The sequence below is a fragment of the Paractinoplanes ferrugineus genome (genome assembly GCF_016862195.1).
Lineage (GTDB): Bacteria > Actinomycetota > Actinomycetes > Mycobacteriales > Micromonosporaceae > Actinoplanes > Actinoplanes ferrugineus.
Genome location: NZ_BOMM01000051.1, coordinates 56,196 through 113,502 on the forward strand (window position 1 = coordinate 56,196; position 57,307 = coordinate 113,502).

The following is a 57,307-nucleotide window of genomic DNA, read 5'->3' on the forward strand; positions in this document are numbered from 1 at the left end:
CGGCATCGAGATGCTCTCCTACACGACCGGCCCGCTGCTGGGCCAGCTGCGTTCGGGCCTGATGGCGAGAAGCCGCCTGGGCGTGACCGGTTCGATCTGGCTGGGCGGCATCCTGTGTGTCGCCGGCTGCGCCGTCATGGCCGCGGCTCTCCCGCGTTTCGTGCGCTACAACGGACGGGACGGCCTGGCCCTGAAGAAGGCCGCCGACGAGGCGTACCTGGCCGCGAACAGCTGACCGCGTCACAGCCGGATCAGGTCGGCGACCTCCTCGGCCAGCTCGGACGACGTCCAGATGTGCCCCATTCCGGGCACGACCCGCAGGGTCGCGCCCGGGATCGCGGCCGCCAACGCCTCGCCGTGCGCGAGCGGAAAGACCGGATCCTGGTCGCCGTGCACGATCGAGGTCGGTGCGGTGATCGATGCCAACGGGGCCAGCAGCTCAGGGGCCTCCGCCCAGGCCGCCCGGCCGTGGTTGGCCGCGGCCCCCGGATCGGAGGTCCGCGCCGATGCCAGCTCGAGCATCGCCCGGACGGCCGGTTCGTCGAACGGCCGGACCGGCCCGTTGAAGATGCGGAACAGGGCCACATCGGACTCCTCCCCCGGCGGCAACCCGGCGGCCAGATGCGCGAAAAAGGCCGGCGACGGCGGCGGCAGTTCGTCCGGGTCGGCCGGCTCACCGGCCCACGCCCGGGCCCAGACCGGCCGCGCATCGTGCCCCATCGGCGTGCTGGACATCACAGTGAGCGACCGGACCCGGTCGGGCGCGTGCACGGCCAGCCATTGCGCGATCATGCCGCCGAGGGAGGTTCCCGCCACATGAGCGGAGTCCAGCCCATAGCCGTCGAGCACGGCAAGGCAATCACGAGCCATCTCACCGATCGTGTACGGGTCGGCATCGAAGTCGACGACGCTGGACCGGCCGGTGTCCCGATGATCGAACCGGATCACCTGGACGCCCCGCGCGACAAGCCGCTCGACCATCGCATCCGGACAGAAGACGCCCTGGGCGGCCTGCCCCATGATCATCAGCACCGCGGGAAGGCCGGGGTCCCCGATCCGCTCGGTCCAGATCCGGAGCGGCCCGGAGGCCACGAATCGCTCGCGCAGGTCCACCATGGCGGCACGATAGCGACCGCCGGCCCCGCCCGCCGCCCGTTATCCACAGTCGGCCCTTCATCCCCCAGTCAGCCTTTCATCCCAGACCGGCCCTTTCATCCCAGACCGGCCCTTTCATCCACGGCCGGCCCGACCGCCGGGCTCGGATCGGGAGCCGGGTGACCGGCATGGGAAGCAGTGCGCCAGGGGCTCGGCTACGCCGACGCGGCCGGCAGGCCGATGAGCCGGCCGACCATCGCCCGGGTGTCGGCACGATCGAACGTGGCGGTGGACAGCGTGAGGTGCATGACAAGTCCCTCGATGAGGGCGTCGACGCCGCGCGCGGTCACCGGATCGACAAACCGTTCCAGCACTGCGCGTGACCGGCGCATCCAGGCCTCGGTCACGTTGCGCAAGGCCGGGTGGCGCAGGGCGGAGAGATAGAGCTCGTACGCGACCACCCAGTCGCTGGGTGGGGCGCCGGCATCGCCGTGGATCAGGTCGGTCACCGCGTCGGCGAAGCTCGGCAGTCCGGTCACGCCGTCGAAGTGCGCCTCGTAGAGCGGCGACATCCGTTCGGCATGCCTGCTGAAGGCCTGCGACAGCAGTTCGTCCTGGCCGGTGAAGTGGTAGGTGATCGAGCCGAGCGGCACGTCGGCGGCGGCCGCGATGCGCCGGCTCGTGGTGCCGGCGACGCCGTGCTCGGCGATCACCTCAAGGGCTGCGTCGACGATGCGGCTCTTGCGCTCCGGGTCGTAGCGACGTGGCGCCCGCGCGACCGGGACGCCGGAGGTCACGGCTCGACCGCCCGGATCACCCGGGCCGGGTTGCCGACCGCGACCACGTTCGGGGGCAGATCCTTGGTGACCACCGCGCCGGCACCGACCACTGTGTTGGCACCGATCGTCACGCCGGGCAGGACGATGACACCGCCGCCGAGCCACACGTTGTCGCCGATGGTGATCGGTTTGGCGGCCTCCCACTTGTCCCGGCGCAGGCCGGCGGCGACCGGATGCAGCGCCGTGAGCAACTGCACGTTGGGGCCGATCTGCACGTCACCGCCGATCGTGACGCGGGCCACGTCGAGGCTGATCAGCCCGAAGTTCGCGAAGGTTCGCGCGCCGACGAACGTCTGATAGCCGTAGTCGCAACGAAACGGCGGACGGATCTCACTGTTCTCACCGAACGCGCCGAGCAGGTCGGTGAGCAGCTCACGTCGCAACGCGTGGTCGTTCGGGTCGGCCGTGTTGAGACGGTGGGTCAACGCCATGGCGCGTTCCGAGTCGCGGACGATCTCCGGGTCGTCAGCGAGGTAAAGCTCACCGGCGAGCATCCGCTCCCGCATGGTCCGAGTCTCCATATGTACGATCGTACACAAAGGTGAGGTCTAAACTCCGCTCGTGATCGAAGAGCCGCCCTGGGATGTAGCCGTGATCGGGGCCGGCCCGGCCGGACTCGCCGCCGCCCGCGCCGCGGCGGAAGCCGGCGCCCGCACGATCGCGCTCGAACGCGCCACCCACCCGCGCTACAAGACCTGCGGCGGCGGTCTGATCGGCACGTCGCTGAGCATCGCCGAGTCGCACATCCAGGTGCCCGGCCGCGACACGATCAACGCGGTCACCTTCACCAGGTCGGGCCGGCTCGGCTTCACCCGCCACGCGCGCCGGCGCCCGCTGCTCACCATGGTCCGCCGTGACGATTTCGACCATGCCTGGTTCGAAGCGGCGGTTGCGGCCGGTGCCACCGTCCGGCAGAACGCCCAGGTTCGCGCGGTGACACAGAACGACGATGCGGTCACCATCACGTTGAGCGACGGCACCGAGATCGTGGCACGCAGCGTCATCGGTGCCGACGGTTCGGCCAGTGTCACCTCCCGCCATGTCGGCGTGACCCTCGACCAGCAGGACCTGGGCCTGGAGGTGGAGATCGCCGCCACTGCGACCGACCGGGAAAACTGGCGCGGCCGCGTCCTGCTCGACTGGGGCCCCTTCCCCGGCTCCTACGGCTGGGTCTTCCCGAAGGACGACGAACTCACCGTCGGGGTGATCATGACGAAGGGCCATGGTGCCGAGACCAAGCAGTACCTTCAGGACTTCCTGGCCCAGCTCGGCCTCACCGACCGCAAGGTCGTCCGCGACTCCGGCCACCTCACCCGCTGCCGGCGCCCGGACTCGCCGCTGCGCAACGGCCGGGTGATCGTCGCCGGCGACGCGGCCGGCCTGCTCGAACCCTGGACGCGTGAGGGCATCAGCTTCGCCCTGCGTTCCGGAACCTGGGCGGGTTCGGCGGCGGCCAAGAACGACCTCGCCGAGTACGAACGCCGGATCGCCGCCGAGTTGGTCCCGGAGATGGTGGCCGGCCGCCGGATGCTGAGCGCCTTCTCCCGGCGCCCGCTCCTGGTGCACGCGGCGATGGCGTTGCCTTTGGGCTGGCGCGCGTTCCAGATGTTCTGCCGCGGCGAACTGGCGATGGCCGACGTCGTCCACCGACCCGGCATCGGCGCAGCCGTCCGCCTCCTCAGCTAGCTCCGGCGCAGCCCACGACGTCGGACAGGTCTCCGGCGCAACTCGCGGCGCTGGTCAGGACCGACGCGGCCAGGGCGCCCATTGCACGGGCGCGGCGAATCCGCTGCGTCGGGCCTCGCGGGAGTCTCGCGTGGTCAGCGGTCCTTCGCGGCGCGCGCTGATGCCGACCCCGATCAGCCGGGTCTCGAACCACGAGCCGCCCACCCCGCGCCGCACCCGTTCCCAGAGCCCGCCCTCGACGAGCGCGCCCACCTGCGTACGCAGGACGTCGGCAAGGTCATGAGGGTCTTCGCCGCAGTCGTCGCATCCGCAGGCGGGCAGCGCTTCGGCCCACCACCGTCCGAGGCGCACCATGAGCCCCGGGAAATCAGTGAACGCCACGGCCAGCGGCCCGGCCGCCGGCGTGCGAGGGATGAGCCGCACCATCCGCACCAGGGCCTCGCTGGGCCCGAGCAGCTCTTTGCTCTCCCGCCGTTCCACCATGAACTGCTTGTCGAGGCTGTCGAGCAGTGCCTCGGCCTCGTCGTGCAGCGCCATGAAACGGCTGATATCGGTGTCGTGCGGGTCGGCCCTCACCTGGCCGATTATGCCGTCGCCGGCCTCCGGAGACCGGGATGACGGCCGAGGTTGGCGGATGATGAACGGCTCAGGCGTCGAATTTGCCGGCTTTCACCGCCGAGACGAACGCCGCCCAACCGGCCGCGTCGACCGAGAGGACCGCACCGTCGGGGTCCTTCGCATCGCGTACGAGGTGGGTCTCACCCACCGTGGCGATCTCCACGCACGTGTTGTTCGCGCAGCGTGATGATCGTCGCCATCGCAAGTTCTCCGTCAACTTCATCAATGTCCTGCACCTCCGTGACGGTTCCCGTCATCCACGGTAAGGGAGCCGCAGTAGGGCGGGGAGGAGATGAGATGAGTGAAACACGACAAATTGCGGCATTCATCACCGAAAATAGGCCGTTGTCCGCTGACTTTAAGTCGCTTAAATCCTTTATATAACGTGTACGGCAGGACGCATGGCCTCACGCCGTGAGCTGACACCGAGGGACAGCAGATCGGGGCAACTCGGAGCGCGAGGCCGGCGCCGCTGTCAAAAGCTGAACTCTCCCTGGTTGACGCCCTCGACGAAGGCCGACCATTCTTCCGGGGTGAACACCAGCGGAGTCCGCTCGGGGTTCTTCGAGTCACGAACCATGATGCCGCCGTCCACCTTGGCGACCTCGACACACGCATTGCTGGCGCACCGGCTGCTCTTACGCCAGTTGACCGTGCTGGACTCCATTGTCTCTCCACAAAAAAGGAGCCCGCAGCCGAACCGGTCTGCGGGCTCGGATGATATCTACGGGTTTTTCCTGTGGCGGATCTGCGCTTCCAGGTCCTTGATCCGGTTACCCATGAAGTCGATCGTGTCTTCCTCGGTAACCGCAGCGTTCCATATCTTATCGAAGCGCTCATGGTGCTTCCGGACCGTATGGTCCTCCACGATCTCGTCCTGCAATCCGGTCTCCCGATAGAGAACTTCGCTGCGCTCTTCGGCTCGCCCGGACTTTAGGGTCAGCAGGTCGAACGTGGCGTTGTTGGTCACCGCCGAGTCAAAATCGAACGGAATCATCCGTAGTTTAATCTTGCCATCGACGACCAAGTCGTTGAAATCGCGTAATTGCTCGAGGAATACCTCGGGAACACCCAGCGTCCGGCGGAAGACCGATTCGTCGAGCAACGCGTAGATCGTCAGCCCGTGGCCCAGCCGGCTCAGCACCGTTTCCCGGCGGAACTGCCTGATCTCGACCCGGATGCGCCGGGTCTCCTCCGCTATGTCGTCGTCGGTGTAGGTCTCGAGGTTGGCGTGCCCGTACGCGGGCGTCTGCAGCAATCCCGGGAAGTAGTAGACCTGGTAGTACCTGATCTCGACGGCTTCGGCTTCGTACTCGATGAGGCGCAGCATCGCGTCGGTCAGATGATCGCGCATCCCCGGCTGCTGGTACCACGCCGTGCGCTGCCGGGTGCGGGCAATCTTGGCAAGGGCCAGCAACTCGGTGACGAGTGTCCGATCCTTGACATTGAGGAACGTCAACAGCGGCTTAAGATCGTTGGGCGCGATGCTGACGTCGCCGTTCTCGATCCGAATGACTTTGCTGAGCGACCACTCCATCGCTTCCGCGACCTGCGGCTGAGTCAGTTTCGCCTTCTCCCGGGCGTCACGCAGCGCGAGTCGCACGTGGCGACGCGCGATGGTAGGCGAGACGTCCTCGGCCACGGTGTCTGGTCAGTCCTTAAAAGTCAGTGTCGCGTCACAGTTGCGCGCATCGAAGTCATGCGCCACTTCAACAACTCCGGCTACTTCAGAAACTCGAGCTACTTCAGAAACTCGAGCTACTTCAAAAGCAGGGGCCACCTCGCTGGCTGCCATGCCGCAGACGGCGAGGTGGCATCATGCTATCCACTGTCCTACCAAAACCACGAAGCGCTTACCCGGTGTTTCCCAAAACGAGACAAGTTACGACCTGATCTCTCCTGATCGCCGTTCAGGCCGCCGCTGCTCGGGGCCGGCCACGAACCGTCGCAGCGTTTTCCAGAGCCCTCGACAGACCGCGTTTGACCTGGTTGAACGTTGTGATGTCGCGGGTGGAGTAGATCGTCGTCTCGCGCCCGTGGAGCATCGCGCGGATCTCCCAGCAGGGCACCGCCCGCCTCCGGAAGGTGGCCGACGCCAGCAGGAGGACCGCCACGCCGGCGAGGGCAAGCCGGACCGCAAGGGCGTCGACGAACAACGCACTGACGCCGATGCCGGCCGCCGCCATGACCGCCGAGGCGACGACCCCGGTGCGGGGACCGGCGATTTTCACATTGCGCCGGATCACTCGAACCCGGCGCAGTTGGACGATGTCGAACGACCGGAGAGTGCCGGTCAGCCACAGGAATTGGTGCTCGGTGATGATCGCCTCATGGCCTCGGTAGAACACCCGCATGTCCGCTCCCCCGGCACGTAGCGCGAGAAGGGAAAGGGTCGCGAGATTCCCGACCCCAGAGCCGGCCCGATGTCGACGGAGAAGGAAGAGCGGCACTTGGTTGCCGCCAAGTGCCGCTGTGGATGCTCCCCTTCGACCTTCCGCCCTCCGGACTGTCTGTTTTCGAGTATCCATCGCTAACTGTCGGCTGGCTACCCCTCAACCAGCTAGTTGGCACATTGCATGTTCGCCATCTGCATCTTCGCTGCTCAGGCCGCCTGCAGATCCCATGGCTCGACCTCTTCCAGGGCCCGCCGCAGGGCTCGCACCACCTGGTTGAACACCCGCTCGTCGGGCGAGCTGTAGAGGGCCACGGGCCGGCCTCGGTAATCCGCCCACAGTGCCCACTCCCGTGTGCTCAACTGGGAGCGGAAGAGTGCTTCGACAAGCCCACCCGGGACGGCGATGCGGACGTTCTGCAACTCGCGGATCGCGAACTGCCGCGGCGACGTTTGCCGCCGAACGAAGAGTTCGCTGGTCACCACAGCTTCGCGCCCACGGTAGTAGAGACGCATGACGAACTCCCTCCTCCTCACCCTTGCGAGAAGCGGGAAAGGCGAGCCACCATTGGCGCAGAAAATGTTCCCCGCCTCGCTCGTGCCACCTCGATCCGAGGTGAGACCGAAGCTTGGAGGCGACAACGGCACCCGGTTGCCGCCGGGTGCCGCTGCCTGGATTCCTCTTCTGGACTGAATCCCTCTTCCGAACTTCGCCCTTGTCAACAAGTAGAACATGCCACCCAGCACTTCGCCACTGTTCAACCTGCCACGTTGCAGATTGCATGCAGGCCAGGTAGGTCTGGTGCCGTCCGTCACCACGGGCGTCGTGCGGCGTTTCATTCATGTACGTCCCGGGTAGGCCATCGGTGACCAACCACGACGAATCCTCGATATTCGCAGGTAGGAAGGGCGTTGACCGCATGGAGAGCCGCCTGAGCATCGCCGGTCAAGCGGTGCAACCGATCCTCGTGATGTTCCCGCTGGGACTGTTCACGATGGCCGCGATCTTCGATCTGGCGAGCCTTGCCGGCGGCCCCGGCATCCTCGGCACACTCGGCTACTGGAACATCGTCGCCGGCCTCATCGGCGGCTTCCTGGCCATGCTGGCCGGCGCGGTCGACACCGCGCTGGTGCGCCGGCCGACCGCCAAGCGCATCGGCGTGCTGCGCGCCCTGCTGAACATGGGCGTGCTTTTCCTGTTCGCCGTGATCCTCATGGTCCGGGTCGGCACCCCCAATCGCGGCGCCGGACTCGGCTTGTTCCTCATCGAACTGCTCGCCCTCGCGGTCGCCGGTTTCGGCGCCTGGTTCGGCGGCGAGCTCGCCAACGGCCGAACCCCGGCATTCGCTCGGGCCGCCGTCGGAAACCGAGGCTATTAAACGTACGGACGATTCGAAGTCACGTGGCGCACGAACCCCGGTTCGTGCGCCACGTGCTTTTTGCGGTCTCGCCCACATCGCTTCGAAAGCGTTTGCGGGCGGCCCTTCCGGGAACCGTTCGAACAGGAAGGGAGCGATCACGATGAGCGCGCAACTGCAAGGCAAACGGGTGGCATTCCTGGCAACCGACGGCGTGGAAGAGGTGGAATACACCGAGCCGCGCAAGGCGGTGGAAGCGGCCGGCGGGACAGCGGAACTCATCTCTCTCAAGGACGGCGAGATCCAGGCCGTCAACCACATGGACAAGGCCGGTACTTACCGGGTGGACCGTACGGTCCGCGAGGCCGATGCCGCCGACTACGACGCGCTGGTGCTGCCGGGCGGCGTGGCGAACCCCGACTTCTTGCGAGCGGACGTCGACGCGGTCAACTTCGTCCGGGACTTCTTCACCGCCGACAAGCCGGTAGCGGCCATCTGTCACGGGCCGTGGACGCTGATCGAGGCGGGCGTGGTCAACGGCCGGACCCTGACGAGCTGGCCGAGTCTGCGCACCGATCTGTCCAACGCCGGCGCCACGTGGGTCGACGAGCAGGTCTTCGTCGACGACCGCCTGGTGACGAGCCGCAAGCCCGACGATCTCCCGGCCTTCTGCGAGGCCCTGGTCGAACGCTTCGCCCACTGACGTCTTTCGCACGCGCCGCTGATCCTCGGGTCAGCGGCGCGTTCGTCTTTCGCCACGGAGGTTCGTCAGCCTCGCCACAGAGTCAGCATCATCGCTTCGACCGCGATGTCCGGCTTGACGTTCTGGTCGATGGCGTCGCGGCAGGCCAGCACGGCCTCCAGGCGGCGCAGGGTGCTCTCGGCCGGCCACTTGCCGGCTGCCGCGGCGGACTGGGCCGCCACATCCGTGTGCACCACCGAGACCGGCGCGCGCAGCGTCGTCACCAGGACATCCCGATAGAACCCGGCCAGGTCGACAAGAGCCCGGTCGAGGGCATCACGCTTCGACCTGGTGGCCCGCGACTTCTGCCGTTTCTCCAGCTCTTTGATCTGGCCCGCGGCGCCACGCATGGCACCGGCCGCGCCTCGGCCCGTGCCACCGGCTCCCAGCGCCTGCTCGAGGGCGGCCCGCTCGGCCGCGTCGGCCTCGGCGAACGATTCGCCCGCCTCCGCCTCGGCCGCCTTGATCAGGGAAGACGCCGCCTCGTAGCAAGCACCCACCCCGGTGAGCCGCCTCGGCACGGCGAGGACGGCCTCGCGGCGCACCCGGGCCTCGGCGTCGCCGGCGAGCCGTTTCGCCCGGCCCACGTGTCCCTGGGCGGCCGCCGCGGCCCACGCCGCCACGTCGGGGGCGACGCCGTCGCGGCGGGCGAGCACCTCGGCGACCGCCGCCGCCGGCGGCTGGCGCAGGGCGATCACCCGGCAGCGGGAGCGGATCGTCACCGAGATGTCGTCAGGATGGGTGGAGGGCGTGCAGAGCAGGAACACGGTGCGCGGCGGCGGCTCCTCGATCGCCTTGAGCAGCGCGTTGCCGGCCTGCTCGGTGAGGCGGTCGGCGTCTTCGATGACGACCACCTGCCACCGCCCGCCGGACGGGGCACTGGCCGCGCGCAGTACCAGCGTGCGCATCTCGTTGACGCCGATGGACAAGCCCTCGGGCACCACGAACCGCACGTCGGCATGGGTCGCCCCGAGGGCGGTGTGGCAGCCGTGGCAGTCACCGCAGCCGACCCCGTCGCGCTCGCACTCGAGCGCGGCCGCGAAGGCTCGGGCCGCCACCGACCGGCCCGAGCCGGGCGGTCCGGTGAAGATCCAGGCATGGGTCATCGCGCCGGCCGCCACCTCCCCGCCGGCAACGACACGGGCCGCGGCGGCCGCGGCTCGGCGCAGTGTTTCCACCGGCTCGTCCTGGCCCACCAGGTCAGCGAAGACGTCACTCACGCCGTGAATGGTATTGCTCCCCTCCGACAAGACACCCGCGTCGTACGAGTTATCCACAGGGGACAACTGGCCGTAGCGAACGAGTGACACCAGCGGGTACGGTCTGGTGCCGGAACGCGACGGGGCGCTGACGCGCGGTGAGGAGCGTGGGGCATGGCGCGTGAGATCGACGAGGCGTGGATCGACGATGCCATCGAGCGTTATCAAAGCCTGGAGCGGTTGCGCGACGAGTTCGACAAGGCGGTGGCTTCGCATTCCGTGTCGGTGCATTCACCGGACAACTCCATCGAGATCGTCGTCACCGCGGCGGGCGCCATCACCGACGTACGCATCCACGGCCCATTGCACCACCGCAACCCGGCCGAGTTCGCCCGGGAGATCAAGGCCGTCGTCACGACGGCCGCCGACGCGGCCCGCTGGGCTCGGGAAAAGCTGCGGGGCGAGGTTTTCGGCAGGCAACACCGGCTGGGAGAGGATTGAGATGGAGCACCTCGCCGAGCGGCTCGACCGAGCCGCCGACACGCTCGCGGCGGTCGACCGGCGCATGCCGTCCCGGGCCGTCGGAGCCGACGCGTTCGCCGCCGACGACTCCGGCGTGCCCGGCCGCCTCGGGCGGCAACTGCATGCCCGCTGGGCCGCCGTGCTCGATTCGCGAGCCCAGGAGGCGGGCCGGCTCGCCGCCCGGCTGGCCGACGCGGCGAACGCCGTGCGGTCCACCGCCCGCGACTATTCCGAGACCGACGAGGCGGCCGGACGCCGCCTCGCCCGAGAGATGTGATGAAGCAGCACGGCGCGGAGCGGAGCGGTAGCCCGACCGGGCGGCTCAGTCCGGTGCCGAACCGACGGGAAGCTCTGATGGGACGGCACGACGCGAAGGGGCGCCGGGTCGCGTGGGAGGTGTGATGGATCGGCTCGACGAGGTGCTCAGCGCCTGCGTGCCGCTGCTCGACCGGGTCGATGATCTGCTCGAGACGGCCGGGGCGCCGGAGGGTCATGAGGTGTGGCGTGAACTGCGCCGGGTGCGGCTGCTGCCGGGGGACGCGGCGCGGGCGGTGGCCGGTCTGCGGCCGGCGGCGTTCGACGATGCCGTCGACGAACTGCGGGCCGAGGCTCGGACCTGCGCCGAGGCGGCCATCGACCTGCCGGCCGCCGGAGACTGGACGGGCGATGCGGCGGATGCCTACGAGACGGCCCGCCGACGCGTCGCCGACCGGCTGAGCGGTGACGACGAGAGTCTCGACGAGCGGCTCGAGGCGACTGCCGACCTGGCTCAGGCCCTCACCGATTGGATGACCAAGTCCCGGTCCGACCTCGCCGGGACGCTTGCCGAGATGCTCTCGTCGGGCGAGGCGCTGACCCTGGCGGCCGGGCTGGGCTCGCCACCGACCGTGGCCGAGACCGGCGCCGCGGCCACGGTGGCCGCCCAGGTGCTGCGCACGATCGCCGACAACTACGCCGACGCCGACGAACTGCTGCAGGGCTCCATCGATCTGGGCACCCCCGTCCCGATGTGACGGTAGATATGGGCGCGGCGCCGGATTCGAAGAACAACTCCGAATGCGACGCCGCGTCCGCCTGCACCCCCCGCAGGTGTGCCGCTTACTCTGCGCCTTCGATCGACGAATGTCTTGCCCCGGCGGCCTCTTCCGGACGCTCGGTGGACCAGGACGACACGACCGGTCGCCCTCGCCCCGGCCGTCAGGGGATCGACATTTGTCCATCCAGCCAGTCGTGTTCCAGAACGATGCGGGATGCTACTGGCGAGTCCGACGGCGACGCACGCCGAACACGACCGCGAGCACGCCGGTGGCCAGCAACGTCGCACCACCGACGACCACACCGCTCACCTGCGGACCGGTGATCGGCAGGCCACCACCTCCGCCGACGGGCCGACCGGGAGCTTCCCGCTCCGGTGCCACAGCGGCGGCCTCCATCAGGCCGAGAGCCAGATCGAGCGAGACCGAACTGAATCCGCCCTGGTAACTACCACCATGGCCGGGCTTCTCCCGATCCGACTTGTTCTTTCCGCCGGTCTGCTCGACCGAAACGGAAACGGCGGTCGCGCGCGCCGCGACGGCCTGTCCGGTCTTCTCCTTGCGCACCTCACCGAGGGCGACGCGGACCGACATCGAACCGGCCGGCGGCGCCGAGTCGGCCGACTTGTCACCGATGGCGGGTGGCACGGCCACGTCCGGCACGCCGGGGACGCGCGGCAGCGCAAGCTCCGACCCGGAGTCGAGGCTGCCCGGTCCGAGATCGAGCAACCCGCCCTCGGACGCGCGCCGGTCCGGCTGCAGCGTGAACTCGGCTGACTCACCGGCCGCCGACAGCCGCTTCGTCGGAATCCCGTCCCCGGACACCTCGATCAGCGCCGGCGCGTATTTGACCTCGCCGCCTTCGGCCCAGGACATGCTCGCCACCAGCGACGGCGCCCGCAACACGCGCACCTTCACCCGGCCGCCGGCCAGCTCGATCCGCCCGGCGGTCACGGTGGCCGAGGCCACCGACTGCACGGACTTGCCGCGTCCCTCCAGCGCCGTCGTGCTCAATCCGGCGAGCTTCTCCGGTACGCGAAGGAGCGCCCCGTCCAGAATGGCCGCCCCGCGAACCGCCGATTGCGAACGCGCCGCCTCCCCGGACGACTCGCCGCACACCCATCCGTCGTCCCACTTCGCATGGGCCGAGATCTCGCCGGAGCCGATCTCGAGCGGTCCCACCTTCCCACCACCGACGCTGCGGGCGTCGGCCTTGTCGTGCGACGGCGGCGCCTGCTGGGTCACCGGCTTGATCCACGACGGCTTTCCGTCGGCCTTGCCGTCGAGAATGCGCGCGACGGCCGCCGACTTCACCTCGGCCGGCCCGATGAGCGCCGCTCGCGCCTCACCGACCCCGACCCCGCGCACGACGACCGTCTTCGCCCGGGCCGACTTGGCGCCGGCCTTTCCACCGGCATCCTTGCTGTCAGCGCCCTTGCTACCGGCACCGGCGCGACCGGAGACCGGGTCGCCTTCGCCACCGGCGGTCTCGTCGTCGTCCCTCGCACCACTGTCGGACTCGTCGCCGGCCCGCTCCCCACCGGCCGTCCCGTGGCCGGTGGTCTTGTGGGCGGCTTTCCCTTCGTCGGCGGGGGTGTCCTGGTCGGCCTCGCCGCCACCGCCTCGGCCGCCACGGGAAGGTTCCGCGCCGGGGCCGGACTTGGTCCTCGGGTCCACCGAGCCGAGGGCGGTCTCGCCCAGGACGCCGATGCCCTCACTTATCGTGTCGGCGCCCTCGTCGCTGTCAGTGGTCGGGTCGATGCTGGTGGCGCCGGAACGTAGGATTCCATCGGCGGCGCTCTTCCCGCCCGTACCCTGCTTGGACTTGTCTTTGATCACTGGGCGTCCGTCGCCCCGGTCGCCCGAATGGATCTCGAGCTTGTCGATTCGGAGCGCCTCGGCGCCGGACTGTGCCGCGTAGTTATTGGATTGCGCACAGGGCAAGGGCGCCGCGTTGGCGGGCAACGGGGCGGCGATCGTTCCGGCGAATCCGAGTGCGACGACGCTGGCAGCCAGCGATCTTCCGGGCGTCATGGGTGTTTCCTCCCGAGATGTTGCACGATGTGGCGACCTCTACGGGTCTGCACAACGAAGGTCTATCTGGGCGGTTGCGTCACATCTATCCAACAACCCCACCGGGTAGCCCAAAACCGGCATTTGGTACGGCCCGTCGGGCGTCGTAGTGTGGTCGCCATGGGCATGCTGTGCGCGGTCAGCTTCAACCGGTACGGACGCCTCTACTACCTCGATCCGGGTGAGTTCTCGCCACAGGTCGGCGACCGCGTGCTGGTGCCCACCGACGACGGCCCCGAGGTGGCGGAGTGCGTCTGGGCAGCGCAGTGGGTGAGCGAGGACACGTCCGCTTTCCCCAAGGTCGCGGGCCTGGCCGGCGACGACGATCTGCGCCGGGACGAGCTGCTCCGTAAACGCAAGGCCGAGGCCAAGGTGGCGGCCAAGAAACTGATCAAGGCGCACGAGCTGCCGATGAAGGTCGTCGCTGTCGATCACGTGCTCGACCAGGCCGGGTCCGGCGGTCCACGCACCACGATCTACTTCACCGCGCCGCACCGGGTCGACTTCCGCTCGCTGGTGCGCGACCTCGGCGCCACCCTGCATTGCCGGGTCGAGCTGCGGCAACTCTCGGCGCGTGACTCGGCCCGCGTGCAGGGCGGCATCGGCTCGTGCGGGCGCGACCTGTGCTGCGCCACGTTCCTCACCGACTTCGAGCCGGTGACCATCCGGATGGCCAAGGACCAGGACCTGCCGCTCAACCCACTGCGCATCTCCGGCGCCTGCGGCCGTCTCATGTGTTGCCTGAAGTACGAGCACCCGCTGTACGTCCGCTTTGCGGAATCCGCCCCTGCTGTCGGTTCACGAGTGACGACACCCGAAGGCGACGGTCGGGTAGTCGCGCACAGCGTCCCCAAGGATTCCGTGGTGGTGCGCATGGACTCGGACGGTTCCCGGTGCTCCTGCTCACGCGCCTCGGTATGCGGGTCGAGACAGGCTTACGAGGGCCGGGACGCCACCGTTGGCGATGGCCCCGGTCCTGGGTAACCGGCCGTTCGACGAGGCCGGCGTGGCCGCGGACCACAGTGTGCGGACCGCGGTGTGCACTTCGACTAGCGCACCACGATCGGCGGTTCGATGCGGTGCGGCTCGATCGGCGACTCCGGCCGCAACCATGAGCTGTGCGCTTCGCCGTCGGGGTCGGCCACCCATTTGCTGCAGATCTTCCGGACGCCGATCGGGTGGATCGTGAGCGTGCCGTCGGCGGCGATGTGCAGGCGCAGAAAGCTCTTCTGGTCCTCGATGCTCTGGCCGGCGAACAGCTCGTTGACGTTGACGCCGAACTGGCCGGCGATCAACAGGTAGAGAGCGCAGACCTGGGTCGACAAGAAGCCACTGACCGGCCAATAGAGCACGATGGCCACCACGAGCGGGCCCGGCCACGCCCAAGCGTGCACCGGCAGGTTGAGCCACGCCCAGGCACCCAGCACGGCCAGGCCGATCTGCGCGAAGCCGTGCCCGAGCCCGAACAGCCAGTGGCGCGCGTGGTGGGTCATGGCCGCGCCGGGCGGTTTCGCGAACAACACCGCCCCGGCCATGATCAGCACGACCATCAGGCTCAGCGGGATGGTGAACAGCCGCTGGATGGTGCCACCCTGGCCGGCCGCGCCGGCCATCGCCAGCATGGTGAGCATCTGGAGCAGGCCGAGCATCGTGACGAAGCCCGGGTTGCGGGTCGGCACCCGGTGGAAGACGCCCCAGCTCAGCTTCCGCGAGGTGGACTTGTCGGGGAAGCAGCGGCGCAACGGATAGGTGCGACTCTCGCTCTTGTTCCGGGTCAGCGTCTCCTCGGGCGGCACCGTCAGCTGCTCGGGCAATTGATGAGTGGCCAGCAGGTAGGCACCCCCACCGCCACAGGTGATCAACTCACGCTCGTCGTCGCTGTACCGGGCGTAATGGTGCAGATCGCCGGAGACCAGCACCCGCACCCGCGCCCCCGTCGGCAGCAGGATCGTGCGGACCAGGTAGTCGATCGCGTCGTACGTCTCCGGGTCCTCGGCCGCCTTGACCCATTTCGGCGACGGGGTCATCAGGATGATCCGGTCCTGCGTGCCGACGTTGCGCGCGGCCTCCTCGAAATAGAGCAGCTGAGGATCGTCGATGTAGGCCCCGAACTGCTCGTCCATCGCGAACAGCCACCAGTTGCCCGGCAGCTTGATCGCGAAGTAGGACCGCCGCTGCGCGGTGCGCCAGCCACCGATGTGACCGTCTTTCCGCCGTGCGAAGAGCCGCAGGAATGCGGTCAACCCGTCGTACCAGTCGTGGTTGCCGGGCAGCGCGAACAGCGTGGGCTGCGGCCCGGTCGGCGGCGGCTCGGGCAGGGCCGCGCGGTAGGGACCCTTCATCCGGCTCTCGTAGCCGTCGCCACTGGCCAGCGGGTAGACCTGATCGCCGCCCATCAGCAGCAGCCGGCCCCGCGGCAGCTCGGCGCCGTCGACGATGAGTCGGTCCTGGGCGAGCAGCCAGGCGATCGAATAGGTGGCGTGGAAGCCGTCACCCAGGTCGGCGACGTAATCGAGCCACATCTCGCCCCCCTCGGAGGCAGAGTGGTCGAACCAGTCGTCGTCGAGCGAGTTCTGCAGCTCACGCTTATCGAGATAGGCCCCGAAAAGGATCGCCAGAAGCGTGCGTAAACCAGTGCTGAGCAGCAGCAACGGCGCAAGCCAGCCGACCGGGCGCTGCGGCGTGAAGCCGAGCTCCTGGGGATCCATGCTGCGCGGACGGGGCGGAAGGTGATCGGCGGTCACGGATGGCACAGTAGTCCCGGGGTCCGACAGAACCCAGGTGGGCGGATACCGTACACTTACCGAGCATTGCCGCCTTAGCTCAGTCGGCTAGAGCGACGCACTCGTAATGCGTAGGTCGACGGTTCGATTCCGTCAGGCGGCTCAAAAAGCGGCCCTGACCAGCTAATATGCTGGTCAGGGCCGCTTTCGGTTGTGAATCGCCCCCCGAAAACCCCCGTCCTCGCCGGTGCGTAGATTGTGTAGTCGGACCAGGGAGAGCCCGACTTGCCGACCAGGTGGCGGAAGGGGCGGGTCAGGAAATCCGGATGCAGCTGCGGCCTCGTCCCCAGCGACGAACACGTACCCGGAGTCCTGCCCCGATTGCCCGGCCACGCGTTGCTGAGGATGCTGCTCGCGTAGCAGACGCTCTGTATGCCTTGTACAAGGCAATCAAATGCGGGCTGGCCGCCGTCTTCGGCGGACCGACCGCGACCAGATGACCGTTGGCCGTGCACTGTTGCTCGATCTTCATAGCAGAGGTCCACTCTGGCGGAGCGGTGATGCTGGTCGATGCCGCGGCGAGGCTGACGAACTACACCTCGTGCGCGGCATGTATGTAGGCGACCACGTCATCTGAGGAGGGCGCGAGATGCTGGACAAGCGCCGTCACGTTGTAGTTCGCATCGTTCCACCGACCGAATTTTTGGAAGCGTTGCTGCGGTCCGACCTGCCATCCCAACCGCTCGACTGTCTCGTCCTGCTGCCAGGGGCCCGAAGACGGTAGCGTCTTGTCCTCGTCGGCCGGCCCGATCCGGCTCGGTCGAAGCGACCCCGTCAGGGTGTTGGCATCCACGAACTGCTCGACGCAGTCCTGTGACGCCTCGATTCTGAGGTAGACCGTGTAGTAGTAGCCGAAGCCATTGTCGACCAACGCATAGCGGAGACGGTCATCGAAGCAGCCAGGCACGGTGAGGCCCGCACGGCGCAAACCTTCGGCCAGCGACAGGTCGCCGGAGTCGGCGCTATATGCCCGCGGATCCGAGGGTTTCCCGATCCAGGGTAGGTCGTCACGCCACACGACACCGATGGTCACCAAAACGACTACGGCTACGGCTGCGTACGCGAGCCAAGTCAGACGGCGCTTCGACGCGAGCAAGTCAACTTCCCTTCTACCCACCGGGTGAGATGTCAGTGCGATTGTATGGAGCTAGTGCCAACCGCCGCGAACTCCCTGGCAAGGCCGAACCCGGAGGCGTTGGCCGCACCTTTGAAGGCCACCCCCCTCAATTTCTCGTTCGGATCGAAGTTCCAAGACTTGTACGCATTCACTTGGTAACTGACACTCGCGTTCCCGCTTCCCCAAACGGAGACATGCCCAGTGACCTGATATTGCATTCCTCGATACCCGTAAAAGTAGTCCTCGCTTCTGTTCTTGTCGAAGCTCATCGGCGCCCAGCCTGTATCGAAGTCATAGCTACAGAGATCTTGGCAAGACGCCATGGCCTTGAGTTCAACCTCGCCGACGCTCGATTTAACGGCATCAGAGAACTCTGACTTGGTCAGCATTTCATCAACGTTTAGTTCCCAGTCGTCGCCAGTAGCTCCGTAGTAGTGCTTGATCAGAGGACATGACAGGCTCGTGTCCTGCCCTGGCGTCGCACAGGAAAGTGCCAGCCAAAGGGCGATATCGTTCTTCGCGTCGAAGTAGTCGTTGCATTTACCGGCACCCGGGGCCGGTGCGCACCAACTCGATGGAGCGCCCAGCGACATATATGGAACATGGGTATCGTCGCGCGGGCACGCGCCGGAATTGTTGATCGAGCCGCCAATAGCTACCCAGTTACTCTGGCACGAGATGTTGTGGCTCTTCGGGCACGCCGAGCCATCACAGCGCTCCGACTTGGATTTACATTTATTCCCGCACCCGTCGCGCTGCTTCTTGACCGCCGCCTGGCAGTCTTCCCAGCAGGAATTATGAGTGACTTCGGGGCGGTCGCCATGATCGTATTGCAACCCGCTCGGGTCGGAGTTGGTGACCGGGCTATTGTTGGCGTAGGCGTAGCCATTCCATTGCTGCGGATCGGCGGGATCCATTACCGGGTCGACTGAGATGAAACGTCCGAGCAGTGGGTCGTACTGACGGGCGCCAATATTTAGCAGGCCGGTCGGGTCGTTGTCGCCGCCCACGAATCCCTTGCTGTTGATCCAGGACGTGGTGGCGCCACGAGAACTGCCGTAAGGGGTTTGCCTGCGGATCGTCACGTTCTGAGTGACATCATTGACGGCGATCTGTTGAGTGCCTTGGTGGTCGTTGAAAAGCCATGTGAGGTCGGTTATCGCTGAGGATGCAGTGCGAGAGGCACAAGTTGCACCGGCGAAGACGTAGTAGCGGGTCCCGGATATAGCTGAGCCCTGCTTACGGATTTCCTGGTTCGGCAGATAGAGGGTGGTGCCGTTCGTGTCGCGCCGGATGATCCGGTTGCCGTCGGCGTCGAAAACGTTGGTTTCGATCCCGCTACCACCGGCGGTGATTGCGGCCGGCTTCCCCTCGGCGTCCCATCCGACGCTCTGGCTACCGCTATTCGTGTCGCAGTTGTTGGTCAAGCTCCCAGTGACGGGCCGGCACACCATCTGACCGCTGCTATTGTAACGGTATCTGGTCGTGGTCGCGGCCCCGCCCGGGGCGGTTGTGGTCATCGAAGTGACTGTGTGGCCGACATCTGGTATCTCGTACTTGCGTAGGGTGTCCCCCTCGGCTGCGTGGGTGGTTTCGGTCTTGCGGTTGCCGGTCGCGTCGAACGTCCAGTCCTGCCAATACGGGGCCGGACCAGCCAGTCCGGCCACGCTGGGTTCGGTTGCTTTGCAATCCACATCGATGTTGGGCGTCCAGGCCGTGGTGAGCCGGCCCAGCATGTCGGTACGGAAGCACTGCTTGTCGGTTTCGCCGACGGTTGGCTTCTCCTCGATGGAGGTGATGTTGCCGGCATCGTCGTAGGTGTAGTTGCGGTCGGAGATGGTTCCGGCGACCGTCTCCCGGTTGACGGTGGTGCGAGTGATCCGTCGGGTGAACTCGTCGCGGTAGACCGTTTCCTGGGCGAATTTGTTGTCGTGCAGTTTGTAGATGGATCCGGAGCGTTCGCCGTACGCGGTGTACGAGGTTGTCGCCATGGTGGCGTCGCCGGAGTCGTCGAGGCTTGTGTTGAGCCGGGCGGGCAGGCCAGTCACTGGGTCGTAGTGGGTGGTGAGTTGCTCGGTGACCAGGCCACCACCCTCTGGATACGAGATTGACGTCTGCTCCCCCGTTGCGGCGGAGAAGCCGTACGCGTAGATGTAGGTGCCGGCCAGACCGGTCTCTACCGGCGGAACCACATAGTTGACGCCGGTTGCCTGGTAGCGGTCGTTGAAGGTGCGGACCTGCCACTTGTAAGCGTTGGCTGACCCGGCCGGTTCGTACCTGATGGACTGGGTCAACTGTCCCCGGAATCCGGGCTGGCCCCCGTACGTGCTGTCGTAGCGCCATTCGGAGCGGACCGGGCCAGTTTCGGAGTCGTCGCGCACCGTGCGTTTACGGCCGAGCGAGTCGTAGGTGTACCAGAGCTTTTCACCGCGGGCGTCGGTGGTGCTTTCCCTCTCGTTGAAGTCGTTGTAGGCGGTCGAGGTGGTGCCGGTGTCCGGGTCGGTCTTCTGGATCGCCCGGCCCTTGGCGTCGTAGCCGGTGGTCCACGTGTTGCCGGCGGTGTCGGTGACCTTGACCTGCTGATCTTTGCGGTTAAATGTGTACGTCGTTTCGATGTAGGCGCCGTTGACCCCGGCCGCCGTGGTGTGCTCGCGCAAGGCCACGACGCGGCTCTGGCTGTCGGTCACCGTGGTTTTCGGTGTGCCGCCCGCTGGTGGGGTGACCTTGGTGAGGTCGCCCTCGTAGGCGGTGACGGTGCGCCATTTCTCGACCAGGTTGTCGATGTTGTTGCCGCTGAGGAAGACGGCATCGGTGACTCGGCCCGCCCGGTCGTGGACGTTCTTGGTGATTGAGGGCACCGACCACTCGGGTTCCCACCAGAGGGTTCCGGAGGGCGTCCCGGGCTCGGCGTGGGCGCCGTACGTGGTGGCCGCTTGGCCGAACTCGTCGTAGATGGTGTCGGTGACGACCCGCTTTTCGCTGTCGTCGCTGTCGCCGAGGGAGATCGACTGCGTCTGACGGGGACGCATCATGGCGTCCATGATCTGGTACGAGGTGATGTAGTTGCCGTCCGCGTTCAGCGTGCTCGATGCGACGTACGGGTAGGCGTCCCGGTCCGGGGCGAGTTTGTACTCGTACTCCGCCGCCGGTTTGCCGGAGTGGGCGGCTCGGGTCCAGCCCAGCTTCCATACTCGGAGCACTCGGCCGAGCGCGTCGTAGTCGACGTCCGCGGTTATCCGGGTGTTCGGGTCGACGGTCTTGGTGACCGACCCCCAATATGGGTTGGAGTTGGTGGTGGTGGTCCAGTTGACGGTGTTGTTCTTGGCGCTCACCGCGGTGAGTGGCCCGCCTACCGCTGGGGAGTAGGTGTTCTCGGTGACGTTGCCTTTGATGTCGGTGGCCGTCTTCACCCGGCCGGCGGAGTCGTACGTGGCCTGGGAGACCGTCTGCCACACGGTGCCGGTCACCGGCGTCCAGTCCTTCAGCTTCTCGGTGAGGGTGACCGAGCCGAACGGGGGCGGGGTGGTCAGGCTGGTGGCACCGTCGTAGTAGGTGCGCTCGTCGGCGATCACGTCGTCGACCGTTGACGGTGAAGCTCCGCAGCTGAGGGCGGTCGTGAGGGTTCGACTGGTCTTCTCGGTCAGGTTCTTGGTGATGTTGCGGTTGTAGGTGTAGGCCGCGCACTTCTCGTCGCCGGTCTTGCTGACATCGCCGTCGTCCTGGGACCAGTTGAGCGTCCCGTACGTCTGGTCGATGCTCTTGTGTTCGCCGGTGGTGCGCCAGCCCCGGCTGCCGTCCACGCCGAGGGCGGTCTGGTCGTAGGTGACCTGCGTGTCGACGTAGCGGGCGTCGACCGTGTCGCCGTTGATCGTGCGGCTTGCCGTCGCGTTGGATCGCCACGGGACGTTGATGGTGCGGGAGACCGGTTTGGTGTCGACGCCGTTGTAGACGGTCTGCTCGCGCACCATGCCGGCGAACTGGTCCTCGTCGTTGACGGTCTCCGAGCCGTAGGCGGCGGCCACCTGAATATTGCGGGTGCCGCCGCTGGGAGCCAGCCGGTCGCCGTGCATGCCGCGTAGGAACTTGGTGGCGGTGAGGGTGCGGTTGTTGAGTTCGTCGCCCACCTGGGTGCGTATCTCGCCGTAGCCGCGCCACTGGTCCCAGGTCTTGCGGTCGGGCTTGGTCAGGCCGTCATCGTCGGCGTAGTGCCAAGCCGGCAGGTCCTTGTACTCGTAGTGGGTGTGCTTGGTCGGAGCGGGATGGGCGTTGGAAGTCTGGAGATCGTCCTCGGCGACATGTGTGACGACATACTTGTGCCACCACTGCGTTACCAGGACATCCCCGGTGGGGTTGCTTGAGTCGGGCACTTTGACGGGGTAGCACCGGTGGGTGTTGGACTGTGGAGCCAGCGAGGCGGTCATGGCCGCGGTGCACTCCGGCTCCGAGTAGTCGACTTTGATGCGGGCGCCGGTTTCGGTGACGATGCTGGAGATCCGCAGCCAGTTGTCGGCCGAGCCGTTCTCGGTCAGCACCCGGTTGGCCAGCGACACCGCCTCGAACGTAACCGGCGGCAGACTGGTCTCGGTGCCGACCAGGCCGCTGTGGTCGATGCGTTCCAGCCATAGGCCGGTGTGGGTCGAGTCAGCGGTCGCGGAGAACGTGTGGCCGAGCGTCCACGACTCCACGTCCTGCCAGGCAGGGGTCTTGGCGGTGGTGTCCCACACCGACGTGGTGATCTTCTTGAGCCGCTTCGTGGTCCAGAACGTCGGCGTGTATTTGCCGGGGCAAGAGGCGGCGGACGCCTTGCACTCCTGGTCCCAGGGGGTGTCTTTCCAGTTGGCGGTGGTCGGCGCGGCTTCGGTGCCACAGTTGGTGAAGCACCGCATGTCGGTCTGGAATTTCACCTGCGCGTACGGCTCGGTGTTGCGCTCGGCGATCCCATGTGTGGCCGCCGTCCGGTCGTAGGTGCCGTAGTCGACCCGGATCAGGTAGCCGGCCCGGTCGTAGGTGACGTCGTCGGAGTCGGTGGCGTTGCGGGCGTATTTGTTGGTCTCTTTGCCGTACCAGTACGACATGGTGTTGCCGCGGACGTCGACGACGTAGTCGAGGTTCCACCGCCAGGCCTGCACGCAGTCTGACGAAGCGAACGCGCTCTGATGGCAGGGCTCGCCGGTGTGGTTGCCGAATACCGGCACGGTCAACGTGGAGTTGGTCGCCGACGTCTCTCCCGGCAGGTCGTCCAAACCGAAGTAGTACTGGGTGCCGTCAGTTGTTGTGACGCGCCAGTGCTCCCCGATGTCGCCGTAGGTTGCGCTGCCGGTGTCGCCGTTGGTGGCACCGGTGAGCTTTTCGATCTTCGAGCCGTCTTCGTCCCGCAGGTGCCAGCCTTTACCTGCCTGGTAGATCAACTCGCCACTGTGCCCGCCGAAGTTCATCGTCGCGTTGTCTGAACGCCAGCACAGGTCACCGCTGGCTTTGGTGCTGTTCGCGCCGTTCTTCGAGTCCTCGGCACAGGGCACATAGCGGCGCTCGATGTAGCCGGGCGCGTAGTCGAAGCCTTCGCCGATCCACGACGGTTGGTTGTTGGTCACCTCGGATCGGCCGTCCACCGCCGCAGACGAGTACGACAGGTTGACGTCAGGGGTGGGGCCGGTTGCTGGCACGACGCGCATCGGGTAGTCCCACGAGAACGCGCCGGAGTTGGCGCCGGCCGACCAGGTCGCGCTTGGGGACAGGCTCGTCGCTCCAAAGTCACCGTCTTTGCCGGCAGCCGCAGCCGCGAGAGCCACCAAAGAGCCTGTTTCGACGTTGACTGTCGCGGCCACCGTTCCCGCGGCCGGGTCGGCGGTCGTCGGCAGAGCCGTTGACCGGCAGGCCGACCCGTCGGGCGTCGTCAGCGCGCACTGCGGCACCTGCCAGAGCTTGAGCCGAGATGTCCAGTCGGCGCCGTAGGCCTGGGCGAAACCGCGGTAGTCCACCGACAACCGGGCCTTCCCGCTCTTGGCCGCGCTGACCTTCATCATCAGGCCGTCACGCCACGCCGCGGGGACCCTCGCCCGATCCACTACTTGCACATCAACGCTGGCCAAGCCAGACGCGTCACTTAGCCAGACCGGCAAGTCACCCGCCTTGGTCCGATGTCCGCCGGCCACGTCGACCCGGGCGGTCGTCGCCTTCGGCCAGACCGGCGGAACCACCGACGTGTCCTTGACCTTCTGCTGTGTCCAGGCCCGGGTGGTCACCGGATGACCGTCGTGGTCCAGCTTCTCGGCCGGCGGAGGGGCCGGTGTCGGTGGGGCGGCCTTGGCCGGTCCGGCCGGAACCGCGATCGCCAGCGATACCAGTGCGGCGGCCAGCACCGATCTCAATGCGAGGTTCGAGCGTGGTGTGTGCATTCCCCGTCCTCCACGAGTCACTGTGCTTGTCACCGGTGCCAGACGATCTTGCCGGTAGGGTCGAGCAGGAGTAGATCGCCGTTGTCGTAGAGCACGAGCCGGTCGGCAGTCGTGCCCCAGGTGTTGGTGTGCCAGATCGGGGTTTCGTCGGGTTTGTAGACGACGAGGTTGCCGTCGGCCTGCATGACCACCGAGGAGCCGGGGTTGCCGTCGGTGTTGGTCTCCCAGACCGCTACCCCGTTGTCGTAGAGGACGAAGTTGCCGTCCGCCTGCATCCACAGGTAGAACCGGCCGTCGCTGGAGTGCAGCCCTTCGCTTTCATGCAGTGTCTGGTTGGCGGCCAGGACGTTCGTGCCGGATATGTCATCCGCCTGTTCGCGGTAACGCGACGCGACCGCGGCGGAGCTCATCGCGCCCTGGAAGACCGCGACGTCGTCGATGCCACCGACCCATTGGTCGCCGAGTTCGCCGTCCCAGAGCGTGTGCCCGGTCAGCAGGGGCCCGGTCGCGTTGAACGGAGCGAGGGGTGCCGGCTGGTTGTTCTCGAGTTGGCCGTTGACGTAGAGCCGGATCTCTTTGCGGCTGGAGTCGTAGACACCGGTCAACTGCGTCCACACATCGAGTTGCGCGTCCGACGTGGAGGTGGCCCACGTGCCCGCCGATGTTTGATTGTCCTGGTCGAAGATGTTGAACTGCCATTTCTGGTCCGGTTGGTAGTACTTGAGCCAGAAGGCGCTCTCATGCGTGCCGCGTTGGGCGATCACGGTGCGGTCGGCGTTACCGCTCAGCCCGTCTTGCAGCATCACCCACGCCGAGACGGTGAACGATTGATCCGTACGCAATACCGGCCGGTCCTGCCAGACCGTTACCTCGTTGCCGTCGCCGTCAGTGGTCGTGCCGCTCTTGACCGCGGTGCGGCCGTACTCGTCGGACGATTCCGTGTAGCCCTCGTCCGGGAAGTACTGGTTGTCCAGCCACAGGGCGGACTGGCTCGCCACATGGCCGGCCCCGACGGCGGACCCCCGGGTAAGGGCCTGCCACCGGCCCCACTTCGTGGTGGTGTCGGGTGCCTCACAGGTGTCGACCAGATCCGTGACGTAGCAGCCGTAGGCGGCCTCGTAGTTCCAGGCGCCGACCTGGATCGGGCTGTTGATACCCGGTTCGTCGAACCCGCCCGAGGTCGGCTCGGTCGCTTGCTGACCGGTGAAGTCCTGCAGCTCCAGCACCCGGTCGAACACCTGCACGTCGGCGATCGAGCCGTTGAAGTAGCCGCCGGCGGCACCCGAGGCGAACCCGCGGCCCACGGCGAACTTCCCGGTGGCGGACCATGGCGTCGCGGTCCGATCAGCTTGGGCGACCAGCGCGCCGTCGATGTAGAGCCGCAACTTCTTCTCAGCGGCGTCGAACACGCCCGCCACCTGCGTCCACCGACCCACATCAGCCGAGGTGATCGCGACCGGCGACACCGCCACCACTGTCGCACTCGACTGGGCACCGGTGTCTCGCATCAGGAACGACCAGTACGGCACCGAGCCGTTGCGGCGTACGCCGATCTCGAACCCGGCAGCGTCGGTGCCGTCCTGGGTGGCGAACTTGACGTCGGCAGTCGGGAAGGCGCCCAGGCTCACCCACCCGGAGACGCTGAACGAGCCAGTCGTGTCCACCACCGAAGATGTCGTGGTGGCCGCGGATGAGGTGCCGTTGAAGGTGGCAGTTTGACCGCCGATCACACGTACGTCGCTGGGCCACGTCACGTTGGATGCGGTCAGCGGCGAATCCACCGGAGCGGATGCCCGATCGGCGAGCGCGGCTATCTGACTGATATCCGGATCTGTTTGCAGGCCCCACCGGGCGGTCGCCGAAGTAGGCCGGCCGACGAGGAACTCGACCGAGCCGTTCCCTTCGTTGAGGGTGGCGTCGATGGCCTTCACCAGCAGCACGTTCCAGCCGAACTTCGGGGCGGTGATGTCCACCTCGGCGTACTTCGGGTTGGTGCCCGACGCGGGGACGACCTTCGTCGCGGCGTCCCAGCCGTACTGGAACGTCGTCACGTCGGTGTCGGTTGACTCGATCCGCACCCGGCCCTTCTGTCCCGGGCCCGGCGGCAGCGTGATCACCGTGGCGGTTACCTGCGGCACGGCCGTGTCGATCTTGAACTGGCACCACGGAGACCACGGACCCGTTTTCAGGTACGGTGCCTTGTCCGTCGCCCGAGCGCGGAACGCGTACGTCTTGTTTCTCTCCGCCGTCACCGTGGCGCTCGTCGCCTGCGCACCCGGGGTTAGTGACGTCTTGTTCGGTGGCGCGGTCCTTCGCGACGGGGAGGTGTCGGTCACCGAGCCCATCCCGGCGGCCGGAACCTCGATCCACTCGAACGCGCCGGTCAGCGAGTCGGACACGTCGGCGTCCGGGAACCTGGCGGAGAAAGTCGGGGTGAGTGTGCCGATCGTCAGGACCCCGGAACCGCAGGCCACACCGGAGGCCTGCAGGCCGGTCGGCGCCCCCGGGGGGGTGTCGTAGTCGACGAACAGTTTCGCGTCGTTGGGGTAGAACTTCTTCCACCGGCTCTGCGTCGACTCGCCCGAACCGTCCGCCGCCCGCGCCGTGAAACCGACCGTCAGAGCGCTCCAGCCGGCGTTTGCCCCATCCCGCATGAACGAGGTGACATCGGCGCCGTCGAAGTTCATCTTCATGTCGCCCTGATAGTTGCCGCATCCGCCGGCCTCGTTGGCGTGACCGGACGCGGTGTCCAGCAGACGCAGCAGCTTCATCGCCGACCAACTGGCCTTCATAGTGGCGTTGATAGCCGACACCCAGTACATCGACGTGACCGTGCTGTCACACGAGTAAGAGTGGTCGAGGTTCATCTCCACCCGGGCCGACTGGACCCACTTCTTACTCAGGGACACCCCGTTGGCCGTGGTCGGGAATTGGAAGAACGACCGGTACAGGGCACCGGTGTCCGGGTTCAGGCCGACCCGGGCCCTCGAGTAATCGGTGTTGTTCGAGTTGTTGTCCGTCGCGTACGCCCACTTGTTCTTGTAGACCGACCACACCGGATCGACGTAGAGCGGGTAGGTCGCTTCCTTCAGGAGCTTGGCGTCGGGCCGTAGCACAAGGTCGTCGCCGGCGAGCCCCACCGACACCGGCGCCACCCGGGCCGCGTCCCCCGCGCCCTCATGCGTCGACTCCCCAACCGCTTGCAACCCGGCACGCCCCGTCTTAGACGAGGCAGCCGGTGCAAGCCGTGAGTCCCACATCACGGCCGGCTCGGCCGACGCCAGCACCGACGCGCCGCGGCCCACAGCAGTCAGCACTCCCCTGTTCGCCGAGATCCGCGCCGTACCGCCCAGACCGAGCCGGATCTCTGCGACACTGCGCTGCGCGGCAGCCGCCGCACTCTTGATCACGAGAGTGTGGGTGAACCCGGTTTCCGTCGCCCGCACCACCAGATCGACGCCCGGCATCACCTCGGAATACTTGGCCGAGCTCTTGTCCACAGTCGGCTTCGGCAGCGTCCCGGGCCACGACATGGTGACGGTCTGGCCGGCGCGGGTCAGGGTCACCAGCGGGCCGGAACCGTCGCCGGAGAACGCCACATCGGCGACCGAGACCGTCGGCCGCAGCCGGCCGTCCGCGCCGCGGGTCAGGTTGAGATCGACGTCGGCCCAGCCGGAACCACGCCGGGCCCGCTGCGGTACGACCGCGGACTCGAACCGCAAATGCCCGTCCGGCTGCGCGACAACCTGCGAGAACTCAGTCCTCGACGACTCGACCATCACCGGCTGATCGCAGCTGACGGCCAGTTTGACGGCGGTCACCTCACCACCGGCCGAATTACCACACGCCGCTGACGACGCGCCCGCGAGACTCGGCACCGAAAGTCCACAAACAGTCAAGCTGGCCGCCAAAAAGGCAGGCAGAATCCTGCGCCACATATAGCCCCCGTTCGATAGCGCGTGATCACACTAGGACAGTGATCGATCCAGCGCCAGAGCGTGACGGATGGTTTCCCGAGAGTTACTGGCCAGGCTCAAACGGGCCACGCGTTCCCATCGAGGAGGGCGTCATCGCTGCGGACGTCGCCCGTGACTCCACCCGGTGGTGCCCGAGACACCGGATGGCCGACATGGCAGTCCCCGCTTCCTGACAGCCAGGCTGAACGCGCCCCGACTGCGTCCCGCAGGGAGCCGGGCCGGATCAAAATGCGTGAAACAATGGGGTCGAATCGCGCAGAATGCCCGTTTCGCGCCTGGTCCAGAGCCTTCCGCGCCGTCCGTGCCTGGCTCACCCCACGGCTCCTGCTGAACCACTGCTGGCAGCCTGGACACCCAACCCACCAGCGCGCGAACTGCAGCAACTCCCCAACGCAGTCGCCAAAGGCCCCGCCCTCAACCTCTATTCACCCACATGAGGACGACAAACTATCGATAGCCCTGCGACGATCTCACGACGCGGGTGTTTCTTGAACAACCGTCGGCACTGAGCTCGGCCAGCAGGTCCTTGAACAGGCCCTACTGGGCGTTGGTCAAGTCAGAGGGATAGTCGCGACACGATGACGCCGCAACTCCGCGCCTGGCTCGACCGGTCTCAATCGCGCTGCCACACCGTCTACATGAGAAGTTCTCAACACTCGCTAAGCCCGAACGGATATCACCCTGACCGGAGAACACAACTCGACGCCGCACCACGTCGAGCGGGTGGATATCCTCCCTCTGGGATGCAGCTGCAGGCGGGACTGTCGGGCGGCAGATCTTGACGGGGGTGCCTCACCGTGATCCGGCGTGGGACTCGATGCGGTTCTTGGCTCTGCCGAAACCGTCAGATACGAAGGTCATGGTTCTCGACGGGCCGTCCTCGTCCAGCGAACGTCAATCGTGGCCTTTCTAAGCGAAGACGCGCTCGGCGCTCGCCACGGGCGGGGCGATCGGGAGCCGGCTGCTGTTGCGGTCCGGGTACGCGATGCTGGTGGCGCGCTGACTCGTCGACCGGTCGGTCACAGCCTCCGAACGATCCACACTATGAACCCCACCGCGAATAGGGTGGCCGCCAGACAGAGACCGACAGCCAGCCACATCGAAGAGAACATCCACGCCCCCTGATTCGCTAGCCTTCAATCGGTCGCCCCGGCGAGAGGACTTTCGCTGAGTTCCACTACGTTACCCCGGCTCACCGTGAAGGTCTGGTCAGCACGTTCGGCAACGGCGCGGTCATGTGTCATGAGGATGAGAGTGCGCATCGCGGAGCGTTCGACAAGCAAGGAAAGAATGGCATCGGCCGTGTCGGAATCGAACGAGCCGGTGGGCGCGTCCGCGAGGATGAGCTGCGGCTCAGTAATGAGGGCCCGTGCGATTGCCACCCGCTGCTGCTCGCCTCCGGACAATTCGTACGGGCGGTTTTCCAGGCTCACCCAGCCCGACTCTGTCCAGTACCTCGCATGCCGCCGTCCGCGCGGAGCGTTGCGAATCTCCACGCAGCAGGAGCGGCAGAGCGACGTGCGACCACGCGTCGAGCTGGGGAAGCAGGTGAAAGCTCTAGAACACGAATCCGATGGACCGGGCCCGCAGATCGGCGATCTCGCCGTCGGGCCGGCTGGTCAACGGCACGCCGAGCACCTCGATAGTGCCACTGGTCGGTTTCGCGAGACCGGCGATCAGATTCAAAGTACTGGTTTTACCACTTCCGGAGGCGCCCACGATCGCAATAACGGATGGCTTATCGACGAGCATGTCGGCCGACTGGAGGACGTCCACCCTTCGACGTTTCGCCACGAAAGACAATCCGACGCCGCTCATTTGCCGGGCTGGCATTCTATTCCGCTCCGTCCTACAAAGTCCGTACCAGGACGTCTTGCCTACGATGATCCACAAAAGCCAGCCACGCCAGCTCCGGAATTGTCGCGATCAGCAGGAGCCCGAATGTCAGGACCAACAACCAGATCTGGCTCCCGTCACCGAAGAGGAGCGGCATGGCGAGGAAAGCGACCGAAGCCGCGAGCGCTCGTGGCGCCGCGGTGTTCAGCCGGACCCGTCGACCCCAGCGCAGCCCGACCGCCCGCATGAGCAGCGCGCTGAACGCTCTGACGCCGACCGACCCGAAGGTGCTCTTGGCGGTGCCAGGGCCGCCCACCAAGGCGCTGAGGGCGAGGCTCCAGGGTGAGTCCTTCCGTAACCCGGCCGATGGCGGGTAGACCGCAGAATGGGCCTTGTCGCCCAGGGCAGGCCCACTCCACGGTGTGTGTCGACGACGGACGGATGGCCAATTTTTGCTTGGGGCCCAGCGGCGGTCCAGGCCCCGCCCGTGGGCTCTCGACTGGCTGCGGCCTTTGGGGCTGCCCCGGTTCGGGCCTTCCGTGTCGTACCCGAATGTTATGTTGCGCCGCAGTTGGCCGGTCAGAGCAACCCCAGGTGGGACAGCGCGGCTACGGGGGGCGGGCACTAGTAGGTCCCCGCAGTGATCCCGGGATTGAATATGGGACACCGCGACCCGCCCCCCGCCACGCGCACCACCAGCCGAGGTGAGCGGTCCGTTTCCAGTCCGCACGAGGTCGGCGGACGGTGCGGAGGGGCGTGCGATGTCTAGAGGCGTTTCCGCTGGGCGATCCCGCGATGACCCGCTTCGGACCTCGGCCACGGGCTACGAACTCGGGTGCGGATCGAGAGATTGAGAAAAGTTCTGGATCGGCGGCAACCATCCGGCGGTGGATCGCATGTACCCGGATGTAAGCAACCATCGCCACGATCCATAGGGGCCGGAAATGTCTGCACGTCGCCTTCTGCTGCTGCCCGCCGCCACCGTCCTGTTCGCATTGGCCGCCTGCGGCGCCACGGCGGAGCCCAGCACCGGCTCAAGTGGCTTCGCGTCGGTCCCGGCCGCTCCGGTGGGCGGCGGCGCCGAGGCGACGACCGCGGTGCCGGCCAACCCGGCCGCGGACACGAAGAGTGCCGACTGCCCTTCGGCGGCGACTCTGCAGAAGCTGGTCGAGCTGCCCAAGGGGGTGGCCCTCGGCAGCATCAAGTGTGTGCAGGGCTGGGCCGGCGCCGACCCGCAGGGCGCGAACGTGGGGGACGGCGTCTACCTGTTCCACTACAAGGCCGGTACGGGCTGGAAGTACTACGGCGACGGCAGCGGATATGACTGCAAGGACCTGGGCATCACCAAGCCGGCGCCGTTCTGCGTCTCGGAGTCGGTGACCGCGAAGACGAAGCCGGCGGCCAGCAGTCCTAAGTGTCCGTCCGGGAAGTCTCTGGAAGCTCTGGTCGAGCTGCCCAAGGGCGCCACCTTCGGCAACGTCCAGTGTGTGAAGGACTGGGCGGGAGCCGACCCGCAGGGTGCCGGGGACGGCGTCTACCTGTTCCACTACAAGGCCGGTACGGGCTGGAAGTACTACGGCGAGGGCAGCGGCTACGACTGCAAGGACCTGGGCCTCACCGTGTCGGCACCGTTCTGCATCTCCTAGTGATTCGGGTCGCCACGGTCGCGCGCTGTGGGGCACACCAGTTACGGTGTGCGCCACAGTAGCCGGCCGCACCGACGCAGCCGCGCCCTGACAACCGGTGCGGTGCGTGGGGGTACGAGCGGGGCATGGCGGAATCGATCGACGATCAGTTCCGGGAGTTCGTCCAGACCCGTTCGCCGGCGTTGCTCCGGACGGCGTTCCTGCTGACCGGCGACCGACATCTCGCCGAGGACCTGGTGCAGGACGCGCTGGCCCGGACCCACCGGGGGCGGCGGCGGCTCGACGATCCGGGGCACTTCGAGGCGTACACCCGCACCGCGATGTATCACCAGCATGTGAGCTGGTGGCGCCGCCGCAAGGTGGCCGAGTCCATGCCGGGCGAGCTGGCCGATGTGGTTCAACCCGGCAGTGACCACGCCCGCCGTACCGATCTCAAGCTCGCCCTGCATCAGGCTCTCGCCCAACTCACCCAGCGGCAGCGCGCCGTGCTTGTCATCCGCTTCTTCGAGGATCGCAGCGAGGCCGAGGCCGCGGATCTGTTGCAGTGCTCCGTCGGCACGATCAAGAGTCAGACCAGCAAGGCACTGGCCCGCATGCGGGAGATAGCACCGGAGCTACTCTCGGCCGTCATGGAGGAGGCCTGATGACCGACAATCTCGGACCGCTGCGTCAGGCCATGTCCGATCTGAGCGAGCACGGCGGCAGCACCGACCTGTACGAGCGGTCTCTGCGTAAGTCGCGGCAGTCACAGCGGCGGGCGGCTCTCGCCACCGGTGCCGCGGCCGTGGCTGTGGTGTTCGCCGTCGGCGGCACGGTCGCCTTCGTCGCCGATCACCGGTCCGGCCCGCCGTCGACCCCGGTGGCCGCGCCCAGCAGCGCCGGATCCGAGGATCCGGCCTGTCCGTCGATCGAGATCCTCGCGGATCTGGTCGAGCTGCCGCAGGACTGGTCCTTCGCGTCCAGCCGGGTGCAGTGCGCGGAGAGCTGGGCGTCGACCGACGTGAAGCGCCCGACCGGCGGCAACATCCACTACCTGTTCCACTACGCGGCCGACACGGGTTGGCGCTATCAGGAACAGGGCACCGGCTGGAACTGCCAGGAGCTGGGCCTCACCAAGCCGGCACCGTTCTGCACTTCCTGAGCGCCGGCCGCGGTTTCTCAGCGTTTCGGTCGTTCGTCGTCGAGGTCGCCGGCCTCGGCCAGTTCCTGCAGGTCGGGCGCGTCGTAGTCGGGACCGGGTGGGACAGCCGTGGAGGCGGGCGCCGGAGCCGGGTGGGGTGCGCCGCTGAGCAGGCCCCCGGACAGCCGGGCGAGCACCGCCTCGCTGATCTCGTCGGCCGGGCGGCCGGCGTCGAGCACCAGGTATCGCTTGGGGTCGGCGGCGGCCAGGTCGAGGAAGGCGTAGCGGACGCGCTCGTGGAAGGCCCGGGACTCGCTCTCCAGGCGATCCTGGCCCTGACCCCGGGAGTCGACCCGGCTCAGGCCCACGCCGGGGTCGACGTCCAGCAGGACCACGAGGTCGGGTTTGAGCCCGCCGGTGGCCCAGGAGGACAGCCAGGAGATCTCGGCGACCGGCAGGGTGCGGCCGGCACCCTGGTAGGCCAGTGACGAGTCGACGTAGCGGTCGCTGATCACCACCGCGCCGCGGGCCAGGGCGGGCCGGACCAGCGTGGCCACGTGGTGGGCGCGATCGGCGGCGTAGAGCAGGGCCTCGGCGCGGGGAGCGGGAGCGTCGCCCTTGTCCAGGACCAGTTGGCGGATCCGGGCGCCGACGTCGGTGGCCCCGGGTTCGCGGGTCACCACGACGTCGTGGCCCGCTTCGAGGGCGGCGGCCAAGCGGGACACCTGGGTGGACTTGCCGGCCCCCTCGCCGCCTTCGAAGACCACGAAGACGCCGGTGCGGACGAATTCCTCGCCGGGACTGAGCGGGCGGCCCCGGATCGAACCCCAAAGGTCGGCCAGGACCGGTACGCCCCGTTTGTCATCCATCTGGCGGAACGAGGTGATCCCGACCCAGATGCCGAGCGCGCCCGCCACCAGCAGGAGCACCCGGGTGGCGGAGACGTCGACGCTGAAGGCGCCCAGGTCGACCCGGCGGGAGCTGCCCAGGCCGACAAGCACCCCGGAGAGCGTGATCGCCAGGAGCAGGACCATCCGGACGCCGATCTGGACGACCGCGAAGACCCGGCCGCGGACCGCGTCGTCGACCTCGCCGTACAGCAACGTCGTACCCGCCAGAAACGCCATGCCGGCGCCCGCGCCGACCAGCAGGGCCCCGGCCAGCGCCATCGAAAGATGGAAGGCCAGACCGAGGAACATGACCGAACCGCTGGCCAGCACGATGCTCATGCCGAACCAGCGGCGGCGGGACAACTCCCGGATGATCGTCGGGCCGAGACCGATGCCGAGCGCGAGACCCATGAAGATGACGCCGAAGAGCAGGTAGAACGCGGCCTCACCGGCACCCAGCGAGGTGGCGAACGTCTTCGCGGCGCCGATCACCACGCCGCCGGCGGCGAACGCGCCGAAGATGCCGAGCACCAGGCCGCGCACCAGCGGGGTGCGCCCGATGTATTTCCAGCCGTCGGTGAACTGCTGGAACATGCTCTGCTCGGCGGCCTGCTGGCGTTCGGCGCTCTTGCCGCCGATCTCCTTGATGCCGAAGAAGACGGTGAGCGCGGTGGCGAGGCGGGAGATCGCGTTGAGGTAGAGCGCGATCTGCACCGGCTGGGCCCAGTCCGGCAACGTCGCGCCGGACTGCTGGATGCCGGCGGTGAGCGCGGAGAGTGCGAGGGCGGCCAGGATCGGGGTGATGCCGTACGTCGTGACCAGGGTCAACTGGTTGCTGATCTCGATGCGGCTCTTGGGGATCAGGTTGGGAACCGCGGCTTCCTTGGCCGGGATCCAGATCAGTGTGATCGTCTCGCCGATGAAGGTGGCGATGGTGGCCCAGGCGACCGTGACGCCCGGCGAGGCGCCCATCAGCGGCACGATCGGGATCGAGCCGTAGAAGACGAACCGGATCAGGTCGGTGATGACCATCGTGTAGCGGCGGTCGAACCGGTCGGCGAAGACGCCGGCGATCGGGCCGAGCAGGAGGGCCGGCAGCAGGCGTACGGCGATGGTGCCACCGAACGCGGCGCCCTGCCCGGCGCTGCTCTGGAACTGGGCGGCCGCGAAGATGCCGGTGGCGAGCAGGCCGATCCAGTCGCCGAACGAGGCGAGGCCGAGCACCAGCCACAGCCGGCGGAACGGCCGGATGCGCAGGACGGAGCGCAGCGCCGCGACCCCCGACAGGTCGACGGGTCCGGTTTCGCGCGATTCGGTGTCGATTGCCTTACCTCCCGTGCTCACGGCCAGGGAGCACTCTAACCGGCGACGACGGTGTGCCTGGTTTCGCACGTTCGAGTGGCGGGGAAGTGAATGTCTTTCGCATTGACCGGGAGACGGGTTAGCGTGCTGGCGTGATCGCCGACCGGACCTCTCTGCAGCGTCGTCTCGACACGGCCACCGGCCACCTCGAGACCCCGCTCGCCGCGGTCGACCTGGCCGCCTTCGACGACAACGCGGCCCAGCTGGCGGCCCGTGCCGCGGGCAAACCGCTGCGCGTCGCCAGCAAATCGGTGCGCTGCCGGACGCTGCTCGAACGGGTGCTCGCCCGGCCCGGCTGGCAGGGCGTCATGGCCTACACGCTGCCCGAAGCGATCTGGCTGGTACGCGAAGGAGTGACCGACGACGTCCTGGTCGCATATCCGACGGTGAACCGTTCCGCGATCGCCCAGCTCACCGCCGACGAGAAGCTGGCCGACGCGATCTCGATCATGGTCGACTCGGCCGCCCACCTCGACGTCGTCGACCGGGTGACACCGCCCGGCAAGCGACCGGCCGTACGCCTCTGCATGGACCTGGACGCGTCCTGGAAGCCCGGCCCGCTGCACGTGGGCGTACGCCGCTCCCCCGTGCACTCGGCCGCCCAGGCGTCCGCGCTGGCCCGCCGGCTCGTCGCGCGACCCGGCTTCAAACTGGTCGGCCTGATGTCGTACGAGGCGCAGATCGCCGGACTCGGCGACGCCCCGCCCCGGCAGGCGCTGCGCGGCAAAGCCATCCAGCTCCTGCAGACCTACTCGTTCGCCGAGATCGTCCGCCGCCGGGGCGCGGCCGTGGCGGCGGTCAACGAGCACGCCGAGCTTGAGTTCGTCAACGGCGGCGGCACCGGCAGCGTGGCCGCGACCAGTGCCGACCCGGTGATCACCGAGGTGACGGCCGGGTCGGGACTGTACGGCCCGACGCTGTTCGACTCGTACCGCAACTGGCGTCCGAACCCGGCCGCCTTCTTCGCCCTCTCCGTGGTGCGCCACCCGGCCCCGGGCATCGCCACCGTGCACGGCGGCGGCTGGATCGCGTCCGGGCCCGTCGAGAAATCCCGGCTGCCGCAGCCCTACCTGCCGGCGGGACTGCGGTTCAAGCCCGACGAGGGCGCCGGTGAGGTGCAGACGCCCCTGCTCGGCGCCGTGGCCGACACGTTGCGGCCCGGCGACCGGGTGTGGTTCCGGCACGCCAAGGCCGGCGAACTGTGCGAGCACGTCAACGAGCTTCAGCTGATCGACGGCGAGACGGCGTCACCGGCCCCGACGTACCGCGGGGAGGGCCATGCGTTCCTGGGGTGACTCTCCGTCAGGCCGTGACGTGACGGTGCAGGTATTCCCGGATCAGCGCCTTGGCTTCGGTGAGCACCGATTCGTCACCGTTCGGGTCGCGCCGGAACGCCAGCTTGATCAGCGCGTCCGCCGCTTCCACCGAGATCTGCAGGGCGAACTTCAGGCGCCCCTGGTGGATCAGCTGGAATTGCTCGATCAGCAGCTCGGCCAGCCGGTCGGCGATCACCGCGTTGTTGTCCCGCTCCAGATCGAGCAGGTGCACGTCGACGACGTCGCCGAAGTGCAGGGTGCGGAAGCCGGCCACGCTGCGGTGCATCGAGATGTAGACGTCGATGGCCGCGTCGACACCGTCCCACCAGTGGGTGAAGGTCTCGCTGCCGAAGCGCGCGGACAGGCTCTGCAGGTAGGCATCCATGTTGCGCATGGCCAGCGCCTGCACGATGGCCCTCTTGTCAGGGAAGAACTGGTAGACCGAGCCGATGGCAACTTCGGCTCGCTCGGCGAGCAGCGTCGTGGTCAGGCCCTCGTAGCCCACCTCATCGACGAGCTCGGCGCAGGCGTCGAGCATGCGCTGGACCCGGGCAACGCTTCTGCCCTGCACCGGGACCCGCCGCAGCGGCCCGGTGGTGACGGTTGGTGTCGACACGCGTCGCCACTCCCTCTCAGCAGTGATAATCGGAACGTTACTCGGATCAACGAGCGAGACGCATCGACGGGACGCGGAGGACACTCAGCATTCCCGGTTTTGTGCGACTGTCCGCTCGTACGGAGGACAAAGCGATAATGACTACCCCCGTTATCGGCCCCCGCTGGACCAATTGGGGCGGCAACCAGCAGGCGGTCGCGACCGATGTGCTTACTCCCGGCACTGTCGACGAGCTCGCCGGTCAGGTCAAGGAAGCGTCCGGTTCCGGACGCAGAGTCAAGGTCGTCGGCAGTGGCCACTCGTTCACCTCGATCGCGGTCGCCGACGATCAGCGGCTGTTCCTGCACCGGCTGGCCGGGCTGGTCTCGGTGGCCGGCCCGCTCGTCACCGTGCAGGCCGGCATGCGGCTGGCCACCCTCAACGCGATACTGGCCGAACGCGGACTGGCGATGCCCACGCTCGGTGACATCGACCAGCAGACCGTGGCCGGCGCCATCTCCACCGGCACGCACGGCACCGGCCTCGGCCACGCCACGCTGGCGTCCTGTGTGGAGGCCGTCAAGCTGGTCACCGGCGAGGGTGAACTACTTCAGATCGACAAAACGGACGAGCTCTTTCCAGCCGTACGGGTCGGGCTGGGCGCCCTCGGTGTCATCGTGGAAGTGACGCTCCGCTGCGTGCAGGCGTTCACGCTGCTGGCCGACGAACGCCCGATGGCACTCGCCGACATCCTCGCCGGGCTCGACGAGTGGCTGCCGGTGAACGACCACCTCGAGTTCTTCTGGTACCCGTACACCGACCGGGCCATGTTGAAGGTCAACAATCGGGTCGACGTGCACGACCGGCCGCTGTCGAAATTCCGCGGCTGGATGGACGACGAGTTCCTCTCCAACACGGTGTTCGCCGGGCTGTGCCGGCTCGGCCGGGCCCTGCCCCGCACGGTCGGGCCGATCAACGCGGTCGCGGCCCGCGGACTGAGCGCCCGCACCTACACCGACCGCTCGGACCGGGTGTTCTGCTCATCACGGCGGGTGCGGTTCACCGAGATGGAGTACGAGATCCCGCGCACCGCCCTGCCCGAGGTGCTGGCGGCCCTGCCCGGCCTGATCGGTGCCCTGCCGTTCAAGGTGCAGTTCCCGGTCGAGGTGCGGTTCACCGGGCCGGACGACATCTGGCTGTCCCACTCGTACGGGCGGGAGTCCGCCTACCTGGCCGTGCACCAGTACACCGGCGTCGGGTACGAGCCCTACTTCCGGGCCGTCGAGGCGCTCTGCCAATCGTTCGGCGGGCGGCCGCACTGGGGCAAGCTGCACTACCGCTCGGCCGACGATCTACGACCCGCCTACCCGAAATTCGACGACTTCGTGGCCGTGCGGGACCGTCTCGACCCGGCCCGGGTCTTCGCGAACGAATACCTGGACCGGGTGCTCGGCGCCTAGTCGGTGGCGGCGGCCGTCACCTTCTTGGGGGCGGCCTTCTTCGCCGCCGCCTTCTTGGCCGGGGCCGCCTTCGCCGCCGCCGTCTTCTTCGCGGGCGCGGCCTTCTTCGCGGACGCCGCCTTCTTGGCCGGAGCGCCGGACTTGGCCGCCGGAGCCTTCTTGGCGGCGACCTTCTTCTTCGGCGCCGGGCCCTTCGCCCGCTTCTCGGCGAGCATCTCGGACGCCTGCTCGACGGTCAGCTCCTCGGGAGTCTGGCCGCGGCGCAGGGACGCGTTGAACTCACCGTCGGTCACGTAGGGCCCGAACCGCCCCTCCTTGATGACCATCGGCTTCTCGGTGGCCGGGTCGGGACCCATCTCGCGCAGCGGCGGCTTGGCCTCCCGGCGCTGACGCGTCTTCGGCTGGGCCAGCAGGGCGAGCGCCTCGTCAAGCGTGACGGTGAAGAGGCGGTCCTCGTTCTCCAGCGACCGGAAGTCGTTCTCCCGCTTGACGTACGGCCCGTAGCGACCGTTCGCGGCCAGGATCTCGTTACCGTCCGGGTCCTTGCCGAGCGCCCGGGGCAGGGTCAGCAGGCGGAGCGCCTCGTCGAGGGTGAGGGTTTCCGGCGACTGGGTGCGGAACAGCGAGGACTTGCGTTCACCGGCTTGCACGTACGGTCCGAAGCGCCCGGATTTGAGCTGGACCGACTCGCCGGTGGCCGGGTCGTCGCCGAGCGACCGCTCCCCGCTCCCGCCCAGGAAGAGCTCGTTGACCTTCTCCGGGGTCAGCTCGTCCGGAGCGACCCCCTCGGGGATCGACACCCGGTCCTCGGCTGCCTCCTCGGTCGTCTCGGGCGCCTGACGCTGCAGGTAGGGACCGTAGCGGCCGACCCGGACGACGACCTGGCGGTTGGACTCGTCGACGAAGAGCGGGATCGAGTTGACCGAGCGCGCGTCGATGGCGCTCAGGTTCTCGGTCACCATCTTCTTCAGGCCGCCGGCCTTGGCGATCGAGTCGCCCACCCCGGCCGTGTCGCTGCCGAAGTAGAAGGAGGTGAGGAAGTCGAGCGCCGCGTGGTCGCCGGCGGCGATGTCGTCGAGCTGACCCTCCATCGCGGCGGTGAAGTTGTAGTCGACCAGCCGGGGGTAGTGCCCCTCGAGCAGGCCGATCACCGCGAACGCCAGGAACGACGGGATCAGGGCCTGGCCGCGCTTCTCGACGTAACCGCGGTCCTGGATCGTCCGCATGATCGACTCGTACGTCGACGGGCGGCCGATGCCCAGCTCCTCCAGCGCCTTGACCAGCGAGGCCTCGGTGTAACGGGCCGGCGGCGAGGTGTGGTGACCGGTCGCGGTGAGGTCGTCAGCCGTCAACGGCTGGTCCTTGACCAGGTTGGGCAGGCGACGCTCGGCGTCCTCGGCCTCGGCACTCTCGTCGTCGGACGACTCGACGTAGGCGCGCAGGAAGCCCGGGTCGGTGATCGTCTTGCCGGACGCGGCGAAGTCGACCTCCTCGCCACTTGTCGAGATGGCCCGGATGCGCACGCTCACCGAGTTACCGACGGCGTCGGTCATCTGCGAGGCGATCGTGCGGCGCCAGATCAGCTCGTACAGCTTGAACTCGTCGCTGGACAGCTCGTTGGCCACCTCGCCGGGCGTGCGGAAGTTGTCGCCGGCCGGCCGGATCGCCTCGTGCGCCTCCTGGGCGTTCTTCACCTTGCCGGTGTAGCGGCGCGGCTGCGGCGGCACGTTGGCCTGGCCGTAGAGCTCGGCGATCTGCCGGCGAGCCGCGGTGAGCGCGGTCTCGGACAGGTTCACCGAGTCGGTACGCATGTAGGTGATGTAACCGTTTTCGTACAGCTTCTGGGCCGTGCGCATGGTCTGCGACGCCGAGAAGCGCATCTTGCGGGCCGCTTCCTGTTGGAGCGTCGAGGTGATGAACGGGGCGTAGGGCCGCCGGCGGTAGGGCTTCTCCTCGACCCGGGTGACCGTGAACGGGCGGTCCTCCAGGCGGGCGGCGAGCCCGCGGGCGCCGGCCTCGTCGAGGTGCACCACGGCGGCGCCGGGCTTGACCCGGCCGGTGGTGGGCTCGAAGTCCTTACCGGTGGCGATGCGGTCGCCGTCCAGCGCGATCAACGTGGCGTTGAAGTTGCGCGGGCCCTCCAGCTGCCCCTGAACGGCCAGAGTGGCCAGGATGTCCCAGTATTCGGCGGTGCGGAAGGCCATCCGCTGCCGCTCGCGCTCCACCACGATGCGCGTCGCCACGGACTGGACGCGCCCGGCGGAGAGCCGGGGCATCACCTTTTTCCATAGGACCGGGCTGACCTCGTAGCCGTAGAGGCGGTCGAGGATGCGCCGGGCCTCCTGCGCGTCGACCAGGTCGCGGTCGATCTCGCGCGGATTGGCCACCGCGGCCTGGATGGCCGGCTTGGTGATCTCGTGGAAGACCATCCGCTTGACCGGAACCTTGGGCTTGATCGTCTCGACCAGGTGCCACGCGATGGCCTCGCCCTCGCGATCCTCATCGGTGGCGAGGAAGATCTCGTCGACCTCTTTCGCCAGCTTCTGCAGCTTGGCGATCTGCGCCTTGCGGTCCTGGGAGACGACATAGAGCGCCTGGAAGCCGTTGTCGACGTCGACCCCTAGGCGCGCCCACGACTCACCCTTGTATTTGGCAGGCACGTCGGCGGCGTTGCGCGGCAGGTCGCGGACATGGCCGAAGGAGGCCTCGACGAAGTAGTCGGGGCCCAGATAACCGGCGATCGTCTTGGCCTTCGACGGGGACTCGACGATGACCAGACGGGTCGTCCTGGCTTCACTCGGCACGGCACTCCCAAACTCAACAATCAGCGCTCGGCCATCCGGTCAGGCCCAAGCACAGACTTTCAACGTAACGCGCCGGACGAGCAACTGTTCCCCGGGAACCCCGGAATCGGATGGTAACGGTCCGGCCACCGCATGCGTCCGACGGCGACACCGTACACCGGGAACGTATCGCCGTGTCGCACACAATCCAGGAAGATCACGCAGGCGCGCCGCCGGGCCACATCTCTTCGGGCGCCGCCTCGGGGCGTTCACCGACCAGCTCGGCGAGCCGCCGAACACGTCGCTTGCCCATGATCCGCAGGTGTGTTCCGTCATCCGAAAGGCGTCCCGCGAGACCCGCCCGGACCAGGGCCGCATCGATAGCGGCCACATCCTGGCCGGGGTCGAGACCGAGCGCGTAGCCGCCGGGGACGGGTGCGCCCGCCGCGGCAACCCACAGGCGAAGCCGGGGGCCGCTGAGAAACAGCTGTTCGCTCACCTCGGGCCAGGCGCGGGCAAGACCGATCAACCGACTGGAGTACGCGGTGAGCACCTCGAACCTCGGCCGGAGCTCCGCCTCCTCGACCTCCGCCTCTCCTGACGCCGCCTCCGCCGCCTGCACCGCCGTGGCCGCGTCGCCCGTCGAAAGTTTGTCCGTTTCTGCCACTTCTTCCTCGGGATCTTGCTCGGACGGAGCGAAGCGCTCGTCGCCGGGCGGCTCGGGGGTGGGCGGATTCGCCGCGGGCGGCTCGACCGGGCGCCAGTGGGCCACCAGACCCCGCGCGACCAGTTCGGCGACCAGCACGTGGACCCGCCAGGCCGCGTCGACCTCGACCGACACCCGGGCGGTGCCGCCCATCCGGCCCAGCCGGCCCGGACCGGCGAGCAGGCCGGCCAGGTCGGTGGGCGACGGCTCCGTCGTCTCGGCGCCGAAGAACGGCAGCTGACGACCGGTCTCCGGGACCTCGACGCGGGGCAGCGGGCGGCGCTTGGCCGCCGGGACCGGCGCGGGGAGCACCTCGCGCGGGATCAGCGGCCACCCCGTCTCCCCGTCCAACCACCCCACCGCCACCCTAAATCGGACTGAGGCCCTGATCCCATCGGCTCAGCGACACTCGGGCACTTCGTCGAAGGCCGACTTCAGCTCCTTGGAGCTGAGCTTGCTGGTGTCGAGGCTGCTGGCCGCGTAGTCGGCGTTGAGCTTGTCGACCACCTGGGACACCTGTTCGTAGAAGGTCTTGGCGGGAGCTGTGGCCAGGCCGTTGATGCCTTCGGCGGCGCGGCCGTAGGCGTCGCGCATCGCGGCCAACGAATTGGTGAAGCCGTCGGCGATCTGCTGGCCGTTGTCCACGTCCGGCACCCCCGCTTTCACCACGCCGGCGCGGGCTTTCTCACTCGCGTCGTGCGCCCCGGTGAAGAGCCGGGAAAGGTTTTCCTTGGCCTGCCCCGGAGTGGTCGCGACGTCCATCTGCTGCTGCGCCCGAGTGGTCAGCGAACCGATCTCGGTGCGCCAGGGACTCAGCGTGGTGCAGACGCTGGCGGCCCAGGCGCGTGCGCCGTGCGAGCCACCACAGGCGACGACGGTGGGCAGGACGAACGTGAGCAGAAGCACTAGCGCGAGGGGTCGGGCCGGACGCATGGAAGCAGGGTACGGCCAGGGTGTGACAACCCTTATCCATGGGTTGGGGGCACCCGGTTCGCACCGGATGCCCCCAATGGTCGCGTAAGGTCAGGCGCTGACCCGCTGCGTGGGCTTGCCGTCGTCGACCGAGGCCGGCGCGTCGTCGCCCATGGAGATCGGCTTGCGCTTGCTCCAGAACACCGCGACCACGATGATCGCGGCCGCCACCACGGCGATCGAGATCCGCAGCGGGGTGTTCTGTTCGGAGCCGATGCTCCAGCTCACCACGGCCGGCGCGATCAGCAGCGAGACCAGGTTCATCACCTTGATCAGCGGGTTGATGGCCGGGCCCGCGGTGTCCTTGAACGGGTCACCGACGGTGTCCCCGATGACCGTCGCGGCGTGCGCGTCCGAGCCCTTGCCGCCGAAGTTGCCGTCCTCGACCAGCTTCTTGGCGTTGTCCCAGGCCCCACCGGAGTTGGACAGGAAGACCGCCATCAGCGTGCCGGCGCCGATCGCGCCGGCCAGGTAGGACGCCAGTGCGCCGGCGCCCAGGCCGAAGCCGACAGCGATCGGTGCCATGATCGCCAACAGGCCGGGGGTGACCAGCTCACGCTGGGCGTCCCGGGTGCAGATGTCGACGACCCGGCCGTACTCGGGCCGCTGAGTGCGGTCCATGATGCCGGGGAACTCGCGGAACTGGCGACGGACCTCCATCACGACCGCGCCCGCCGAGCGGGAGACGGCGTTGATGGCCAGGCCGGAGAAGAGGAACACGACGGCCGCGCCGACCAGCAGGCCGACGAGGTTGCGCGGGTTCGAGATGTTCAGCAGGTTGAGGATCTCAATACCTACCCGGGCCGGGTCGATGCCGGCGTCCGCCAGCGAGCTGGCCAGGGTGTTCGTGTACGACCCGAACAGGGCGGTGGCGGCCAGCACGGCGGTCGCGATCGCGATGCCCTTGGTGATCGCCTTGGTGGTGTTACCGACCGCGTCCAGCTCGGTGAGGATCTGGGCGCCCTTCTCGTCGACGTCACCGGACATCTCGGCGATGCCCTGCGCGTTGTCGGAGATCGGGCCGAACGTGTCCATCGCGACGATGACGCCGACCGTGGTGAGCAGGCCGGTGCCGGCCAGCGCCACCGCGAACAGCGACAGGGTCAGCGACGAGCCGCCGATCAGGAACGCACCGAAGACGCCGGCCCCGATCACCAGTGCCGAGTAGACCGCCGACTCGAGGCCGACGCTGATGCCGGCGAGCACCACGGTGGCCGCGCCGGTCTGCGACGACTTGCCGATGTCCTGCACCGGACGACGGTTGGTCTCGGTGAAGTAGCCGGTGAGCGCCTGGATGGCGGCGGCCAGCACGATGCCGATGACGACCGCGCCGATGGCCACCCACTGCGGGTTACGGCCGCTCGCGGCGACGTCGGCGGAGATGCCGCTGTCCTCGAAGCCGGCGAACGTGGCCGGGAGGTAGAGGAAGCTGGCCACCGCGACGACGATGGCGGAGATCGCGGCCGAGATGTAGAACGCCCGGTTGATCGCGGTGAGGCCGTTCTTGTCGGACGGACGCAGCCGGGTGATGAAGACACCGATGATGGCGATCACGACGCCGACCGTGGAGACGATCAGCGGGAAGATCAGGCCGTCCTGACCGAACGCGGCCTGGCCCAGGATCAGCGCGGCCACCAGGGTCACCGCGTACGACTCGAAGAGGTCGGCGGCCATGCCGGCGCAGTCACCGACGTTGTCGCCCACGTTGTCGGCGATCGTCGCGGCGTTGCGCGGGTCGTCCTCGGGGATGCCCTGCTCCACCTTGCCGACCAGGTCGGCGCCGACGTCCGCGGCCTTGGTGAAGATGCCGCCACCGACCCGCATGAACATGGCCAGCAGAGCGGCACCGAAGCCGAAGCCCTCGAGCACGGTCGGTGCGTCGCTCTTGAAGATCAGCACGACCAGCGCGCCGCCGAACAGGCCGAGGCCGACGGTGAGGAAGCCGACCACCCCACCGGTGCGGAACGCGATCCCCATCGCGGTCTCCCGGCCGCCCTGCTCCCCGGCCGCCGCGGCGACCCGCAGGTTGGCCCGGGTGGCGAGAGCCATGCCGGCGCCACCGATGAACGACGAGAAGACCGCACCCACGATGAAGAAGAGCGACCGGCCGATCTTGACCCAGACCTCGTTGTCGGTGTCGTGCACCGGCAGGAGGAAGAGCAGGACGACCGCGATCACCACGAAGACCGCAAGCGTCTTGAACTGGCGGAACAGGTAGGCTGACGCGCCTTCCTGGACGGCGCCGGCGATCTCCTGCATGTTCTTGGTGCCGCGCCCGGCCTTCAGCACGGATTGAACGAACATCGCCGCGAAGCCCAGCGCGATCAACGCGAAGACCAGCGCGACGATGACGAATACGATGTTGGAACCGCTCAGGGACACTCCGCCCGCGGCAGTAGTTAACAAAGTCCCGGACATCAATGTCCTCCTGTACACCGACCGCACCCGAACCGGTGGACGAGACCGGTCGGGCGCATCCCCGTCACCGGGGAGACGACAACGTGACTCCGCGGGACCGCGGAATCAGGAGCAGTAGCTGATAACTCGCGTACTGTAGCGGCCGTTCGTGGTGGTGGTCACACCCGGCTCCGGCCGTGTCGTGGTGATGTTTGCCGCTGTGTTAGCGCAGCGGAAGAGGTGTAAAGATCTTTCTTGATCTTTTCCGGTCAACGTCGCTGGACCGGCCACACCATTCGGACCTCGGTTCCCGAACCGTCCTCGACCGGGCGAACTACCAGGTCATCCACAAATCCGGCGAGCAATGCGAAGCCGACGCCGGTGGTCAGGGCGTCGTCGGTGAGGGACTCGTCGGCGAGCTCGTCCGGCGGCAACTTCGTCAGCCCCACGCTCGCTTCGAGTGGGGCATGGTCGATCACCCGAACGGCATATGAGTCCGAATCAGACATTTCGACGGTGACAAGATCGGCCAGGCCGTACTGGTTGTGCAATGCCACCGCACGGGTGCACGCCTCACCGATAGCCAACCGGACCTCGTCCAGCAGTTCCTCGGCGACCCCCGCCCGCCGGGCAACTGCCACACCGACGAGCCGGGCCGTGCGAACATGCACGGGCGCCGGCGAGAAGGACAGGCGAACCGTCGCCATCACGAAGTCGGACCGCTGCCGGTGCCGTCCCCGGTAGCCGCCTCGACCGATGAATAGATCGGGAACACCTGATCGAGCGCGGTGATCCGGAAGATCTTCAGCAACGGCTCCTTGGAGCAGACCAGGCCGAACGTACCGTTCGCGACCCGAAGCCGTTTCATCGCACCGACCAGCACACCGAGACCGGTGGAGTCGAGGAACTCGACCCCCGCCAGATCGACGATAACGTTGCGCGCACCGGCGTCGACAAGCTCCACGAGGCGCTCGCGCAACCTCGGAGCCGTGTAGACGTCGACCTCACCGCCCACCTCGAGCACCGTATGCTCGGCGACAGTACGCGTCGCAAGGGACAGCTCCATCGCTCCTCCTCCCTGCGATCTCTCACCGGAATCTAACCACCGCTCGTCATCGCGCGGCGCGTGGCACCCACCCGTCGTACCCGTTTGAGGTTCGGGCCATACCGGTGTCAGAGTGCAGTGCGTGACCTCCAGCGCGTCGTTGTCCCAGCTCTTCTGGACCCGGGGGGACGACTCGCCGGTCACTCACGTCGAGCGGATTCCACCCCGATCCGGTGTGCCGGTCGCCTGGCCACCGTGGGTGTCTCCGATGTTCGTCGAGGCTTGCCGTGACCAGAGGATCATCTCACCGTGGTCCCATCAGGCGACGGCCGGGACACTCGCGCACGAGGGCACCGACGTCGTGCTGGCCACCGGGACCGCGTCGGGCAAGTCGCTCGGCTACCAGATGCCGGTCCTGACCAGGCTGGTCACCGATCCGCGGGCCACCGCGCTCTACCTCGCGCCGACCAAGGCACTCGCGGCGGACCAGTTGCGCGCCGTCGTCGGTTTCGGTCTTCCGGAAGTACGCGCCGCCACCTATGACGGTGATACCGCTCGGGAGGAGCGCGAGTGGATTCGCCACCACTCCCGCTTCGTCCTGACGAACCCGGACATGGTGCATCACGGAATCCTGCCCGGCCACGAGCGGTGGGCGGTCTTCCTGCGACGACTCGCGTACGTGGTGATCGACGAGTGCCACGCCTACCGCGGAGTCTTCGGCTCGCACGTCTCGCACGTGTTGCGCCGGCTGCGGCGCTCGGCCGCCCGCTACGGCGGGAAGCCGACATTCGTGCTGGCCTCCGCCACCTCGGGCGACCCGGCCGACGCGGCGTCCCGGCTGATCGGCCGGCCGGTGACCGCGGTGACCGAGGACGGTTCGCCGCGTGGCGGTGTCACCTTCGCCCTGTGGGAACCCCCACTGTTGCCCGCCGATCCCGGCCTCGCCGCGGTGCCGGCCCCGCGAGCCGCCCCGTCGTCGACCGACTCCGGCACTCCTTCCGTCCCTGCCCTTGATCCCGAGGTCGAGCTGCCGCAGGTGCGACGGTCGGCGCTGCGGGAAACGGCCGATCTGCTCACCAACGCGGTCGTGGCCGGCACCCGAACCCTCGCCTTCGTGCGTTCCCGGCGCGGCGCCGAGGTGGTCGCGGCGGTCACCCGGCGCCAGCTGGACGAGGCCGTGCCGGGCCTGGGTGACCGGGTCGCCGCCTACCGGGCCGGCTACCTCAAGGAGGACCGCCGGGCCATCGAGCGCGCGCTCCTCTCCGGCGAGCTGCTCGGGCTCGCCTCGACGAACGCGCTCGAGCTCGGCGTCGACCTGGTCGGGCTGGACGCCGTACTCATCTGCGGTTATCCCGGCACCCGCGCGTCGCTGTGGCAGCAGGCGGGCCGCGCCGGGCGGGCCGGCGGCGAGGCCCTGGCCGTGCTGATCGCCCGGGACGACCCGCTCGACACCTACCTCGTGCACCACCCGTCGGCGCTGTTCGGCCACCCGGTCGAGGTGACAGTGCTGGACCCGGCCAACCCGTACGTCCTGGGCCCGCAACTCTGCTGCGCCGCCTCGGAGGGCCCGCTCACCGAGGCCGACATCGAGCTGTTCGGCGGGGAGCCGGCCCGCGCCGCGGTGCACGGCCTGACCGCGTCGGGTGCGCTGCGCCGGCGCCCTTCCGGCTGGTATTGGACGCACGCCGGCCGCCCCGACGTCGACCTGCGCGGCACCGGCGGCGCCCCGGTCGCGGTGGTCGAGGAGTCGACCGGCCGGCTGCTCGGCACGATCGACCCCGAGTCGTCGCACGCCATGCTGCACACCGGCGCCGTGTACCTCCACCAGGGCGTCACCTATGTGGTCGACGACCTCGATCTGGCCGACGCGGTCGCTCTCGTGCACCAGGAGGAGCCGGACTGGTCGACGCACGCCCGCGACGTGACCGACCTGTCCGTGGTGAACGTCCGCTCATCCGTGGACGCCGGCCCGGTCGGCCTGTTCCTGGGCGAGGTCGACGTGACCAACCAGGTCGTCTCCTACCAGCGCCGCCGCCTCGGCTCCGGCGAGATCATCGACACCCGGCCGCTCGACCTGCCGGTCCGCGAGCTGCGCACGGTCGCGGTCTGGTTCACCGTCTCGCCGAACGCCCTGGCGACGGCCGGCTTGGAACCCGCGGACTTCCCGGGCGCCCTGCACGCCGCCGAACACGCCGCGATCGGCCTGCTCCCGCTGATGGCGACGTGCGACCGCTGGGACATCGGCGGCCTGTCCACGGCGAACCACGACGACACCGAGGCGCCCACCGTCTTCGTGTACGACGGCCACCCGGGCGGGGCGGGCTTCGCCGAACGCGCGTACGCGACCGCCGCCGAATGGTTGTCCGCCACCCGCGCGGCGATAGCCGCGTGTGCCTGCGACTCCGGTTGCCCCTCCTGCGTCCAGTCCCCCAAGTGCGGTAACGGCAACAATCCGCTGCACAAGCCGGGCGCGATCGCAGTCCTGGACGCCGTCCGCGCCGCCCTCGCCGCGGCCCGCCCGCCCGCTCACTCGATCGGGATGTAGACCGGACCCGCCCGGGCTGCCGCCTCCGCATGCCTTGTCATCCCCGGCATCGGCCGCACTGTCACCTCGGCGCGCACCACGATTTCCAGTCCGTCGACCACGCAGAACGTCATGTCCCCACCGTTGGCGGTCACGAACTGTGCGGCCCGGGTGCAGGCGGCCGGCTCGCCGTAGATCGCCTCCTGCGCCCCCGCCAGCGCTCCCAGGTCGGCCGCACTGTGCGCTTGATGCCGCCCCACCCGGGCCGTGCCGATCGACGCCACCGCCAACCCGGCGGCCACCAACGCGAGCCCGACCGCCAGCACGAACACCGTCGCCGCGCCCCGATCCCCCTCGTCCTTCAGCATGAGAATCTCCCCTAGTCGATGACGTCCGGTTCGCGGGCGGCGACCGCCCGGCCGGTCACGGTGATGGTCGGCAGGTGCGCGCCGAGCAGGCTCACCGGTGCTCGCACCACCGCCACGACCGAGTCCTCCCCCACTTCGATTCGCACGTCGGCCCCCGTCGGAGCCATCCGCCGCGCCGCCGCCACCGCCGGATCTCCGCGAGCTCCCGCGAGGGCTGCTTCTCGCGCCGCGTCCAGGCACTGGCCCTTGGTGGCGACCGCGACCGCCGCGGTCAACCCGGCCAGGAGCAGCAGGATGAGCGCCGGCAGCCCGGCCGCGAGCTCGGCCGTGAACGATCCCCGGTCACGGCCGGGCCACCGGCGCCCGGTCACCGCAGGGCCCGATCGATGATCGCGGTGAGCGCCGTCTGAACTTGCTCACTGGTGACGACCTTGAGCAGCAGCCCGGCGAACGCCACCGCCGCCAACGTTCCGACGGCGTATTCCGCCGTACTCATCCCGGCGTCGGCGGCCTCGGTCCGGAGCCGGTCGAAGCGCGCGATCAGTCTGTGCACGTAGTTCTCCTTCAGTTGTGTTGACCAGCGACCGCCGAAGCGACCGCTGCTGAATCCCGCGCCCCGTCACCACCGGCGACGAGCCGCAAAGCCATGCCACCGCGCCCAGCCGCCACACCCGCCCAGCCGTCGCGCCCCGCCGGCGGGCCCTGCCCGTCGGGCTCGGCCGGGGTCGCCTCAGAGGACGTCGCCGAGGACCGAGATCAGCACCGGGACGAGGCCGGCCAGCAGGAAGGCCGGCAGGAAGCACAGGCCGAGCGGCAGGACGATCAGTACGCCGGCCCGCTGCGCCGCTGCCTCGACCGCCAGGGCTCGATCGGACCGCAGGTCGTCGGCGAGCCGGCCGAGCGCCCCGGCGAGCGCGCCGCCGCTGGCGCTGGACCGCACGGCGGCGGCGATCAGGCGGTTCGCCCCGGTGACGCCGGACAGGTGCGCCCACGCCTCGGCCGGGTCGGCGCCGAGCCGAAGCGAGCGAGCGGTTCGTTGCAACCGTTCGCCGAGCGGACCACCGAGTGCCTCGGCCACCGCGCCGGCCGCCCGGTCGAGTGGCGCCCCCGCCCGCAGGGCCGCCGCCAGCAGATCCGCACCGAGCGGCAGATCGGCGGTGGCCGCCAGTCGCTCCTGCTTGAGGTGTGCGGGTTCCCGCCGGCGCAGCAGTCGCTCGGCCACCACGGCGGCGACAACTCCGGCACCGACGCCCCACCACGTCCAGACCAGCGCCGCGATGCCCGCCCCGATCCCCGCCGCGACCAGCAGCCGGAACCGCCGTCCGTCCTCGACCGGCGGCGACGCCGACATCTGCAGCCCTCGAAGCCGACGCCGAGCCCGCCCCGGCCACGCCGCCGGCACCAGCAGCACCACCGCCGCGGCCACCGCGAACAGCGCGATCACCGCGCCACCCCCGCCTCGACCACGCCGCCCGCCCTGACCTCGCCGCCCACCCCGACCTCGCGGCCCGCCTCGACCTCGCCGGCCGAACCGAAGCCACCAGCCGCCGCGGCAAGGGCGGCCGGCGGTTGCAGTGCCCCGGCCGGATCCAGTGCGCCCGCTGAATCGAGGGTGGCGGCCGCCGCGCAGGTCAGGGGATCGGCGTCGGTGCCGGTCGTGGGCCGGCCGCGTCCGACCAGGGCGACCAGGCAGCAGGGCCGCACCGTCAAGCGGACCGGGCCACCCTCGCGCAGCAGGGTCGCCAGCGAGCATCCGGGCTCGGTCATCGCGCCAACCTCTCGGCCCAGAGCAGTCCACCGCTCTGCAGGAGCACCGCGCCGAGGGCACACGCGGCCCCGATCGGCGTGTGCAGCAGCACCGTCAGCGGGTCGGCTCCGATGGTCAGGCCGAGGGTGATGCCGCCGATCGGTAAGGCGGCCAGCAGCAACGCGGTCGCCTGCGCGCCCGCGGCCTGGGCTGAGGCCTTGGCGGTCGCGCGGTCCGCGGCCCGGGCGTCGGCCTCGATCCGCTCGACCAGGTCGGCGGCGGGCGCGCCGGTGCGTTCGGCCAGCTGCCACACCGACGTGGTGAGCCGGCCGATGCGGTCCGGCGACAACGGTGCCGCCGCGCGGGCCGCCGGTGGCAGGCCGGCTCGCAGGTCGGCGGCGAGCGCGGACAGGTCGTCGAGTGCCGCCGCCCGGGCGACGCCGGCGCGGCGCTGCTCCGCCCGGCGGAAGAACGCTCGCCCGGCCAGCGCGGCGTAGGTCGCCACGATGACCGCGGCTACCGGGCCACCGCCGACGAAGCCGAGCCCGCCGATCGCGCCGGCGCTCAGCAGGATCGTCCGGCGAGGACGGGCGAACAGTCCCTCCGGGAGGCACCAGCGCCGCCGCTTGCGCGCCGGCCAGCCGAGGATCAAGGCACCGATCAGCAGACCGGCCACGAGCGGCCAGTTCACGACCGCACCCCCACGGGCGGCTCGAGCACGGCCGGCGCGGCGATGCCGCGGCTCACGAGCATGCGGCCGAGCGCGGCGGCACCGACACCGGCGCCCCGGCCATGACGCCAGGCCGGCACGACGGTGGCGAGCCGCTCCTCGCCGGACGGCACGAGCACGCTCACCGAGTCGAGAACCCGGCCCCCGGCGACACGGCGCACCTGGATGATGACCTGGAGCGCCGCCACCGCCTGGGCATGCAGTGCCGCCCGCGGCAGCCCGCCGAGCAGTCCGAGCGCTTCGAGCCGGGCCGGTACGTCGGTGGGCGCGTTGGCGTGCAGCGTGCCGGCCCCACCTTCGTGACCGGTGTTCAACGCCCCGAGCAGGTCCACGATCTCCGGACCTCGACACTCGCCGATGACGAGTCGGTCGGGCCGCATCCGCAGTGCCTGACGCACCAGGTCGGTGAGCCCGATCGCACCGGCCCCCTCGACATTTGCGGTCCGCGCCTGGAGGGCGACCACGTGCGGGTGCACCGGCCGAAGCTCGGCGGCGTCCTCGACGAGCACGATCCGCTCGGTCGGCGGCACCAGGCCGAGAAGTGTCGCCAGCAGCGTCGTCTTGCCGCTGCCGGTGCCCCCGGTGACCAGGTAGGCCAGGCGTGCCGCCACGATCGCGGCCAGCACCGGCGCCACGGTGACCGGCACGGTGCCGTGCTCGACCAGGTCACCCAGGCTGAACGGCCGCTGCCGGAAGGTCCGCAACGACAGGTACGGGCCGTCGGTGGCGACCGGCGGCAGCACCGCGTGCAGCCGGGTGCCGTCGGGGAGGCGGGCATCCGCGTACGGCTGGCCGTCGTCGAGCCGTCGCCCGCACGCCGCCGCGAGCCGCTGAGCCAGCCGGCGCACCTCGGCGTGATCGCGGAATCCGACCGAGGTCCGCTGCAGCCCGGCGCCCCGATCGACCCAGACCTGCAGACCGTTTACCAGCACGTCGGTGACGTCGGGCTCGGTGAGCAGCGGCGCGAGCGGCCCGGCGCCGACCAGTTCGTCGTGGACCCGGTCGGCGACCCGCATTACGGTCGTCTCGCCGAGGCCGGTGTCGCGCCGGACGGCACGCACCACGGTGGCCGGGGTCGCCTCGACGCCGTCCACCGCGAACCGGTGCCGGACCGTGCTGGCCAGCTCGCCGTACGAGGAGGTCACGCCGCCACCCGCCGTTCGCTGACGAGGTCCCGGACCAGTCGCCGGCACAGCTCGGCGAGCGGGCCTTTGCCGGCCGACGCGGGTGGGGCGCCCCGTTCGAGGGCCTGGCACATCGCCGGTTCGGGGCGCAGCGAGCCGGCCAGCGGCAGTCGGAGGGCCGCCGCGATGTCGCGTGGCTTGAGCTTGCCGGGTGCCGGTCCACGAACCACCACCGAGAGTTCGTCGCGGTGCAGCCGGATCATCTGGACTATCCGGGCGGCGCCGGCCGTCGCCCGCAGTTCGGCCGGGACGATCAGCACGGCCCGGTCGGCGGATTGCAGGGCCAGCACCGCGGCGTCGTCCAACTGGCGCGGCAGGTCGGTAATGATCACGTCGCGGCCGCGCCGGCCCGCGTCGAGGGTGGCGGCCATCGCCTCGCCGGGCACGACCGGCGACTGATCCCGGGCGAACGACAGCAGCACCAGGTCACCCCGGTGCGGCAGGGCGCGCAGCAGCGCGGGCGGATCGACCCGGCCACCGGGGGTGGTGAGGGCGGGCCAACGCAGGCCGTCGATCCGCTCCCAGCCGAGCAGCAGGTCGAGGCCACCACCCATCGGGTCGGCGTCGACGAGCAGGGTGCGATGCCCGGACGAGACGGCGGTGATCGCGAGCCCGCCGGCGAGGATGCTGGCGCCGGCGCCGCCGCGACCGCCGATCACGGCGAGGATCCGGCCCATCGGGCGGCCCGGCCCGTCGGCGAAGCGGTCGACGAGCCAGGCCTCGGCGTCGGGCAGCACGCACACGTCGACCGGACGCAGCGCGGAGATGGCCTCGTCGACGCCCGGGGGCCAGGGTTTGCGGCCGGCGACCACGACGCGGGACCGGCGGGGTAATCGGGCGGCCACGCATGCGTGCACCTGGTCGGCGCCGATGACCACGAGCGGGGCCGAGGTGAACCGGGGACGGGCCGCGGCCGGGTCCGCCGCCACCACGACCTCGGTGCCGCCGGCGGCGGCGAGCCGGAGCAGGACGTCGAGCAGTTCGGGGTCGGCGGTCACGACGAGGGGCAGGCGCGGCAGGGACATCGTGGCTCCAACTCGGCGATGGTGGGCGAGGCGAGGGTGCGAGGGCGAGGCGAGGGGTGGGCGAGGCGCTCACCTTCCCGGCGCCGCGACCAGGCGGGCAACGCCGTGCTCGACCGCCTGTGGACAACTCGACCGCCTGTGGACAACGCCCGCTTGGCCGGTGGACGTGGTACGACGGCCTATCGCAAAGGGGACCTAACGGACCGAGGCGGGGTGTGCTCCGCCGTCGTTGGGTATGTTGTTCCGACACGAACCGATGGGGTTTGCATGGAGAGCTCGATTCAGCGCAGTCGCGTCGCCGGCACCGCCACGGTCACCGTGCACGGCGAGATCGACTACGCCAACTGCGACGAGCTGTCCCAGTGCCTTCGCGATGCGATCACGGAATGGTCGCCGGGCACGCTTCGAGTCGAACTGCGTGCGGCCACGTTCATCGACTCGACCGGGTTGGGCGCTCTGCTCGAGGGCTACAAGGCCGCCGGCGAGACCGGGACGATCTTCAAAGTCGTCAATCCGACAGCTCATTTCCGGCGCGTACTCGACGTGACCGGCTTGACCGAGCTTTTCGGACTGGACGTCACCGGGATGGCCGAGGAATCGGAATCCACACAGGCCACCGGCGCATAGAGAACGACCCCCGTCGGGGGAGACGGGGGCCGTCCGAGGATTCGGCTCCGGGGGGGTCGAGCCGAATCAGCTCGGCGATCGCGGGGGGCGCAATCACCGAGTGTCTGGCTAGATCACCGAGTGTCCGGACGGATCACCAAGTGTCTAGGTAAATGCTCGGGTCTTCGGGCGCGATCAGCAACTCGCAACAACATGAATCCCGATCGCAACAGCACTAGCATGCCTCACCGAGCCGCACCCGTCGAGTACCGATTGTGGCTCACTGCGTACGTGGTGCCGCTCTGCCCGATTTCACAGCGCGTCACCACCCGCGGCCGCGACGCGCCGGGGACGGCGACGGTGCGCGACTTGCGGCTACACTTTCGGCCCGTGGGCCGCAGCGCCGCGTTTTTCGACCTCGACAAGACCGTCATCGCCAAGTCCAGCGCCCTGGCCTTCGGACGGCCTTTCTACCGTGACGGCCTCATCAGCCGCCGCGATGTCGTCAAATCCGCTTACGCACAGCTGATGTTCCGGCTTGGTGGCGGCGGCGACGAGCAGGCCATGGCCCGCACCCGTGACTACCTCGCGACGCTCACCAAGGGCTGGCGGGTCGAGCAGGTTCAGCAGATCGTCGCCGAGACCCTCAACGAGCTGATCAACCCGTACGTTTATGCCGAGGCCGCCGCCCTGATCGGCGAGCATCAGGCGGCCGGGCGGGACGTGGTGCTGGTTTCCGCCTCGGGCGACGAGATGGTTCGGCCGATCGGTGCGCTGCTCGGCATCACCGACATCATCGCGACCCGGATGAGCATCTCCGACGGGCGCTACAGCGGCGACGTCGAGTTCTACGCGGCCGGGCCCAACAAGGTGATCGGCGTCGAGGAGCTGGCCGCGTCCCGGGGCTACCACCTGGCCGAGTGCTATGCCTATTCGGATTCCGCCAGCGACCTTCCGCTGCTGTCGGCGGTGGGTTATCCGAGTGCGGTCAACCCGGATCGCGCGCTGCGTCGGGTGGCGGTGGAGAACGGCTGGCCGATCCTCGAGTTCCGCAATCCGATCCCGGTCGGGAAACGGCTGCGCGACCGCCCCGCCGTCCCGGTCGCGGCAGCCCTGGGGGTGGGGGTGGGCGCCGCCATCGGCTTCGTCCTCTACGCCCGCCACCGTCGCGCTCGAGCCTTGGCCTGACCTTTCCCAAAGGGCAGTGAGCTGCACGAATGCCTTCGGTCTGAGTAATCGGAAAGGGGCCGAAAGCCCTGGCGATCAAGCGGTGACGAGCGTAGAAAGAAATCGCGGGACCTGCAGCGGAGGACCAGGAACAGGCGAGGATCGGGATACCTGATCTTCGCGTCGACCCGGTCGTCACGGATGGTCTCGTGCACGGCCACCGGGAACCCACGCGCGATCAGCCACGGCAGGCACGTTGCGACGGGACCTCAGCCGCAAGGCTTCTGGACTGTCGACAACGACCCAGGTGCACGCTTGATAACCCGGTCCGGACGCGCCAAGCCGGCGCCCCTTGGTGGGCGCCGGCTCTATTTCGCCGCGGCCAGGTGCCGCGAACGCAGTTCCTGATAGACCGCCCGGAAGACGCTGGGGCGGGCGTGGAAGTCGACGCCCTTGGCCCAGAGCTCGGTGTTCACGGTGGAACCGTCGTGGCGGTCCAGCAGCACCGTCATGCCCGACTCGATCTCGAACGAGCCGACCTTGTGGGTGACCCGGTGAAGCCGGATGCGTGCGATGTCGTGCCAGCTCAGCGTGCGTGATCGCACCAGGCCGTGGATGCGCAGGCCACGGCGGCCGACGTAGGCGCCCATCTGCAGGATGCGGTGGGCACCGACCACCCAGGCGGCGGCCAGCGCGCACCCGACAAGGGTGATGCCGTGGCCCCGGAGGTCGAACTGCTGGATGGTTGCCCAGGCCAGGAAGGCCAGCGCCACCGCCTCCCAGACGATCACCAGCCAGCGGCCGGGCCCGGGACTGTAGGGGCGTGTCCAGATCTCGTCCACTTCTGGAAGTATTCCAGCCGGCGGGCAAGCCCGGACAGTGTCCGATCAGACGGTGGCCAGTACTTCGTCGCCGATCCGGGTCGTCTCGTCGGCCGCCTCGGTGACCGCGGCGGCGTAATGCCGCAACCAGGAGCGGACCCCGTCCGGGGTCCCGGTCGCGTAGGCGCCGGCCGAGCCGACGTACTCCGGCTCGCGCGACCGGTGCCCGACCTCGACCGCGATCAGGCCGCGCGGGTCGAACCCGCGGTTGATCAGGGTGAGTCGGGCGGCGGCCCGGGCCACCACCCCGGCGGGACCGGCGAAGGGGCGCAGGGTGATCAGCTCGGCGTGCACGATCGCGGCCAGCAGCAGGGGCGGCGTGCGGTCGTTGCCGGCTACCAGGTCGGCGAGGGCGTCGATGCGGCCGGCGCTGCCGGTGAGCCGGCCGAGGTCGTCGGTCGGCACCACCCCGCGGGCGGCCAGGACGTGCAGCTTCGCGAGCGCCTGGCGGGGCGCCCGGGGCCACAGGTCGACCAGGCCGCTGATGCCTTCGGCGACTCGCAACGCGCCTTGCGCGACCGGGTCGGTGACTGTGCCACCTCGTACGTCCGCAAGGTCGTAGGCGTTGCCCTCGAGAGCGGCGCTCGCCACCGCAGCGCGCAGGCTGGCCTCGGCGGCCACCTGGCCGCCGTGCCGCCGCAGCGCCCGGTGCCGCATCGCGGCATCCACCCGGTCACGCGCTCCGGCCAGGGCGGTTGCGACGTCGGCAAGATCGAGCAGGGGGGCGAGAGGATCCACTCGAACACCGTAGCCGGAAAAGGCCGCGAAACATGGGGTGCGCAAACGGGCTCACAACTGGCAAGATTCGCGCAGCACCAAGCATCAACCTGTCATCCAGCGCGCCCACTGCACCATCGGGCGCGCGACCACGCGCAATTCTCGCCGGGTCTCATCGGCAGAACTAGTGTGCAACGAAGAAGCCCCGGTCGAGCAGTGAAAAGAGGAGCCGCCCTCATGAGCGACAGGACCCTGGAGAACCTCTACTCGGAAACGCGGACGTTCCCGCCGCCGGAGCAACTCGCCGCGGATGCCAACGTCAAGGCCGCCGACTACGAGGAGGCCGCCGGCGACCGCCTCGCCTACTGGGCGAAGCAGGCCGAGCGCCTCACCTGGGCCA

At 68.7% G+C, this 57,307-nt stretch carries 53 protein-coding genes and 1 tRNA gene (2 of these 54 only partly in view); 18 read left to right on the forward strand and 36 right to left on the reverse strand.

Going from position 1 to position 57,307, the window contains the following annotated elements:
* Positions 1-235, forward strand: partial view of an MFS transporter gene (locus Afe05nite_RS28600; RefSeq protein ID WP_307835653.1) — the end only. 1,043 nt of this gene lie to the left of the window's left edge; only the last 235 of its 1,278 coding nucleotides appear in the window; the start codon falls outside the window, past its left edge; it ends in the stop codon at positions 233-235.
* Between the two features lie 5 nt (positions 236-240).
* Here the strand turns inward: Afe05nite_RS28600 and Afe05nite_RS28605 are convergent, their stop codons facing one another.
* From Afe05nite_RS28605 to Afe05nite_RS28615, 3 genes are all read right to left on the reverse strand, one after another.
* Positions 241-1,116, reverse strand: coding sequence for an alpha/beta fold hydrolase (locus tag Afe05nite_RS28605; RefSeq protein ID WP_203820334.1), 876 nt, complete (start codon positions 1,114-1,116; stop codon positions 241-243).
* A 194-nt stretch (positions 1,117-1,310) separates the two neighbouring features.
* A complete protein-coding gene (locus Afe05nite_RS28610; protein ID WP_203820335.1) occupies positions 1,311-1,892 on the reverse strand; it encodes a TetR/AcrR family transcriptional regulator in 582 nt (193 codons plus the stop codon).
* The gene (locus tag Afe05nite_RS28615; RefSeq protein ID WP_203820336.1) at positions 1,889-2,455 is read right to left on the reverse strand and encodes a sugar O-acetyltransferase; all 567 of its coding nucleotides are present in this window, start codon (positions 2,453-2,455) and stop codon (positions 1,889-1,891) included. Before Afe05nite_RS28615 ends, Afe05nite_RS28610 begins: the two co-directional genes overlap by 4 nt.
* Positions 2,456-2,495: 40 nt before the next feature.
* Between Afe05nite_RS28615 and Afe05nite_RS28620 the strand changes: the two genes are divergently transcribed.
* A complete protein-coding gene (locus Afe05nite_RS28620) occupies positions 2,496-3,620 on the forward strand; it encodes a geranylgeranyl reductase family protein (RefSeq protein WP_239118259.1) in 1,125 nt (374 codons plus the stop codon).
* Between the two features lie 54 nt (positions 3,621-3,674).
* Here Afe05nite_RS28620 and Afe05nite_RS28625 read toward each other — a convergent pair whose 3' ends face one another.
* From Afe05nite_RS28625 to Afe05nite_RS28650, 6 genes are all read right to left on the reverse strand, one after another.
* Positions 3,675-4,196: a DUF6226 family protein gene (locus tag Afe05nite_RS28625; RefSeq protein WP_203820337.1), complete on the reverse strand. Its 522-nt coding sequence runs from the start codon at positions 4,194-4,196 to the stop codon at positions 3,675-3,677.
* Positions 4,197-4,266: 70 nt separating this feature from the next.
* The gene (locus Afe05nite_RS28630; RefSeq protein WP_307835654.1) at positions 4,267-4,401 is read right to left on the reverse strand and encodes a DUF397 domain-containing protein; all 135 of its coding nucleotides are present in this window, start codon (positions 4,399-4,401) and stop codon (positions 4,267-4,269) included.
* 312 nt (positions 4,402-4,713) lie between these two features.
* Positions 4,714-4,905, reverse strand: a complete 192-nt coding sequence (locus Afe05nite_RS28635; protein ID WP_203820339.1) for a DUF397 domain-containing protein — start codon at positions 4,903-4,905, stop codon at positions 4,714-4,716.
* A gap of 57 nt (positions 4,906-4,962) precedes the next feature.
* Positions 4,963-5,880 (reverse strand): helix-turn-helix domain-containing protein, encoded by a 918-nt coding sequence (locus Afe05nite_RS28640; RefSeq protein WP_203820340.1) that lies wholly within the window; start codon positions 5,878-5,880, stop codon positions 4,963-4,965.
* A 268-nt stretch (positions 5,881-6,148) separates the two neighbouring features.
* The gene (locus tag Afe05nite_RS28645; protein WP_203820341.1) at positions 6,149-6,592 is read right to left on the reverse strand and encodes a DUF6232 family protein; all 444 of its coding nucleotides are present in this window, start codon (positions 6,590-6,592) and stop codon (positions 6,149-6,151) included.
* Between the two features lie 248 nt (positions 6,593-6,840).
* Positions 6,841-7,146 (reverse strand): DUF6232 family protein, encoded by a 306-nt coding sequence (locus tag Afe05nite_RS28650; protein ID WP_203820342.1) that lies wholly within the window; start codon positions 7,144-7,146, stop codon positions 6,841-6,843.
* A gap of 404 nt (positions 7,147-7,550) precedes the next feature.
* On the opposite strand from Afe05nite_RS28650, the gene Afe05nite_RS28655 reads away from it, so the two are divergent.
* Both Afe05nite_RS28655 and Afe05nite_RS28660 read left to right on the forward strand, forming a co-directional pair.
* Complete coding sequence (locus Afe05nite_RS28655; RefSeq protein WP_203820343.1) at positions 7,551-8,009, forward strand: DUF2231 domain-containing protein; 459 nt, start codon at positions 7,551-7,553, stop codon at positions 8,007-8,009.
* Positions 8,010-8,151: 142 nt separating this feature from the next.
* Positions 8,152-8,691, forward strand: coding sequence for a type 1 glutamine amidotransferase domain-containing protein (locus Afe05nite_RS28660; protein ID WP_203820344.1), 540 nt, complete (start codon positions 8,152-8,154; stop codon positions 8,689-8,691).
* A gap of 65 nt (positions 8,692-8,756) precedes the next feature.
* Here the strand turns inward: Afe05nite_RS28660 and Afe05nite_RS28665 are convergent, their stop codons facing one another.
* Positions 8,757-9,950: a DNA polymerase III subunit delta' gene (locus tag Afe05nite_RS28665; protein ID WP_203820345.1), complete on the reverse strand. Its 1,194-nt coding sequence runs from the start codon at positions 9,948-9,950 to the stop codon at positions 8,757-8,759.
* 153 nt (positions 9,951-10,103) lie between these two features.
* Between Afe05nite_RS28665 and Afe05nite_RS28670 the strand changes: the two genes are divergently transcribed.
* The 3 genes from Afe05nite_RS28670 (at position 10,104) to Afe05nite_RS28680 (ending at position 11,464) form a co-directional block, all read left to right on the forward strand.
* Positions 10,104-10,430 carry a YbaB/EbfC family nucleoid-associated protein gene (locus tag Afe05nite_RS28670; protein ID WP_203820346.1) on the forward strand — a complete coding sequence of 109 codons (327 nt, stop codon included), beginning with the start codon at positions 10,104-10,106 and terminating at the stop codon, positions 10,428-10,430.
* 1 nt (position 10,431) lies between these two features.
* Complete coding sequence (locus Afe05nite_RS28675; protein ID WP_203820347.1) at positions 10,432-10,728, forward strand: type VII secretion target; 297 nt, start codon at positions 10,432-10,434, stop codon at positions 10,726-10,728.
* A gap of 124 nt (positions 10,729-10,852) precedes the next feature.
* Positions 10,853-11,464 (forward strand): hypothetical protein, encoded by a 612-nt coding sequence (locus Afe05nite_RS28680; RefSeq protein ID WP_203820348.1) that lies wholly within the window; start codon positions 10,853-10,855, stop codon positions 11,462-11,464.
* 240 nt (positions 11,465-11,704) lie between these two features.
* Here Afe05nite_RS28680 and Afe05nite_RS28685 read toward each other — a convergent pair whose 3' ends face one another.
* The gene (locus Afe05nite_RS28685; protein WP_203820349.1) at positions 11,705-13,519 is read right to left on the reverse strand and encodes a hypothetical protein; all 1,815 of its coding nucleotides are present in this window, start codon (positions 13,517-13,519) and stop codon (positions 11,705-11,707) included.
* A gap of 159 nt (positions 13,520-13,678) precedes the next feature.
* On the opposite strand from Afe05nite_RS28685, the gene Afe05nite_RS28690 reads away from it, so the two are divergent.
* Positions 13,679-14,542 (forward strand): PSP1 domain-containing protein, encoded by an 864-nt coding sequence (locus Afe05nite_RS28690; protein ID WP_203820350.1) that lies wholly within the window; start codon positions 13,679-13,681, stop codon positions 14,540-14,542.
* Positions 14,543-14,607: 65 nt separating this feature from the next.
* Here Afe05nite_RS28690 and Afe05nite_RS28695 read toward each other — a convergent pair whose 3' ends face one another.
* A complete protein-coding gene (locus tag Afe05nite_RS28695; RefSeq protein ID WP_203820482.1) occupies positions 14,608-16,266 on the reverse strand; it encodes a metallophosphoesterase in 1,659 nt (552 codons plus the stop codon).
* Positions 16,267-16,370: 104 nt separating this feature from the next.
* Here Afe05nite_RS28695 and Afe05nite_RS28700 point away from each other — a divergent pair.
* Positions 16,371-16,444, forward strand: a tRNA-Thr gene (locus Afe05nite_RS28700).
* Positions 16,445-16,873: 429 nt separating this feature from the next.
* Here Afe05nite_RS28700 and Afe05nite_RS28705 read toward each other — a convergent pair.
* The 6 genes from Afe05nite_RS28705 to Afe05nite_RS28725 form a co-directional block, all read right to left on the reverse strand.
* Positions 16,874-17,374, reverse strand: coding sequence for a hypothetical protein (locus Afe05nite_RS28705; RefSeq protein ID WP_203820351.1), 501 nt, complete (start codon positions 17,372-17,374; stop codon positions 16,874-16,876).
* A 95-nt stretch (positions 17,375-17,469) separates the two neighbouring features.
* Positions 17,470-23,853, reverse strand: coding sequence for an RHS repeat domain-containing protein (locus tag Afe05nite_RS28710; RefSeq protein ID WP_203820352.1), 6,384 nt, complete (start codon positions 23,851-23,853; stop codon positions 17,470-17,472).
* A gap of 29 nt (positions 23,854-23,882) precedes the next feature.
* Entirely contained in the window at positions 23,883-27,791 is a 3,909-nt protein-coding gene (locus tag Afe05nite_RS28715) for a LamG-like jellyroll fold domain-containing protein (RefSeq protein WP_203820353.1), read from the reverse strand.
* Positions 27,792-28,739: 948 nt separating this feature from the next.
* The gene (locus Afe05nite_RS44675; RefSeq protein WP_275407518.1) at positions 28,740-28,871 is read right to left on the reverse strand and encodes a hypothetical protein; all 132 of its coding nucleotides are present in this window, start codon (positions 28,869-28,871) and stop codon (positions 28,740-28,742) included.
* A gap of 95 nt (positions 28,872-28,966) precedes the next feature.
* Positions 28,967-29,263: an ATP-binding cassette domain-containing protein gene (locus Afe05nite_RS28720; RefSeq protein ID WP_203820354.1), complete on the reverse strand. Its 297-nt coding sequence runs from the start codon at positions 29,261-29,263 to the stop codon at positions 28,967-28,969.
* A 124-nt stretch (positions 29,264-29,387) separates the two neighbouring features.
* Positions 29,388-29,648 carry an ATP-binding cassette domain-containing protein gene (locus tag Afe05nite_RS28725; protein WP_203820355.1) on the reverse strand — a complete coding sequence of 87 codons (261 nt, stop codon included), beginning with the start codon at positions 29,646-29,648 and terminating at the stop codon, positions 29,388-29,390.
* Positions 29,649-30,610: 962 nt separating this feature from the next.
* Here Afe05nite_RS28725 and Afe05nite_RS28730 point away from each other — a divergent pair.
* The 3 genes from Afe05nite_RS28730 (at position 30,611) to Afe05nite_RS28740 (ending at position 32,453) form a co-directional block, all read left to right on the forward strand.
* The gene (locus Afe05nite_RS28730) at positions 30,611-31,312 is read left to right on the forward strand and encodes a hypothetical protein (protein WP_203820356.1); all 702 of its coding nucleotides are present in this window, start codon (positions 30,611-30,613) and stop codon (positions 31,310-31,312) included.
* A gap of 125 nt (positions 31,313-31,437) precedes the next feature.
* Entirely contained in the window at positions 31,438-31,956 is a 519-nt protein-coding gene (locus Afe05nite_RS28735; RefSeq protein ID WP_203820357.1) for a SigE family RNA polymerase sigma factor, read from the forward strand.
* Positions 31,956-32,453: a hypothetical protein gene (locus Afe05nite_RS28740; RefSeq protein ID WP_203820358.1), complete on the forward strand. Its 498-nt coding sequence runs from the start codon at positions 31,956-31,958 to the stop codon at positions 32,451-32,453. Before Afe05nite_RS28735 ends, Afe05nite_RS28740 begins: the two co-directional genes overlap by 1 nt.
* 17 nt (positions 32,454-32,470) lie before the next feature.
* Here the strand turns inward: Afe05nite_RS28740 and tmk are convergent, their stop codons facing one another.
* Positions 32,471-34,546, reverse strand: coding sequence for a dTMP kinase (tmk, locus tag Afe05nite_RS28745; protein ID WP_203820483.1), 2,076 nt, complete (start codon positions 34,544-34,546; stop codon positions 32,471-32,473).
* A 230-nt stretch (positions 34,547-34,776) separates the two neighbouring features.
* Between tmk and Afe05nite_RS28750 the strand changes: the two genes are divergently transcribed.
* Positions 34,777-35,979, forward strand: coding sequence for an amino acid deaminase/aldolase (locus Afe05nite_RS28750; RefSeq protein ID WP_203820359.1), 1,203 nt, complete (start codon positions 34,777-34,779; stop codon positions 35,977-35,979).
* Positions 35,980-35,986: 7 nt separating this feature from the next.
* Here Afe05nite_RS28750 and Afe05nite_RS28755 read toward each other — a convergent pair whose 3' ends face one another.
* Positions 35,987-36,616, reverse strand: a complete 630-nt coding sequence (locus Afe05nite_RS28755; protein WP_203820360.1) for a TetR/AcrR family transcriptional regulator — start codon at positions 36,614-36,616, stop codon at positions 35,987-35,989.
* A gap of 137 nt (positions 36,617-36,753) precedes the next feature.
* Here Afe05nite_RS28755 and Afe05nite_RS28760 point away from each other — a divergent pair, with 137 nt between their 5' ends.
* The gene (locus Afe05nite_RS28760) at positions 36,754-38,055 is read left to right on the forward strand and encodes a D-arabinono-1,4-lactone oxidase (RefSeq protein ID WP_203820361.1); all 1,302 of its coding nucleotides are present in this window, start codon (positions 36,754-36,756) and stop codon (positions 38,053-38,055) included.
* On the opposite strand, the gene topA is transcribed toward Afe05nite_RS28760, so the two are convergent.
* From topA to Afe05nite_RS28790, 6 genes are all read right to left on the reverse strand, one after another.
* Positions 38,052-40,859 carry a type I DNA topoisomerase gene (topA, locus tag Afe05nite_RS28765; RefSeq protein ID WP_203820362.1) on the reverse strand — a complete coding sequence of 936 codons (2,808 nt, stop codon included), beginning with the start codon at positions 40,857-40,859 and terminating at the stop codon, positions 38,052-38,054. The two genes, Afe05nite_RS28760 and topA, sit on opposite strands and share 4 nt — an antisense overlap.
* A 196-nt stretch (positions 40,860-41,055) precedes the next feature.
* Entirely contained in the window at positions 41,056-41,781 is a 726-nt protein-coding gene (locus tag Afe05nite_RS28770; protein ID WP_438869084.1) for a hypothetical protein, read from the reverse strand.
* Between the two features lie 162 nt (positions 41,782-41,943).
* Positions 41,944-42,477, reverse strand: coding sequence for a hypothetical protein (locus tag Afe05nite_RS28775; protein ID WP_203820364.1), 534 nt, complete (start codon positions 42,475-42,477; stop codon positions 41,944-41,946).
* Between the two features lie 90 nt (positions 42,478-42,567).
* Positions 42,568-44,934: a sodium-translocating pyrophosphatase gene (locus tag Afe05nite_RS28780; protein WP_203820365.1), complete on the reverse strand. Its 2,367-nt coding sequence runs from the start codon at positions 44,932-44,934 to the stop codon at positions 42,568-42,570.
* Between the two features lie 248 nt (positions 44,935-45,182).
* Positions 45,183-45,620: an ATP-binding protein gene (locus Afe05nite_RS28785; RefSeq protein ID WP_203820366.1), complete on the reverse strand. Its 438-nt coding sequence runs from the start codon at positions 45,618-45,620 to the stop codon at positions 45,183-45,185.
* Complete coding sequence (locus Afe05nite_RS28790; protein ID WP_203820367.1) at positions 45,620-45,979, reverse strand: STAS domain-containing protein; 360 nt, start codon at positions 45,977-45,979, stop codon at positions 45,620-45,622. Before Afe05nite_RS28790 ends, Afe05nite_RS28785 begins: the two co-directional genes overlap by 1 nt.
* 121 nt (positions 45,980-46,100) lie before the next feature.
* Here Afe05nite_RS28790 and Afe05nite_RS28795 point away from each other — a divergent pair, with 121 nt between their 5' ends.
* Positions 46,101-48,503 (forward strand): DEAD/DEAH box helicase, encoded by a 2,403-nt coding sequence (locus tag Afe05nite_RS28795; RefSeq protein WP_239118260.1) that lies wholly within the window; start codon positions 46,101-46,103, stop codon positions 48,501-48,503.
* On the opposite strand, the gene Afe05nite_RS28800 is transcribed toward Afe05nite_RS28795, so the two are convergent.
* From Afe05nite_RS28800 to ssd, 8 genes are all read right to left on the reverse strand, one after another.
* Complete coding sequence (locus Afe05nite_RS28800) at positions 48,485-48,850, reverse strand: Rv3654c family TadE-like protein (RefSeq protein ID WP_203820369.1); 366 nt, start codon at positions 48,848-48,850, stop codon at positions 48,485-48,487. The two genes, Afe05nite_RS28795 and Afe05nite_RS28800, sit on opposite strands and share 19 nt — an antisense overlap.
* 11 nt (positions 48,851-48,861) lie before the next feature.
* Positions 48,862-49,221, reverse strand: a complete 360-nt coding sequence (locus Afe05nite_RS28805; protein WP_203820370.1) for a TadE family type IV pilus minor pilin — start codon at positions 49,219-49,221, stop codon at positions 48,862-48,864.
* Complete coding sequence (locus tag Afe05nite_RS28810; RefSeq protein ID WP_438869086.1) at positions 49,218-49,394, reverse strand: DUF4244 domain-containing protein; 177 nt, start codon at positions 49,392-49,394, stop codon at positions 49,218-49,220. Before Afe05nite_RS28810 ends, Afe05nite_RS28805 begins: the two co-directional genes overlap by 4 nt.
* Before the next feature lie 186 nt (positions 49,395-49,580).
* A complete protein-coding gene (locus Afe05nite_RS28815; RefSeq protein WP_203820484.1) occupies positions 49,581-50,201 on the reverse strand; it encodes a type II secretion system F family protein in 621 nt (206 codons plus the stop codon).
* 89 nt (positions 50,202-50,290) lie between these two features.
* The gene (locus Afe05nite_RS28820; protein ID WP_203820372.1) at positions 50,291-50,617 is read right to left on the reverse strand and encodes a hypothetical protein; all 327 of its coding nucleotides are present in this window, start codon (positions 50,615-50,617) and stop codon (positions 50,291-50,293) included.
* A complete protein-coding gene (locus Afe05nite_RS28825) occupies positions 50,614-51,288 on the reverse strand; it encodes a hypothetical protein (protein WP_239118261.1) in 675 nt (224 codons plus the stop codon). Before Afe05nite_RS28825 ends, Afe05nite_RS28820 begins: the two co-directional genes overlap by 4 nt.
* Complete coding sequence (locus tag Afe05nite_RS28830; RefSeq protein ID WP_203820373.1) at positions 51,285-52,472, reverse strand: TadA family conjugal transfer-associated ATPase; 1,188 nt, start codon at positions 52,470-52,472, stop codon at positions 51,285-51,287. Before Afe05nite_RS28830 ends, Afe05nite_RS28825 begins: the two co-directional genes overlap by 4 nt.
* Complete coding sequence (ssd, locus tag Afe05nite_RS28835; protein WP_239118262.1) at positions 52,469-53,536, reverse strand: septum site-determining protein Ssd; 1,068 nt, start codon at positions 53,534-53,536, stop codon at positions 52,469-52,471. Before ssd ends, Afe05nite_RS28830 begins: the two co-directional genes overlap by 4 nt.
* A gap of 267 nt (positions 53,537-53,803) precedes the next feature.
* On the opposite strand from ssd, the gene Afe05nite_RS28840 reads away from it, so the two are divergent.
* Both Afe05nite_RS28840 and Afe05nite_RS28845 read left to right on the forward strand, forming a co-directional pair.
* Complete coding sequence (locus Afe05nite_RS28840; RefSeq protein WP_203820374.1) at positions 53,804-54,163, forward strand: STAS domain-containing protein; 360 nt, start codon at positions 53,804-53,806, stop codon at positions 54,161-54,163.
* A gap of 369 nt (positions 54,164-54,532) precedes the next feature.
* Positions 54,533-55,330: an HAD family hydrolase gene (locus tag Afe05nite_RS28845; RefSeq protein WP_203820375.1), complete on the forward strand. Its 798-nt coding sequence runs from the start codon at positions 54,533-54,535 to the stop codon at positions 55,328-55,330.
* A 347-nt stretch (positions 55,331-55,677) separates the two neighbouring features.
* On the opposite strand, the gene Afe05nite_RS28850 is transcribed toward Afe05nite_RS28845, so the two are convergent.
* Together Afe05nite_RS28850 and Afe05nite_RS28855 are read right to left on the reverse strand one after the other, a co-directional pair.
* Positions 55,678-56,151: a PH domain-containing protein gene (locus Afe05nite_RS28850; protein ID WP_203820376.1), complete on the reverse strand. Its 474-nt coding sequence runs from the start codon at positions 56,149-56,151 to the stop codon at positions 55,678-55,680.
* Between the two features lie 45 nt (positions 56,152-56,196).
* Positions 56,197-56,928 (reverse strand): Fic family protein, encoded by a 732-nt coding sequence (locus tag Afe05nite_RS28855; protein ID WP_239118263.1) that lies wholly within the window; start codon positions 56,926-56,928, stop codon positions 56,197-56,199.
* 216 nt (positions 56,929-57,144) lie between these two features.
* Between Afe05nite_RS28855 and acs the strand changes: the two genes are divergently transcribed.
* Positions 57,145-57,307 carry the beginning of an acetate--CoA ligase gene (gene acs, locus Afe05nite_RS28860; RefSeq protein WP_203820378.1) on the forward strand. 1,826 nt of this gene lie beyond the right edge of the window, so the window shows 163 of its 1,989 coding nt (coding positions 1-163); its start codon is at positions 57,145-57,147; the stop codon falls past the right edge of the window.

Bases quoted from the DNA above. Each gene is read 5' to 3' on its own strand.
- Afe05nite_RS28605 (WP_203820334.1), bottom strand. From the start codon at position 1,116: ATGGTGGACCTGCGCGAGCGATTCGTGGCCTCCGGGCCGCTCCGGATC.
- Afe05nite_RS28615 (WP_203820336.1), bottom strand. From the start codon at position 2,455: ATGGAGACTCGGACCATGCGGGAGCGGATGCTCGCCGGTGAGCTTTAC.
- Afe05nite_RS28635 (WP_203820339.1), bottom strand. From the start codon at position 4,905: ATGGAGTCCAGCACGGTCAACTGGCGTAAGAGCAGCCGGTGCGCCAGC.
- Afe05nite_RS28645 (WP_203820341.1), bottom strand. From the start codon at position 6,592: ATGCGGGTGTTCTACCGAGGCCATGAGGCGATCATCACCGAGCACCAA.
- Afe05nite_RS28650 (WP_203820342.1), bottom strand. From the start codon at position 7,146: ATGCGTCTCTACTACCGTGGGCGCGAAGCTGTGGTGACCAGCGAACTC.
- Afe05nite_RS28655 (WP_203820343.1), top strand. From the start codon at position 7,551: ATGGAGAGCCGCCTGAGCATCGCCGGTCAAGCGGTGCAACCGATCCTC.
- Afe05nite_RS28660 (WP_203820344.1), top strand. From the start codon at position 8,152: ATGAGCGCGCAACTGCAAGGCAAACGGGTGGCATTCCTGGCAACCGAC.
- Afe05nite_RS28670 (WP_203820346.1), top strand. From the start codon at position 10,104: ATGGCGCGTGAGATCGACGAGGCGTGGATCGACGATGCCATCGAGCGT.
- Afe05nite_RS28675 (WP_203820347.1), top strand. From the start codon at position 10,432: ATGGAGCACCTCGCCGAGCGGCTCGACCGAGCCGCCGACACGCTCGCG.
- Afe05nite_RS28680 (WP_203820348.1), top strand. From the start codon at position 10,853: ATGGATCGGCTCGACGAGGTGCTCAGCGCCTGCGTGCCGCTGCTCGAC.
- Afe05nite_RS28685 (WP_203820349.1), bottom strand. From the start codon at position 13,519: ATGACGCCCGGAAGATCGCTGGCTGCCAGCGTCGTCGCACTCGGATTC.
- Afe05nite_RS28690 (WP_203820350.1), top strand. From the start codon at position 13,679: ATGGGCATGCTGTGCGCGGTCAGCTTCAACCGGTACGGACGCCTCTAC.
- Afe05nite_RS28695 (WP_203820482.1), bottom strand. From the start codon at position 16,266: ATGGATCCCCAGGAGCTCGGCTTCACGCCGCAGCGCCCGGTCGGCTGG.
- Afe05nite_RS28710 (WP_203820352.1), bottom strand. From the start codon at position 23,853: ATGCACACACCACGCTCGAACCTCGCATTGAGATCGGTGCTGGCCGCC.
- Afe05nite_RS28715 (WP_203820353.1), bottom strand. From the start codon at position 27,791: ATGTGGCGCAGGATTCTGCCTGCCTTTTTGGCGGCCAGCTTGACTGTT.
- Afe05nite_RS28725 (WP_203820355.1), bottom strand. From the start codon at position 29,648: ATGAGCGGCGTCGGATTGTCTTTCGTGGCGAAACGTCGAAGGGTGGAC.
- Afe05nite_RS28730 (WP_203820356.1), top strand. From the start codon at position 30,611: ATGTCTGCACGTCGCCTTCTGCTGCTGCCCGCCGCCACCGTCCTGTTC.
- Afe05nite_RS28735 (WP_203820357.1), top strand. From the start codon at position 31,438: ATGGCGGAATCGATCGACGATCAGTTCCGGGAGTTCGTCCAGACCCGT.
- Afe05nite_RS28740 (WP_203820358.1), top strand. From the start codon at position 31,956: ATGACCGACAATCTCGGACCGCTGCGTCAGGCCATGTCCGATCTGAGC.
- Afe05nite_RS28760 (WP_203820361.1), top strand. From the start codon at position 36,754: ATGACTACCCCCGTTATCGGCCCCCGCTGGACCAATTGGGGCGGCAAC.
- Afe05nite_RS28775 (WP_203820364.1), bottom strand. From the start codon at position 42,477: ATGCGTCCGGCCCGACCCCTCGCGCTAGTGCTTCTGCTCACGTTCGTC.
- Afe05nite_RS28780 (WP_203820365.1), bottom strand. From the start codon at position 44,934: ATGTCCGGGACTTTGTTAACTACTGCCGCGGGCGGAGTGTCCCTGAGC.
- Afe05nite_RS28785 (WP_203820366.1), bottom strand. From the start codon at position 45,620: ATGGCGACGGTTCGCCTGTCCTTCTCGCCGGCGCCCGTGCATGTTCGC.
- Afe05nite_RS28790 (WP_203820367.1), bottom strand. From the start codon at position 45,979: ATGGAGCTGTCCCTTGCGACGCGTACTGTCGCCGAGCATACGGTGCTC.
- Afe05nite_RS28800 (WP_203820369.1), bottom strand. From the start codon at position 48,850: ATGCTGAAGGACGAGGGGGATCGGGGCGCGGCGACGGTGTTCGTGCTG.
- Afe05nite_RS28815 (WP_203820484.1), bottom strand. From the start codon at position 50,201: ATGTCGGCGTCGCCGCCGGTCGAGGACGGACGGCGGTTCCGGCTGCTG.
- Afe05nite_RS28820 (WP_203820372.1), bottom strand. From the start codon at position 50,617: ATGACCGAGCCCGGATGCTCGCTGGCGACCCTGCTGCGCGAGGGTGGC.
- ssd (WP_239118262.1), bottom strand. From the start codon at position 53,536: ATGTCCCTGCCGCGCCTGCCCCTCGTCGTGACCGCCGACCCCGAACTG.
- Afe05nite_RS28840 (WP_203820374.1), top strand. From the start codon at position 53,804: ATGGAGAGCTCGATTCAGCGCAGTCGCGTCGCCGGCACCGCCACGGTC.